The following is a 43,690-nucleotide window of genomic DNA, read 5'->3' on the forward strand; positions in this document are numbered from 1 at the left end:
AATTCAGCGTGGTGGATTAGGGCCTCATCGGGGGCAAGCCCCCTCCCACTTTTTGGTATGTAAATGCATTCAAATGTGGGAGGGGGCTTGCCCCCGATGGCGGCCTGAAGAGCAACCCAGGTGATTCACTTGCCTTCAACGCTCATCCCCCCGAAGCTATACACCTTCAGGAGCCCGCCCCATGAACCTCGAACACCTCACCGAACGCCTGCATCGCATCCGCGATACCAACGACTGGAAACCGTTTCACAGCCCGAAAAACCTGGCCATGGCCGCCAGTGTGGAAATGGCCGAGTTGGTGGAAATCTTCCAATGGCTCACCGAAGATCAATCCCGCCAATTGCCTGCCGACAAACTCGCCCACGCCGGCCAGGAAGTCGGCGATATCGTGTTGTATCTGTTGTTGCTGTGCAGTGAGCTGGGCCTGGACATGAACGAGGTGGTGCGCGCCAAACTGGCCGATAGCGAACGGCGGTTTATCCATGAGTGACCGTCACTTCGACCAACTGGCCACGCGCTTTGCCGAAAAAATCTACGGCGGCGCCAAAGGCGCGATCCGCCTGGCGGTGTTGCAGGCCGACCTAACCGAAGCCTTGCCGCAGCGCCCTTTGCGCGTGCTGGATATCGGTGCCGGGCTCGGGCATATGTCCCTGTGGCTGGCCGAGCGTGGGCATCAGGTGACGCTGGCCGAACCCGCCGCGCCGATGCTCGAAGGTGCTCGCCAACGCTTCGCCGAAGCCGGGCAGCACGCTACCTTCATCCACGCGCCGTGGCAGGAACTGCTCGGCCAGCTCACCGAACCCTATGACCTGGTGCTGTGCCACGCCGTGCTGGAGTGGCTGGCCGAACCCCACGCCATCCTGCCGGTGTTGCATCAGCTGACCGCGCCGGGGGGCTGGTTGTCCCTGGCGTTCTACAACCGCGATGCGCTGATCTACCGCAACCTGCTCAAAGGCCATTTCCGCAAAATGCGCAAGAACGACATGGCCGGCGAAAAGCAAAGCCTTACTCCGCAACAGCCCCTCGACCCGCGAGAGCTGGCGGCGCAACTCGAAGGGTTGTGGCAGGTCGAAAGCCAAAGTGGCGTGCGGGTGTTCCACGACTATATGCCGGTGGAGTTCCAGGCCCGCGCCGCCTTGCAGGATCTTGTCGAGATGGAGCTCGCTCATCGTCGTCACCCAAGCTTTGCCGGACTTGGGCGTTATTTGCACTGGATCTGCCGTCCGGTTTAAGCGGTTCAGTCTGCGGAGGTCGAAATGCGTCGTCTGTGTTTGATCCTGCTGTCCCTCGGGCTCGGAGCATGCTCCAGCCCCAACCCTTACGTGGCCGCTTCGGCCCCGATCCCGCCGGCGCCGCCCCAGGCCGCCACCACGTTCGATGCCAGTGCCTACCCGGCGCCGGTGCGTGACTACGGTGCTTACCGCAATTGGGCGTGGCGCAATGGCCAACTGCCGGCGGGCACCGCGTGGGCCGATTCGGCGCAGATCGCCGAAGCGGTCAGCGGGGCCCTCGACCAGCGCGGCCTGCGCCCGCTGCATGACAACCGCCCGGCGGACCTGCTGGTGAGCGCCGATGTTCGCCAGGAGAAGCGCCTGCGCCAAGTCCAGGATGATTACGGCTATGGTTACGGCGGCTATAACCGCTATGGCCCAGGCTACGGCATGTACAACAGCGTGCCGGTGGTGCGCACCTATGAAGTGCAAGTGGTGGTGGTTCGCATCAACCTGTTCGATGCCCGCAGCGGCCAGCCGGTGTGGAGCGCCAGCGCGGAAACCAGCAGCCAGGGCAGCCTCAGCGAGCGGGCCGATGCGCTGCGCCAGGCGGTACAAAAGGCCATGGCCGCGTATCCGCCGCGTTAACCGCTATTCTCATTTAACGTGTCTGCCGCTTTTTGGAGAACCACCATGTTTCGTCGTATCGCTACGCTTGCGTTTGCTGTGCTGCTGAGCGGTTGCCAGACCAGTCAAGTCAACCACGACTTCGATGCCAGCCGGGACTTCGGTGCCTACCGCAGTTGGGCTTGGAAAGACCCCGCCCTGCAATACCGCCCCGATGATCCGCGCATCAAAAGCGACCTTACCGAGCAGCGCATCCGCCAAGCCGTCGGCGAGCAACTTGACCAGCGCGGTTTGCGCCCGGCGGCTGCCGGCGCCAAGGCAGACGTGAACGTACAGGCTTACCTGATCGTCGAAGACCGCCAGCAGCAAGTCACCACCAACTACGGCGGCGCCTGGGGCGGTCCATGGAACGGCTATTGGAGCGCGCCGATGTACAACGAAACCCGCAACGTCACCTACAAAGTGGCGACCATCCAGATCGACCTGCTGGACGGCAAGGACGGCAAACTGGTGTGGCGCGGTAGCGATGAACAACTGATGAGCAGCACCCCGAACCCACAGGACCGCAATAACGCGATCCGCACTACGGTCACGCGCATCCTCTCCAGCTATCCGCCCCACTGATCGATCACCGGGGGCTGCGCGGCAGCCCCCGCCATCCTTGTCTACACTCCATCGAACCTACGGAGAGTAAGCGCGAAGGAGTGCCTGATGTCTCCCCGAATCGGTTGCAGGCAGCGTGGCGCCATTAGCTTGATGGCGGCGGGCACCCTCGCGGTGGCCCTGGTCTTTCTTTTGCTTGCGGTGGACAGCGGCCGCCTGTATCTGGACAAGCGCAAATTACAATCCATCGCCGACACTTCGGCCCTGGAGGCCGCCGGGCGTGGCGGCCTGTGTAGCCCAACCACCACGGCCAACGACTATGCCAAGCAAAACGCCGCGCGCAATGGCTTCACCGTGGTCGCCGGCGACAGTAGCCGTGGCCTGGCGGTAACTTGCGGCACGCTGATCACCAATGCCGCCAATATTCGCGTCTTCAGCCCCGATGTCACCCAGAGCGAGGCCGTGCGCGTGGTGGCCACCCGCAGCGTGACGACCAGCATCGCCAGCGGCCTATGGAGTCTGTTCAGCGGCGGCTCGACGTCCACTCAAACCCAGCTCAGTGCCACCGCCGTGGCCGCCTATGCACCGCCCGTTGCGCAACTGAGCATCCGCAGCAACCTGGGCACCGTCGATTCGGCAAAGTCCGACGTTTTGAATCTGCTGATGGGCCGCCTGCTGGGCGGCAGCCTGTCGCTGACAGCCGCTGGCTGGAATGGACTGCTGGGCACCAACGTCAATCTGCTCGGCTACCTGGACCAGTTGGCGATCAGCTTGAACGTCAAGGCGGGTGACTATGAGGCGTTGCTCACCACGGCGGTGTCCGCCAATGAGCTGATTGATGCGGCAGTGAAAGTCCTGCAAACAAACGGCGCCGTGGCCACCGCCGTTATCAACGATGTGATCAAGGTTCAGGCGATTGCCCCCAGCACCCGGCAGTTGACGGTCGGGCAGTTGCTCAAGATCGCCACCGGTACACCGGCTGCCGCCTTGAACACCAACCTTCAACTGTTCCAACTGCTGCAAACCACCGCGCAGTTGTCCAGCAGCAAGAACCCCGTGAGCGCAGCGGTGCAGTTGAATATTCCGCTGGTGGGCAATGTATCGGTGCAGACCAAAGTCATCGACCCGCCGCAACTGTCGGCGGTCGGCAACCCGGCGAAGGCCAAGGCGGGGCTCAACAACGTGCCGCCGACGGATCAGATAGCCGTGCGCACGGCGCAGGTGCGCACGCTCATTACGGTTCAGGCGCCAGTTTTGAACGGGGTGGCTTCGGTGGCGACGGTATTGAATGGGCTGCGTACACCGGTTTCGAACCTGGTGGCAGGCCTGCTGAACCTGAATATTCCGGCGGCGGTGGGGGGGCTGTTGTGTCTGGTTTCGTGTGAAATCACCGACGTGGCGATCGCTGATACGTTGTCGATTTATCTCGAAGCCGGCAGCGCCGAAAGTCATGTCACCGATTATTCCTGCGCAACGCCGACCAGCAAATCGCTGACTGTTCAGGCGACAACGTCGGCGGCCACCTTGGGGGTCGGTACTGTCAGCCCGACGGCCTTGTCTTCCGCCTCGCCTGTGGTGGTTCAGCCGCTGAGGCTGGTGGATTTCGGCAAGCGCTCGTGTGCGGTCTTGAACCTGCTCTGCAGTCCCAACCGTACCCCCACGGTGGGCGGTGGTTTGACGGTCAGGGCGCTGTCCACCGTGGGCGCCCAGACCGGGACGCTGGTGTTTGCCCCCGTGGCTGAAATGAACACTACGCCGACGTATCTGCCGGCGTCGGGCTCGACCAATATCGTGGGCAGCCTGAGCGCCACATTGAGTGGTTTGCAGGTCACGTACGTGCCCCCCAGCGGCAGTGTATCCAGTGGCGCGCTGGCCCGGATGGCCAGCACGTTGAACACCATTACCAACGCGGTGATCGGCCTGGTTCAAGGTGTGCTTTCACCGATCCTCGACCCGGTCGTCAACAGCCTGCTCAAGTCCCTGGGCATCAGCCTGGGCAATGCCGAAGTCGGTGCCAACCTCAGTTGCCATATGGGCCGCGCTTACTTGGTGATCTGAGCCACCGGCAGTTCCACGCAGAATCGCGCGCCATGCTCGCCGTTGACCACGCTCAAGCGCCCGCCCATGTTTTCCACAATGCCGTAGCTCACCGACAAGCCCAGGCCGGTGCCCACACCGATGGGTTTGGTGGTGAAAAACGGCTCGAAAATCCGCTCCAGTAACCGCGGGTCGATGCCGCCAGCGTTGTCTTCCACCCAGATCCGCACATGCCGGCTGTCGTGCTCACAGTGCAGCGCGATCCACGGGCGCAGTTGCGGGTTTTTTTCGCGCCGGCTCGACAGCGCATCGCGGGCGTTGACCACCAGGTTGATCAGCACCTGTTCCAGTTGATCCACATAACCGGTGACCTGCACCGCCACGGCCGGCGGGGTGATGCGCAGTTCCACGCCCTTGCCGCGCAACCCCTCGCCGAGCAACGCCAGGGTGCCGTCCACCGCCTGGGCGGGGTCGAAGGGCTGTTGTTCGATTTCCGAGCGGCGGCCGAACACGCGCATATGGTCGACCACCCGGGTTGCGCGTTGCACCTGGGCGTCGATGCGCTGGAGTTTTTCGGTGAGGTACGCCACTTCGACCTTGCCGTCGCCCAAACGCTTGAGCACGTTAACGATGGCCATGCGCATCACATTCAGCGGCTGGTTGATTTCGTGGGCCAGGCCGGTGGCCATTTCACCGAGGGTGGCCATTTTGGCGCTTTGGGTCAGTTGCTGCTGGGAGCGCCGCACCTCGGTGTTGTCGCGGCCCACGGCCTGCACTTCGACCAGGACCCCCTGGGCATCGAACACGCCACGGTCCGACCACACCCACCAGGCATGTTCGCGCCCCGGTAATTCCAGGCTGATTTCCGCCGTACTCACCGGAAACTCCGGGGTCAGCTGATGGATGCGCTGCACAAAGGCCTGGCGCTGTTCGTCCGACAACCAATGGCCCAGGTTCATGCCCGGCAACTGGGCGGGTGGGCATTCGAGGTAGTTGGCCAGCGGCGTGTTGCCGAAGGTGAGGGTCAGGTCTGGGCGGTAGCGGCAGATCATCGCCGGCGAGTCTTCCACCAGGATGCGGTAACGCTCTTCGCTTTGCTGGATGCGGTCGGCGGCCAGGGTCGCTTCGGTGACATCCAGCCACAAGCCCACGGCTTCCACCGGTATGCCAAGGTCGTCGCGCAACAACTTGGCCTCGTCGAGCAGCCAGTGGTAATGCCCCTGTTTGTCGCGCACGCGATAGCGGCTGCGCACACTGCCTTCGCGCAGCAGTTGGCGCGTGCGCTCGAAGTAGAGGTCGCGGTCGTCGGCGTGGATCAGGGCCGGCAGGTGTTCGTGGTCGCAGTCGGCCAGGGTCCAGCCGAGCAGCGGCAATAGGCTGTCGCTGAAGAATGCCGAGTGCAGCGCGCCGCTGACATAACGCTGCACATAGATCACCGCCGGGGCGCTGGCGATCAGGTTGTCCAGGCGCGCATGGGCGGCGGCGGCGTGCAGTTGCTGGTTCTTGATGTCGCTGATGTCCAGCATAAAACCGACCCAGCGCCGGTGTTCGCCTTCGCCCAGCACCTGGCCTTGCACGCGATACCACAGCGGGTTTTGCGTGGCGTCGCTGCGTTGCAGGCGCACCCCTGCCAGCAGCGGTGTGCCTAGGGTTTGCAAGTCGTGCAGGCGGCTGTGCAGCTCCTGGCGGTCGGCGGGATGGATCAGTTCCAGCCACCGCGCCAACGGTTGCCGGGTGGGGCCGTGTTCCAGGCTGAGGCTGTGCAGCAACTGCGGAGCCAGTTGGATTTCATCGGTGCCGGGCAGCAGTTCCCACCAGCCGGTGCCGAGCAGGCCTTGCAGGGCTTCGACCCGTTCCAATTGCTGGTGATGGTGCTGTTCGCGCAGGCGGCTGAGCAGCGGGCCGGCGAGGGCGGCGGCCAGGTCCAGCCAGTCCTGGTCGCGCATAGGCGCCTGGCCTCGGTAGAAACCGCACAGCAACCAGGCGGCGACCCCCTGGCCGTCCCGATACGGCACCAGAAAACCGTCGGCTTGCCCGAATACGCTGTGCAGACGCGGGTTGTCGCTGCGGCCTAGTGTTTCGTCCAGGCGCAGCGGTGCGTTGCCGTGGATGCTGTCCAGGCGCGTGCCCAGACGCTGGCCGGTTTGCCACAGCGCGGGTGCGTCGTGGGCGGCGTACTGGCTGTAGATCCGCCAACCCTGATCTTCTTCATCCAGCAGCGCCAGGGCCACGCAAGGAATTCGCCAGCGCTGCGCCAGGCTGCGCAGGTGCTCATGGAACACTTCGGGCAAGCGGCTGAGGCTGCACACCCGCAGTTGCTGGCTTATCTGGCAGGCCAGCAGATGGTTCTGTTCGCGGTCCTGGGCCAGTTGCTGGCCGGCGAGCAAATCGCCGACGTCCTGCACACGCAACACCCAGCCGTCGCTGTTCGGTTCAACCCAGCCACGGGTGTGCAAAACCTGGCCGGCGGTGCCTTGGAAATCCAGGTCCAGGTTCTGATGCTGCCACTCGGCCGGGTTGCCTTCGATGCTCAGGGCACTGCTGGCACATAACAAGGCGCTCAGGTGGGGCCGAGGCTCGCTTAAAGCGCCCGGTGCCAGTTGCGCCCTTAACGCGACGCTGAGTGTCAGGACATGCCCTAGATGATCCAACTGCACCGACAGGCCTTTGCCTGTGCTGGTATGCGGCTCAACGCTTACCGTGCCAGTACGGCCGAGCAGCCTGTCGAAGAGGTTTTCGCCCGGGGTCAAAATTGCAGGCTCGAACGGGCGGACAGGTTGGTTGGCAGCCTGGGGACGGTACCCACGCCCGGCAGCACCAACGCAGGGAAGACCGCATAGAGTTGGCTGGTGGGGTAGGCGATCTCGACGGTCAATGTGTTGGCGCTATAGGTCGCGTTTACGTACTCACGCTTGAATTGGAAGCTGGAGGGGATCCAGCTCAACTGGCTCACCACGGTGTCTTTGGCGCGTTGGGTCAGCTGCGTCCCGTAGGCGTTGCCGGCGCTCGTCGGGTCCACCGCCATGGCCTGGCGCACGGCCTCGGCGGCGGCCTGGTTGAACGACTGCATCAACAGCAGCGGCAGGCTGAAGCTGATCAACCCGTAGAACACCGCAAAGAAAATTCCGAAGACCAAGGCAAATTCGATGGCGGCTGCGCCTTTTTGCAGGCGAGGGAGGCCGGTTTTCATGACTGCGTCTACCCTGACGGCTACTACTTGATATCAGCATAGAATCAATCAGCGAAAAGGGACTTTTTTTACGTGATTCACGGCGTGGTGATACTGATGTGGCTGGGCCTTTGTGCCGTGCAGGACGTGCGCCAGCGGCAGATCGCCAACCCGCTGACCTTGGGCGTGGCCTTAGTGGCGCTGATCTACCTGAACGCCAGCGGCACCACTTGGCTCGGCGCGCCCGCCGCTGACGGCGGTTGGGCATTGGCCCTGGCGCTGCTGTTGACCCTGCCAGGCTACGCCCTGGGACGGTTCGGCGCGGGGGATGTGAAGTTGCTCGCAGCGCTGGGCTTGGCCAGCGAGGTGGACTGCCTGCTGTGGTCGTTGATCGGCGCGGCCTTTGTGCAAGGTGGCTGGGTGCTGGTTCATCAACGGCTTGCGGTGCGCCCACCGGGAACGGCCGCGAACCCGTCAACAAAGCAGCCGTTCGCACCCTGTGTACTGGTGGGGTTTGCACTCTATTGGCTGTGGGCCCATTAGTCGCAGGAACGGCCCGGTGCGGTGTACAGAGTGACAAACTGCGTCTAGGTTTAGGAGGGACAGGCAATCGCCGTAGTCGTCAAATGGATAGGTCGCCCTTAGGTTTGCCAGGCATGGAGTAGCGCGTGAACAGGCTGACATCGGCAGTGAAAGTGCTCGTGGTCGACGATCAACCCCTGATCGTGGAAGAGCTGTGTGAGTTTCTTGAAAGCAGCGGTTATGGCTGCGTCCCCTGTGAATCCAGTCATCATGCGTTGCAGTGTTTTAGCGACGACGTCGAGATCGGCCTGGTGCTGTGCGACCTGCATATGCCGGACATGAACGGCATCGAACTGGTGCAGGCCATGCAGAAAATCGCCGGCAAGCAGCGCGCGTTCGAAGCGATCATGCTCACCGGTCGCGCCGACAAACAGGACGTGATCAAAGCGCTGCGCGCGGGGATCGCGGATTACTACCAGAAACCCATCGACCTCCACGAATTGCTCGAAGGCATCCAGCGCCAGGAAGCCGCCTTGGACGAGCGCCAGAAAGAGCTGCAACTGGGGCACCTGAACCAGAAGTTGCAGTATCTCTCGGCCTCGATCAATGACCTGTACCACGACCTCGACAAGGTGCGACGCGGCCCTGGAAGCACCGAACACGGCGATCTGCCGGTGGAGGGTGCCGCGCCGTTGGCGCTATCGCCGATCCTCGCGCAGTTGTCCCCGCGCCAGGCCGATGTGGCGCGGTTGGTGGGCAAGGGCCAAACCAACTACCAGATCGCCTGTGAGCTGGGGATCACCGAAAACACGGTCAAGCTGTACGTGTCCCAAGTGTTGCGCCTGACCCATATGCACAATCGCACTCAGTTGGCGTTGGCCCTGTCGCCGAACGGGACGGCTCTGCGCCAGCGCGTTACGGCGCACTGACGGCGCTTTATCGGCCGGTGCCGCCGGACGCGGCGGCGCCACTGCCCTGTTCGAAGAACTCCGGGATCGGATGCTTGTTGCTGTCCAGCCAGCGCTGCAATGCCTGCTCATGCTCGGCGGGGCTGCTGCTTTGCGGCGTGGGCGAGGCGGCGTGGCCGTTGACCTGCAACGTCAGCCACTGCTCAGTCTCGGCTTGCTGCGGCGAGGACGGCCCCGGTTCGATAGCTGACGCCGCCAGGGGCAGCAAGGCCAGGCTTAGCAGATGCTGGGTTTTCATGGTGTCGACTCCTAGCGCAGGTTCATCGGCGGTGCGTCGCTGGCGGCCGCTACGTTATGTGCGGCCGTGCTGGAACCCTTGAGCTTTTGCGCACGGGCCTGGGCCTCGGTGACCTGCTCCGGGCTCAGCCCCAATTGGCTGACCACCTTCGCCGCTTGGCCCCAATCGTCTTGGTAGATCAGCAGAGTCACCAGATTGACGGCTGCGAGTGGGTCGTCCTGCTTGAGTTCGATGGCGGTCATAAACTCAAAGCGCGCGTCTTCCAGCCGCTGTTGTTTGAGGTAAACCACGCCCAGGTCATTGCGGATTTTATCGTCGGTGGGCGCCAGCCGCGCAGCCCGTTGCAGGTGGGCCAGGGCCTGGGCTGCATCGCCGTGTGTCGAGGCCAGTTGCCCCAGGCCGTGTTCGCCTTCGGCAGTCATGCAGGTGCCGAGCAGGCTGCGATACAACGGCTCGGCCTCGCTGCGTCCGAGCAAGCGGTAAGCTCGGGCCTTGCGCTGGCGCACCTGGGGCAAGGCATCTGGCAGGTTTTGCAGGTTGGCCAGGCTGGCGTGCAGCTTGCCTTCGTTGGCCAAGTCATCGGCCAGGTTCAGCGCCAGTTCCTGTTCCGAACCGGGCTTGGCGCATTGGCCGGGCGTGGTTAGCGCGGCCCACGGCGATTGACCGTTGCTGGCGCAACCGCCGAGCATCATCACGACCAATGTGGCAATCAGAGCTTTCATCAGGGCTTTCCTCAAAAGTGGCTCAAGGCGCGGGCGATGCCGATAAAGGCCGGGCCGCCGAGTACGATCAGCAAGGCCGGAAACAGAAACACCATCATCACCACCGACATTTTTGCCGACATCTTCGAGATGTATTCCTGCAAACGGGTCAGGCGTCGGTCGTCGAGTAATTGCTTGAGGGCCAGCAGTGATTTCATTGCACCGCCGCCTTGCAGGATCAGTTGCTGGAGGATGGTGCAGGTGTCGTTGAACTCATCCACCGCCAGCAGCCGTGCGGTCTTGCCCAATTCCTCGCCCAGCTCCAGGCCCGAGTCGACGCGGGCCAGAATCAGGCGCAGTTCCTGGGTCAGTTCCGGCAGCAGGCGCTGCCCTTCGGTGCTGAGCACGCGCAGGGCCTGTTCAACCGCCATGCCGGACTCGAACAAAATGCGCAGCAGCGGAATGAAGGTCGAGACCTCCACGGCGATGCGCTGCTGCCGATGCTTGGCGATGGACGCCAGAATGCGCTTGGGCAACAGGTAGCCCAGGCCGAGTGCCACCAGCGGAGCAATCCACGGCGAGGACGTATGTGGGTACAGCAATTGCTGGCCCACCAGCGTCACCCCCAGCAGCACCAGCGGCGTGCCGACCTGGCAGGCGGCGAACATCGAGCGCTGGCTGGCCTTGCGCCAGCCGACACGGTTGAGCAGGGTCTGGGTCTCGGTGTCCAGGGTCACTGAGCGTTGCGCCAGGGGGCTGGTGCCGAGATGGCGCATCAGGTTGCCGAACCGCGCTTCGCGGGTCATCTGGCCGAGCAGACGCTGATTCACCAGGCGCTGGCGGCGGCGCTGTTCCAGCCAGTGGCCGGCCACCAGCACCAACGCCGCAAGAAACATCAGCACGCTCGCCAGCAGGGCCATTTCAGATACTCCGCAACATGCGCCACATCACGAAGCTGCCCGTCAGCTCCATGGCCAGGGCGCCGAACAGCATGTAGCGCCCGGTTTCGTCGTTCCACAGGGTCATCAGGTAGTTCGGGTTGGCCACCATGAAATACCCCACCATGCACACCGGCAGCCCGGCCAGCACATACGCGGTCATGCGCGTCTCGCCGGTCATGGCCTTGAGCTGGCGCGCGCCTTGTTCCTTTTCGCGGATCATCTTGATCAGGTTTTCCAGCAGCTCGCTGGCATTGCCGCCGTAGCGATGGTTGACCTTCAAGCCCAGGGCGAACAGGCGAAATTCATCGCGTTCGTAGAATTGCGCGAAATCATGCACGGACTCCGGCAAGCTCACCCCCAGTTGTACGTTGCGCTGGATACGGCCCATGGCTTGCTTGAGCGGTTCGTCGGACGCCTCGATACCGCCGAGCACCGCATCGGCCAGGGTGCGTCCCGACTTGAGGCTGCGCACGGTGTAATCGAGCAAGGACGGCAGTTGTTCGATCATTCGCGCCACACGGTGCTGATAGCGCCAGGCGATATAGCCGCGCGCGGCCAGTGGCGGCAGCACGATCATCAACAGCAGCCCAGGCCACTCGGCCGCCAGCAGCCCCAACAACGCGCCGAGTGCCCAACCGACCAGCCACAGCCCCAGGCGCTCGCTAGGTTTACCCAGGCCGGCGCGTTGAAACATGCGCTCCAGGCCGACCCAGGCGGCGCGGGTAGGCACCGTCGTGGGCTGGCCTTTGGCAAGCCGTTCCAGCACACGGTCGGTGCTGGCGCGGCGCACGCCATTTTGGAAAAGGCTGTAGGACAGGCCCACCAGAACGATGCAGATCAGCAGCAGGATCGGGCCGGTCATGGTGCGTCTCCTTACAGCGGCAGCGTGATTTCGCGGCGCAGTTTGTCGCCCGCCGGGTTGAGTGCTTCACGGGCGAAGCCGAAGCCGGTGCGGCGGTCGAGGCGAAACAGCGTATTGGTCACGTAGATGTCATCGCGCACACCCACCACTTCCACGACTTCGCTCACGCAGCGTCGACCATCGGGCAGGCGGGTGAGCTGGATCACCACATCCAGCGCCGCGCAGATCATCTGTCGCAGGGTTTTTTCCGCCACCGCGCGACCGGTGAGGCCCACCAGGGTTTCCAGGCGCAGCAGTGCATCCTGGGCGTTGTTGGCGTGCACGGTGCTCATGGACCCGTCGTGACCGGTGTTCATCGCAGTCAGCACATCGAGCACTTCCACGCCGCGGATTTCACCGAGGATGATGCGGTCCGGGCGCATGCGCAGGGCGTTGCGGATCAAATCGCTGGCCTTGACTTCGCCATGCCCCTCGGCATTCGGCGGCCGGGTTTCCAGGCGCACCACATGGGGATGGCCCAGTTGCAGTTCGGCGACATCTTCGATGGTCACCAGGCGTTGATGAGGGTTGATCAATTGGCTGAGGATATTCAGCAACGTGGTCTTGCCGGTGCCGGTGCCGCCGCTGATCAAGATGTTGCACCGCTTGCCCACCGCTTCCTGGAAAAACTCGAAGATGTTCTGGTCGATGGTCTGCATCGCCACCAAGTCGCTGCTCTTGAGCATGTCCTTGCGGAATTTACGGATCGACAGGCATGGGCCGTCCAGCGCAATCGGCGGAATGATCGCATTGACCCGGCTGCCGTCGGGCAAGCGCGCATCGACCATCGGCGACGATTCGTCCAGGCGCCGGCCCAGCGGCGCGAGGATACGCTGCATCACCCGCTCCACATGGTGCGCATCGATAAAGCGCAAGTCGCTCTGATGCAGCAGGCCGTCGCGTTCGATAAAGACCCGGTGCGGCCCGTTGACCAGGATTTCGGTCACCGACGCGTCGCGCAACAGCACTTCCAGCGGCCCGAAGCCGGTCAGTTCGTCAACGATTTCCTCGGCCAGGCGCTCCATTTCATAACGGGAAATCGCCAGGTGCATGCGCGTGATGTATTCCGAAACCTTGTCGATCACCAGTTGCGCCAGGGTTTGGCGCGTGCCTTCCAGCAGGTTTTTGCCCGACTCTTCGATGGCGTCGATGATGTAGCGGTGCAGCACCAGTTTCAGGCCATCGTGATCGTGATGGCCTGGGGTGCCGGCAGCGGGGCCGCCGAAGAGTTTTTCGCCGTTCACCGGGCAGTCCTGCGCAGGCGTTCAAACCAGCGTGTTGACGGTTTTTGCAGACCTTCGGAGCGTCTGGCCAGGCGCTCGCCAAGGGTGCGCAACGCCAGGGTCAGGGGTTCGCGGGGGGCGAGGCTGAACAGGCTCTGGCCCTGATTTTTGGCGTTCATGCGCAGTTCCGCGCTCAGGGGCAGCACCGCGATGCACTCCAGCCCGAAGCTTTTTTCCAGGGTGTCGGTGTCGGGGGGACAGGCTTTGAGGTAGCGGTCCACCAGCAGCTTGGCGTGTTCGAGTTTCATGCCTTTTTCCCGCCACAGGTTCAGCACCGCCAGGTTGCGCCGACAGTCGAGCACGCTCTGGTCGGTGCACCACAGCAGCTTGTCGCAGTGGCTGACAAAGGTACGCAGGGCTTCGCTGTCGGCTTGCCCGGTGAGGTTTACGACGATGTGCTGGAAGTGCTGACGTAGGGCACTGAGCAGCATGTACACCTCGGCGGCGCTGGTCAGTTCCAGCGGCTCGTCATTGCCGGCGTAGGCGAGGATGCGCAGGTTGTCGTCGGCGCGGGCGAAGGCACTGTCGATCAAGGTGGGGTCCAGGCGCCGCAGATGGCGCAGGGCGTCGCCGAAGTTGAAGGTGCTGTCCAGGCCCAGCAGCGCAAGGCTGTCGCCGCGCGGCAGGCCCAGGTCGAGCAACAAGGTTTGCTGCCCACTCTTTTGCACCACCATGGCCAGGTGGCTGGCCAGCAGGGCGCCATCGGCGTTGCCCTGGGTGCCGTAAAGCACCGTAAGGCCTCCCAGGTGAGCGCTCGGCGCGCTGGGCGGCAGGCGTTTGCTCAGGCGGCGCACCAGCCCCGCCACTTCGCTGGAGCGCGAGCCATAGGCGACAAAATCCCGTGCGCCGGCGCGCATCGCGTTGAGCACCAACTGGTTGTCCATGCCGTCGCCCAGGGCGACGATTGCCAGCATCGGCTTGGCTTCCAAAGCGCCCTCGATCAGCGCGGTCTGGGCCACTACATGCTCGCGGTCCAGGCCGATGAACACCAGGTTGGCGAAGGTCACATCCACCAGCGCGAGCAACTCATCCAGGCTGCCCCCACCGGCGCCGACCACTTGGCCGAGGGGCGCGAGGGCTCCTTGCAGCCATTCAAGGTCGATGTTGTTGCGGGTGATCGCCAGGAAGGTCTGGCTCAGGCTATCGCTCATTGGGACAGTCCACTGCTGCGGTCGAAGTGACCGTTTTCCAGAAAAAACAGGCGGTACCAGTTCGGGTCGTAGTTGCGCAGTTTTTCACCGGGCAGAGACGGCAGTTGCGCATTGGCGGCCAGCGGTTGCACCAGATGCGGGGTGACAATCATCAACAACTCCTTTTCTTCGCGACTGGTGGTGGCGTCGCGAAAAAACGCGCCGAGGATCGGGATATCACCCAACCCCGGAAACTTGTTGATAGTGGAACGGTTATTGGTGCTGATCAGGCCGCTGATCACAAAACTTTCGCCATCGGCCAGGGACACGCTGGTGTCGGTGCGGCGCACGGTCAGCGCCGGCACTTGGATGCCCTGGATCTGTACAGCGTTGCTGTAGTCCAGCTCGCTGACTTCCGGCGCGACCTTGAGGCTGATGCGGTTGCGGTCGATCACCGTGGGCGTGAGCGTCAGGCGAATGCCGAACTCCTTGTATTCGATGGAGATGCTGTCGCTGCCAGCGCTTGGCACCGGCACCGGCACTTCGCCGCCCGCGAGAAAACTGGCGCTCTGGCCGCTCATCGCCACCAGGCTAGGGCGCGCCAGGGTGTAGGCAAAACCGCTGCGCTCCAAGGCGTTGATCATGGCCTTGACCCGCCCGCCGCCGAAACCAATGTTAAAGCTGTCGGCGCTCACCGGAAGTTTGAACACACCCTCCGACGGTGACAGCAGGTTGGGGCTGCCGAAGAAAAAGTTGCTGCCGTTGCCGAGCAAGCGGGTACTGGCTTCCTTGAGCTTGCTGCGGCTGACTTCGACAAAGCGGATGTCGGTTTGCACTTGGCTGGGCAGCAGCGGGTCCTGGGACGGCGACAGCGACAGGCTGGTGAGCGCCGAGGTGGCCTTGCCTTTGACGAACACCATGCTCTGGCGCGGCGCGCTGGCGCAGGCGGTCCAGACCATCAGGCTGGTGGCGCCGCTGGCGACGCCGGTGAGCAGAAAGTGGCGGTCGCCGTTGACCCGCACATCGGCAATCTTGGGATCGCCAATCGCCAGGCGGGTGATGGCGACCGGCGATTGCAGTTCCTGTTGCAACCCTTCGCCCACCTCCAGCACGGCGGGCAGTTGGCCCAATGCGCTGCAATTGCCTTGCGCCGCCAGGACAATGCCCGCCGGCAAGCACGTCAGCAGCACGGCCCAGGCCATTTGCGCGAGCGAGGGGGCGTAGCGATGGCTCATTCACTGCATCCTTGCATGGTCACGGGGTTTGTTGAGTGGCTTGGGCGCCACGTATCACTTCGATATCTCGGCGAACGGCAGGGGCGGTGTCGGTCTGCGCGAGACTTTTAGGCGGGCCGATCAGCGCCAGTTGGGTGAATTGGTAAAGGTCGCGATTGGCTTCGGCGAGTTTGCTCGCCGCGTCGCTTTCGCCGGCCCAGTAGCGGCCGAGCAGTTGTTCATCGGCGCTGCGTACGGCCAGGCGCAAAGTGCCGGCTTGTGCCGCAAGCATCAGGCGGCTCAATAGCGGCTCGGGCACCGCCAGCACCACGGTGCGCGCGGCGGCACGGCGTTGGGCGGCCTGCACACGCTCCTCCACGGTAGCCGGCGCCGGCACGGCGGGCTGGCCGTCGTTGGCCAGGCCCAATTGATCGCCGACGCTGAGCAGGCGCAGCGCGGGAATGATGATCTGGGCCGACTGCTCTGCGTTCCCGGTGTCCCGCCCCAGAAACAGCAACACATCCACGTAATCACCGGGGCTCAGTTGCCCGCCCGCACCGATCACCTCGTCCACCGCGACGGCCAGCGCGCGCTCGTCCGGGCGAATCATGCGTGCCAGCGGGCCGCCTTCGCTGAAGCTTTGGTCGTTGAGCCAGGTGCCAGCGCCCAGGGCACGCAACGGTATGCGGCCGATGGCCTGGTCGACTTCCGTGAGGCTACCGGCGGGCACTGTGCGCAGTTTTTCCAGCGCCAGGTCGGCAGCGGTAAGAGGCGCGAATGCTGACACATCATGCACCAGCACCACCACGGGGCGACGGGTCTGGTCTTCGACGGCGGCAGCGGTGCTTTCCACGGAAACCACCGGGGCGGCAACAGGCTCCGGCGTGCGGCTCAACACCAAGCCCCAATACCCGGCGATCAATGCACCGACGAGCAGCAAGCCAGCCAGCGCCATGCTGATACGACTGTTCATGACGGCTCTCCCTTTCCCGTTGCACTGCCTGCCCGTGTATCCAAACGGGTGAAATCGCAACCTGGCTGTGATGAACATCTAACGATTTGGCTATTTGACGGTAGCTCAGCTAGGACGAAACGCCATTACCGTCTGGAAAATTAATCCGTACTTTCCTTATCGCCTTTTAATAACGGCAACACAGCGGCGATAACCTTACGACTAATACTTTGTGATTAATTAGTTCTTACAGTTGTGAGGGGTAGGTTTGTTGTCAATGCTCTAAAGGCATGCCGCGATCAACCGCGCTAGAGCCGTACCGGCTTGCTGTGTCGTATTAGGGAGAAGCCTTATGTTCCTTGACCAGATGTTGAAGCTTTATGTGCAGGCGCAACTTTTCTTCAAGCGCGAAGAGGGGGCGTCAGGTATTGAATACGCCATTATCGTGGCGTTAGTTGCACTGGTAATTGTTGGTGCCGGCGCGGGGCTTGGCGATAAGATCAAATCGATCTTCGACAGTATTGCCACCAAGATGACCACTTAAATAACTTCACGAACTATTCGTGGCCATCATCCTTTAGGCTTTTTGATTTCAGGAATGTCTATGAGCGCCTCTTCGCCAACCCGCCAGCAAATTCTTTTGGTGGACGACGAAGAGGACGCCCTGGTCGAGCTTGCCGAATCCCTCGAAAACGAAGGATTCGAATGTTACACCGCCACCTCCGTCACCTTCGCCTTGCAGGAACTGACCCTGCACCCGGACATCGCCCTGGTGATCACTGACCTGCGTATGCCCGAGGAAAGCGGTATCTCCTTGATCAAGCGCCTGCGCGAACACACGGACCGCTCGCACTTGCCGGTAATCGTTATGTCCGGTCACGCCGAGATGGATGACGTCAGCGACTTGCTGCGCTTGCAAGTGCTGGACCTGTTTCGCAAACCGATCTATCTGGCGCGGCTGGTCGATACGTTGAACAGCCTGTTTCCCAAACACGTCACACGGTTCAAGCCTTGAGCGGCCAACGGTGCTCAGCCGATGGGCTGCCACCTGCCGACCATATGCTCAATCCCGCCCGCACCGTTCAACACCCACTCGCCACTCGAACCGGCGGCGCTGGCCGATAGGTGCACTTCGCTGGGCAGCCGCACCGGTTTTCTGAACTCCACAAACAGTTCGATATTGGCCGCAGGCAGATGCTCAACCAGAGCCGCCAGGCTGCGCGCCTTGTTCCATAAACCATGGGCGATGGCCTGGGGAAACCCGAACAGTCTGGCGGTGAGGGCGCTGAGGTGGATCGGGTTGTAGTCGCCGGACACCCGTGCGTAGCGGCGGCCGATGTCGCTGGGGGCGTTCCAGCGCGTCAGTTCGCTGACCTGGGCGGGCGTGGGCAGAGGCTCATCCTCTGCCGGGCCTGACAGCTTCACGCCTCGGCACAGCATGCGGCTCTCGCCTTCCCACAGCAGGCCGAGGGCGTCCTCGACGGTGGTGATCAGGTCGAACGTCGCGCCTTTGGCGTGTGGCTTGAGGTTCTGTGCGTGCACGCCAATCCACAGTTCGCCCACACCGCCCAAGGGGCGGTGCACGCGGATGCGGTTACTCAAGTGGATCAGCCCGAGTAGGGGAAACGGGAACGCTTTGTCGGTGAGCAATTGCATCTGCACGCCGAAGGCGAGGATATGCGGGTAGGTGGCCGGCAGCATCGGGCTGTCGGCAAAGCCGCACACCTTGCGATAGGCCGCCACCGCCTTGGGATCGACGCTGACCCGGCAGCGCAACCCCAGGTCCGGCAGGCTGGTGCCGCTGATCTTGCGCTTGAGCGCTGCACGCCAATACAGCGGCGGCAGGAACGGTCGGTTGCTTAAGGTCTGCCACTGCATGCTCACGCTCCCAATAGACTTTGCCCACACACCCGTAGGGCTTGCCCGCTGACCGCGCCGGAACCCGGCTGGCCCAGCCACGCCACGGCCTCGGCGACGTCCTGAGGCAAGCCGCCCTGGCCCAACGAACTCATGCGCCGCCCGGCTTCGCGCAGGGCGAAGGGAATATGCGCGGTCATCTGGGTTTCGATAAACCCGGGCGCGACGGCATTGATGCTGATGCCCCGCTGCTTGAGCAGCGGCGCCCAGGCTTCGGCCAGGCCGATCAAACCGGCCTTGCTCGCCGCGTAATTGGTTTGCCCGCGGTTGCCGGCGATGCCGCTGATGGAGGCCAGCAGCACCACGCGGGCGTTGTCGCGCAGGGTGCCGCTGTCGAGCAGGGCTTTGGTCAGTACTTGCGGCGCATTCAGATTGACCGCCAGCACGGCATCCCAATATTCCGGGGTCATATTGGCCAGGGTCTTGTCGCGGGTGATGCCGGCGTTATGCACCAGAATGTCGAGACCCTCGGGCAGATGTTCGATCAACTGCGTGGCGGCGTCTTCGGCGCAGATATCCAGGATGACGGTGCGCGCCTCCAGGCGTGCGGCCAGGGCTTCCAGATCGGCCTTGGCCTGGGGCACATCGAGCAGGATCACCTCGGCGCCGTCGCGGGCCAGGGTTTCGGCGATGGCCGCACCGATGCCACGGGCGGCGCCGGTGACCAGGGCCTTGCGCCGCGCCAGGGGGCGGGTCCAGTCCTCTACCGGGGTGGCGCAGGCTTGCAGGCGAATCACCTGGCCTGAAATGTAGGCGCTCTTCGGCGATAGGAAGAAGCGCAGCGCGCCTTCCAGTTGCGCCTCGGCGCCATCGCCGACATACAGCAACTGCAACACGCCGCCGTTGCGCAGTTCTTTGGCCAGGGAGCGACTGAAGCCTTCCAAGGCGCGCTGGGCACTGGCGGCAAACGGATCGCTGAGGCTTTCCGGGGCGCGGCCGAGGATCACCAAGTGGGCGCTATGGTCGAGATTTTTCAGCAGCGGCTGAAAGAATTCGCGCAGTTGCTTGAGCGAATCGGTGTGCTGCAGGCCGCTGGCGTCGAACACCACCGCTTTGAGCTTGGGGCCATGGCCGGGGATCCATGCGGGGGCTTCCAGCGGTTCGGCGCCATAGCTGTAAATGGCATCGGTGAGTCTGTTGGCGAACGGCAGCACTTGGGCCGCCAGTGCGCCGCCGCCGAGCAGCAAGGCGCCCTCGACCGGCCGCAGGCGCCCGGCCTGCCAGCGTTCCAGGCGTCCCGGCGACGGCAGGCCAATGGCGGCGACCAGGCGCTGGCCGAGGCTGGAGTTGGCGAAGTCGATATAACGGTCAGACATGGAACGCTCTCCGAAGGCTGGGGTTCAAAGGGTTGACCATCCCAGGGTAGCAGTCGTTCGACTAGGCTTATCCTTCCAGGCCACGGCGGCCGGCCCACCACACACAGGGAGCTTTCCATGACTCAATTGCGGCGTGTAGCGATCATTGGCGCAAATCGCATTCCTTTCGCCCGCTCCAATGGCCCCTACGCTACTGCGAGCAACCAGGCGATGCTGACGGCTGCCCTGGAAGGTTTGATCGAACGCTACAACCTGCACGGCTTGCGCCTGGGCGAAGTGGCCGCCGGTGCGGTACTCAAGCATTCGCGGGATTTCAACCTGACCCGTGAATGCGTGCTGGGCTCGCGCCTGTCGCCGCAAACCCCGGCCTACGACATCCAACAAGCCTGCGGCACCGGGCTGGAGGCGGCGCTGCTGGTGGCCAACAAAATCGCTCTAGGCCAGATCGAATGCGGCATTGCCGGCGGCGTGGACACCACTTCCGACGCGCCGATCGGTGTGAATGAGGGGCTGCGCAAGATCCTGCTGCAGGCCAATCGCAGTAAGTCGATGGCGGATAAATTAAAAGTCCTGTTACAACTTCGTCCCCATCACCTCAAACCTGAACTGCCGCGCAATGGCGAACCGCGTACTGGCCTGTCCATGGGCCAGCACTGCGAGCTGATGGCCCAGACCTGGCAGATCCCCCGGGCCGAACAGGACCAACTTGCCCTTGAGAGCCATCAGAAAATGGCCGCCGCCTACGCCGAAGGCTGGCACGACGATCTGATCACGCCGTTTTTGGGCCTGACCCGCGACAACAACCTGCGCTCCGATCTGACACTGGAGAAACTCGCCGCCCTCAAACCGGCCTTTGAACGCAGCGAGAAGGGCACCCTCACCGCAGGCAATTCCACGCCGCTGACCGACGGCGCCTCCCTGGTGCTACTGGGCAGTGAGGCATGGGCTCAGGAACGGGGCTTGCCGATCCTGGCTTACCTGCGCGATGGCGAAGCGGCCGCGGTGGATTTCGTCAACGGCGCCGAAGGCTTGCTGATGGCGCCGGTGTATGCGGTTCCGCGCCTGCTGGCCAGGAACGGTCTGACGCTGCAGGACTTCGATTACTACGAGATCCACGAAGCCTTCGCCGCCCAAGTGTTGTGCACACTCAGGGCCTGGGAAGATGCCGATTACTGCAAGACCCGCCTGGGCCTCGACGCGCCGTTGGGCGCCATCGACCGCAGCCGGCTCAATGTCAAAGGCAGCTCCCTGGCGGCGGGGCATCCGTTTGCCGCCACCGGCGGGCGCATTGTTGCCAACTTGGCCAAGTTGTTGGAGACGGCGGGCAAGGGCCGTGGGCTGATCTCAATCTGCGCCGCCGGCGGGCAAGGGGTGACCGCAATCATTGAGCGTTAACGGCGCCCCGGAATTGGCCTATTGGTTGCATTCTTAAACGGGCAAAGATCAGTCGCCTCTCCCACCCGCGAGCCGATTGCCGTATAACGAGTGCCATACGCGTATTTGGTAACAAAGGACCCACAATAAAAGCTGATGAAGACTCCTAAACGCATTGAACCCCTGATCGAAGACGGTCTGGTCGACGAAGTGCTGCGCCCACTCATGAGTGGGAAAGAAGCAGCTGTTTATGTGGTGCGCTGCGGCAACGAATTGCGTTGCGCCAAGGTTTACAAGGAGGCGAACAAACGAAGTTTTCGTCAGGCATCCGAATACCAGGAAGGCCGTAAAGTCCGTAACAGCCGCCAGGCCCGCGCCATGGCCAAGGGCTCAAAGTTCGGCAAGAAGGAAACCGAAGACGCCTGGCAGAACGCCGAAGTCGCGGCGTTGTTCCGCTTGGCCGGTGCCGGTGTGCGCGTGCCGCAGCCGTATGACTTCCTCGAAGGCGTGCTGCTGATGGAGCTGGTGGCCGATGAGTATGGCGATGCCGCCCCGCGTCTGAACGACGTAGTGCTGGAGCCGGATCAGGCCCGCGAGTACCACGCTTTCCTGATTTCCCAGATCGTGCTGATGCTGTGTACCGGCCTGGTGCATGGTGACCTGTCCGAGTTCAACGTGCTGCTCACGCCGACCGGCCCGGTAATCATCGACTTGCCCCAGGCGGTGGATGCGGCGGGCAACAACCACGCATTCAGCATGCTGGAGCGGGATGTGGGCAACATGGCTTCCTACTTCGGGCGCTTCGCCCCGGAGTTGAAAAAGACCAAGTACGCCAAGGAAATGTGGGCGTTGTATGAGGCCGGCACCTTGCACCCTGGCAGCGTCTTGACCGGTGAATTCGACGAGCCGGAAGAACTGGCGGACGTGGGGGGTGTGATCCGCGAGATCGAAGCGGCGCGGCTCGATGAAGAGCGTCGCCAGGCGATTCGGGCGGCGGATGATGCGCCGTCGAGCAAAGTCCCCGACGAACCGCCACCGCCGCCTTGGATGCAATAGTCTTCGGCTGCATGCAGATCAACAGGTGGGAGGGGCGGTGCGACGATTCGACTTGCCCCCGGTGGCACACAGCTTCGGTCGAAAACATAACCTGAGAAAGTGAGATTTTTTGTGATGAGCAGGCTTGCCCTGCGCTGGGCTGCGAAGCGGCCCTAAAACCTGACAACCGGTTTGGCCTGATACGCCGCAGTGTGCGGAGAGGGGGCCGCTTCGCGCCCCAGCGCAGGGCAAGCCTGCTCACCAAAGCGTTATGTGTCCGCCTTTAAAACTAGAAGATATCTATGCCCCGATGGCAGCGTTTCAGTCACCGCAACGGCTGGCTGATCCACCGCTGTCGGGCAAGCTCTCTCCCACATTGGTTTTGCGTATGGCCTTAGGAGCAGCAAGAGCCGGACGCCAGCTCCTTGAGGATCGGGCAATCGGGCCGATCATCGCCTTGGCAGTGTTCCACCAGGTCCTGCAAGGTGTCGCGCAGTTGGCCCAGTTCCAGGATCTTCTGATTCAACTCGTCGATATGCTGGCGCGCCAAGGCTTTTACGTCGGCGCTGGCGCGGTGGCGGTCTTGCCACAGGGCCAGCAGTTTGCCGACCTCTTCCAGTGAAAACCCCAGATCCCGCGAGCGTTTGATAAACGCCAACGTATGCAGGTCCTCCGCGCCGTACACGCGGTAGCCGCTGTCGGTGCGGTGAGCCGCTTTCAGCAGACCGATGGATTCGTAATAGCGAATCATCTTGGCGCTGAGGCCGCTCTGACGGGCGGCTTGGCCGATGTTCATGGGTGTCGATCCTCCAAATCCTTGGGTTTCCAGGTTTTCAACAGCAAGGCATTGCTCACTACGCTGACGCTGGACAACGCCATCGCCGCGCCCGCCAACACTGGGTTGAGCAGGCCGAAGGCCGCCAGGGGAATGCCAATCAAGTTATACACAAAGGCCCAGAACAGGTTCTGGCGGATCTTGGCGTAGGTCTTGCGGCTGATCTCCAGCGCGGCCGGCACCAGGCGCGGATCGCCGCGCATTAGGGTAATGCCGGCGGCATGCATGGCCACATCGGTGCCGCCGCCCATGGCGATGCCGATATCGGCGGCCGCCAGGGCCGGGGCGTCATTGATGCCGTCGCCGACCATCGCCACCACGCCGGTTTTTTTCAGCGCGGCGACGGTGGCGGCTTTGTCGGCGGGCAGCACTTCGGCATGCACATCGTCGATGCCCAGCGCCTGCGCCACCACCTGTGCACTGCCGCGATTGTCGCCGGTGAGCAGATGGCTGCTGATGCCTTGAGCCGTGAGCTGCCCCACGGCCTGCAACGCACCGGGCTTGAGGGTGTCGCCAAATGCGAACAGCCCCAGCACCCGCGGTTGTGCGCCTTGCTCGATCAACCAGGACAACGTGCGACCTTCGGCCTCCCAGGTCTGAGCGGTTTGCGTCAGATCGCCAGGGTTCAGGCCGCTGTCTTCCAGCAGGCGGCGATTGCCCAAGGCCAGTGGCCGGCCATCGAGGGTGCCGGCGATACCGCGCCCGGTCAGGGATTGGCTGGCACTGACATCGGCAACATTCAGCCCCTGTTCGGCGCAGGCTTCCAGCACTGCGTTGGCCAATGGGTGCTCGCTGCCGCGTTGCAGCGCGCCGGCTTGTTGCAACAGTTGGGCTTGATTGCCATCCACCGCGATCATATGCGCGATTTTGGGCGTGCCGGAGGTGAGGGTGCCGGTCTTGTCGAACACTACGGCGCTGACTTCATGGGCACGTTCCAAGGCTTCGGCGTCCTTGATCAGAATGCCGTGTCGCGCGGCGACGCCGGTGCCGGCCATGATCGCGGTCGGCGTGGCCAGGCCCAGGGCGCACGGGCAGGCGATAACCAGCACCGCGACCGCATTGATGATGGCGGTTTCCAACGGCGCGCCGTACAGCCACCAGCCCACCAGCGTGATCAGCGCCAACACCAGCACGGTCGGCACAAACACCTGGCTGACTTTGTCCACCAGTTTCTGGATCGGCGCCTTGGCGGCCTGGGCGTCTTCTACCAAACGGATGATCCGCGCCAGGACGCTCTCGGCGCCCAGCGCGGTGGTGCGCACCAACAGGCGGCCTTCACCGTTGATGGCGCCGCCGGTGACCTTATCGCCCGGTTGTTTCGGCACGGGCAAGCTCTCGCCGCTGATCAGGGCTTCGTCGGCATGGCTCTGGCCTTCGATCACTTCACCGTCCACCGGGAAGCGTTCGCCGGGTTTGACGCTGACCACATCGTCGAGGGACAGGGCGTTGATCGCCACCTCTTGTTCATGGCCATCGCGCACGCGGGTGGCACGCTCGGGGCGCAAGGCTTCCAGGGCGCGGATGGCGCTGGCGGTCTGGCGCTTGGCGCGGCTTTCCAGGTATTTGCCCAGCAGGATCAGGGCGATCACCACTGCGGAGGCTTCGAAATACAGGTGGGGCATGCTGCCGGCGGGGGCGTTGAGCCATTCGTACAGGCTCAGGCCGTAACCGGCGCTGGTGCCGATGGCCACCAGCAAATCCATGTTGCCCGCCCCGGCGCGCACGGCTTTCCAGGCGGCCACGTAAAAGCGCGCGCCGAGGATAAATTGCACCGGGGTGGCCAGGGCGAATTGCACCCAGGCCGGTAGCATCCAATGCAGGCCGAACGGCTGCACCAGCATCGGCAGCACCAGGGGCAGCGCCAGCACGATGGCCAACAGCAAGGCCCAGCGCTCGCGGTGCAGGCGCTGGGCTTGATCGGCGGCGGTGCGGGTTTCGGTCTGCGGCAGGCTGGCGCTGTAACCGGCCTTGTCGACGGCGGCGATCAGCACGCTGGGGTCCATCTGGCCGAGGACTTCGACGTGGGCACGTTCATTGGCCAGGTTGACGCTGACCCTCTGCACCCCCGGCACCTTGCCCAGCGCGCGCTCGACACGCCCGGCGCAACTGGCGCAGGTCATACCGCCGATGGGCAGGTCAAAGGTGGTGGTTCCATTCATGGGGCAATCCTCCAAGAGAAGTGGCCCCTAGGATCAACCTTGTCCTGTGGGTAAGGTCAAGTGCCTTCAGTATTCCAATGCGGCAGGCTTGAGGTACATGCCGTCCGGGCCTTGGGCGATCCGCAGTTTGCGTACGTCACCGGCCTTCAATGTGATGTTCTGCGCCGGCGGTGCCAGCAGACCCGGCAAGCAGCCCGGCGCCTGGCCCGGCAGCAACTTGAGGCGCAACGACAGGTTACCCGCCGGCAAGTTGAACGAGGTGGACTGCTCTTGGAACAGCCGGCCGGCCAACTGGTCGTTGAGGTACAGGCCAATCTCGCAATTGGTCGGCACTTCCAGGCGTTCCCGGGAAATGATCAGCACCGCATAGTCTTCTGCGGCCAGGGCCTGGGGCGCGGCGGCAGACAAGCTCATCAGGCCCACAAGGCCAAAAAACGACCAGCGCATGGCGAGTACTCCGTGGTTCACAGCTTGAGAAAGTTGAAGCTTGGCCGACGTGGCCGCCGAATACCAGCCCGGCCGATTTCTCAGGAACTTGACCTTGCCATCGTGGCAAGGTCGAGACTGGGTCCAACCTCATCAAAGGAGTCATGTCATGCAAGTATTCACTGTGGAAGGAATGACCTGCGGCCATTGCGTCAAAGCGGTGACCCAAGCGGTACAGAGCCAGGACCCGACAGCCGAAGTGAAGGTGGACCTGGCGGCGAAGCAGGTCAGCGTGCAGAGCCAACTGAGCCGTGAAGCGATTGCCGGGCTGATCAAGGAGGAAGGCTACAGCGTCGTCTGAAATTTAATAGTTAGCGAGCTATCGTAATGTTCAAGGCACCCAAGCACGGCTAGACTGTCGGGCTGCCGACTCACTTGGGTGCCTGATGAACCTTCGCATAATTCTGATCCTGGGTGCCCTGAGCGCCTTCGCTCCACTGGCGATCGATTTTTACTTGCCGGGTTTTCCGGCGATGGCCACCGCGTTTGCCACCGATGAAAAACATATCCAGCTGACCTTGGCGGTGTATTTCGCCGGCCTGGCTATCGGCCAATTGATCTACGGCCCCCTGGCAGACCGTTTCGGTCGGCGCGGGCCGCTGCTCAGCGGCGTGACCCTGTTTACCTTGGCCTCCTTCGCCTGTGCCTTTGCGCCGTCCCTGGAATGGCTGATCGGCGCGCGCTTTGTGCAAGCCCTGGGTGGCTGCGCGGGCATGGTGATTTCCCGCGCGGTGGTCAGCGACAAATGCGATGCCGTGGGCTCGGCCAAAGTGTTCTCCCAACTGATGCTGGTGACCGGCCTGGCGCCGATCCTCGCGCCGCTGGCCGGTGGCTTGATGGTGGGGTTGTGGGGCTGGCAGTCGATCTTCCTGGCGTTGTCGATCTTCAGCGTGATGGCAGCGGTCGCCGTGGCAGTGGGGTTGCCGGAAACTTTCCCGGCCCATCAACCGCGCCAACCGTTGTCCGGCTCGCTGCGTCGTTATCTGGGGTTGCTGTCGGACCGGGTCTACCTCGGCTATGCCCTCACCGGTGCGCTGTCGATTGCCGGAATGTTTGCCTACATCGCCGGTTCACCTTTCGTATTTATCAAACTCTACGGCGTGCCAGCCGAGCATTACGGCTGGGTGTTCGGCTCCAACGCCGCCGGTTTTATCCTGGTGGCTCAGCTCAATGCCCGACTGTTAGCCAAACGTGGCCCGGCATTTTTGCTGTCGCGCACAGTGTGGGTGTACGTGGCGGCGGCGCTGACGCTGCTGGGAGTGGCCGCGCTGCGCACCCAAGCGTTGTGGCCTCTGCTGATACCGCTCTTTATCTGTATCGCCAGCCTGGGTTGCATCCTGCCTAACACCTCGGCCTGTGCTATGGCAGGCCAGGGTGCGCGGGCCGGTAGTGCTTCGGCATTGCTCGGTTGTATTCAGTTCGGCGTGGCGGCGGGGGCGGCGTCGTTGGTGGGGGCGTTGCACGATGGCACAGCGATGCCGATGGCGATGGTCATCAGCTTGTGCGGGCTATTGGCGGTGACAGTGGCCATGTCGACCTTGCGCCTGCAACGGGCCAGGGCCGTGCAGGCGCAGGGCTGACCGAGGGGGTCAGCCAGCGGCGGCGCGCTGCTGGTTGACCTGGAAATTGTGCGGCGCCTGAATGCGCGCTTGCAGGGTCTCGGCAAAGGCGCGGGCCTCGGCTTCACTGCGGAAGGTAATGGTTTTCTGGTCCAAACGAACCTCCCATTGAGATTTTGCTAACGCTTTTATCAGGATCTTCATTGCTGACTTCCTCACGTAAAAGAATCGTGGCAAAGGCGGCCAATATAAACCCGAATGCGCTCGCAAATATGACAAAGGTCAACTGTCTGACTAGCGGCGTCGTCCTTCACTCACACGAGTAACAGACGACGCCTACAGACCTGTTTCAGAAACCTTCCAGCACGATCTTGCCTTTGGCCTTGCCGCTCTCCAGCAGCGCGTGAGCCCGACGCAGATTGGCCGCGTTGATCGCACCGAAGTGCTCGCCCACGGTGGTTTCCAGGGTGCCGGCGTCGATCAGTTCAGCCACGCGATTGAGCAGGTGGTGTTGTTCGATCATGTCCGGCGTCTCGAACATCGAGCGGGTGTACATAAACTCCCAATGCAGCGACAGGCTCTTGCGCTTGAGCTTGCTGACGTCCAGTGCCTTGGGGTCGTCGATCAGCGCGAGCTTGCCCTGAGGTTGCAGCGCTTCGACCAACTGATCCAGGTGGTGCTCGGTCTGGGTCAGGCTGGCGACATGGGTCACCTGCGCTTCGCCGGCCTGTTGCAAGGCTTGGCTCAGCGGCTGGCTGTGGTCGATCACCCGATGGGCGCCCAGTGCCTTGGCCCATGCTTGGGTTTCCGGGCGCGACGCGGTGCCGATCACCTTCAATGCCGTCAGTTGCCGGGCCAGTTGGGTGAGGATCGAACCCACACCGCCGGCGGCGCCGACGATCAGCAGGCTCTGGCCTTCATCTTCCTTGCCCTCGCGTATCTGCAGGCGCTCGAACAGCAGTTCCCAGGCCGTGATAGCGGTCAGCGGCAGCGCGGCGGCTTCGGCAAAGTTCAGGCTCTTGGGCATATGCCCGACGATGCGTTCGTCCACCGTGTGCAGTTCGCTGTTGCCGCCCGGGCGGGTCAGGGAGCCGGCGTAGAACACCTTGTCGCCAGCCTTGAACAGGGTCACGTCGCTGCCGACCGCCTTGACCACCCCGGCGACGTCCCAGCCCAGCACCTTGGCAGCGCCGTGTTCGGGGGCGACGTTCTGGCGCACTTTGGTGTCCACCGGGTTGACCGAGATGGCTTTGACTTCCACCAGCAGGTCGCGTGGGCCGGCGACGGGGGCCGGTAGTTCGATGTCTTGCAGGGACAGAGGGTCGTTGATGGGCAGTGATGCGTAGTAGGCAATGGCTTTCATGGAGGCTCCGGAAAATAGCGGTGATCAGGCAAGAAAATTCAGGCGTTTGAGTTCGAAATGTTCGAGTACCTGCGCCGCCTCGGCGCGGAAGTGCTGGATATGCGCACTCTGGTCGTGGGCCGCCAGGGCTGCGTCGTCGCGCCAGCGTTCGAGCATGTAGAAGGTCTCGGGGTGTTGCTGGTCCTGATGCAGGTCGTACTGCTCGCAGCCGTCTTCACGGCGTGTGGGTTCAAGCAGACCGCGCAGCAGGGTTTCCAGGGCGGCCTGTTGGCCAGGTTTGGCGATCAGCGTGGCGATGACATTAAAGGCAGCGGACATAAGCGACTCCTGGCACGTTAAACACGGGGTGGGCAGATGATTGGCTATTTCCCGCCATCATAAAAGCGGCTAAAACAGAGGGCTGTTTCAACGGAATTTTGATAATGCTGCGCTTCGATGATTTGCAATTGTTTGTACGTGCGGCGGACTTGGGCAGCCTGTCGGCAGCGGCGCGGGTGATGGACCTGTCGCCGGCGGTGGCCAGTGCGGCGCTCAAGCGCATTGAGCAGCAGTTGGGCGCGCGTTTGCTGGCGCGCTCCACTCGCAGCCTGCGCTTGACCGCCGAGGGTGAGGGGTTCCTGGAGTATGCCCGAGCTGCGTTGGGTTCCTTGGATGAGGGCCGGCGCTTGCTGGCCAGCGGTCAGGACCATGTCAGCGGCGTGCTGCAACTCTCGGCACCGTCGGACTTTGGCCGTAACCAATTACTGCCCTGGCTGGATGAGTTCCAGCGTGAACATCCACAGCTCAACGTGCGCCTGTTGTTGGGCGATCGAATCGCCGACCTGTTTCGCCAACCGGTGGATATCGCCCTGCGCTACGGCGAACCCGAGGACTCCAGCCTGGTGGCGCTGCCCGTGGCGCCGAGCAACGTGCGTGTGCTATGCGCCGCCCCCAGTTATTTGGCGCGTCACGGCGAACCCCGTCACCTGGAACAACTGGCTCAGCACAATTGCCTGTTGTACATGCTCGGTAGCCGCGTGCATGACCATTGGGCGTTTCGCGACGGTAAGCGCGACATCAGTCTGACGGTCAGCGGCGACCGTTTCAGCGACGACGCCGATGTGGTGCGGCGCTGGGCGGTGGCCGGCGTGGGCATTGCCTACAAATCCTGGCTGGATGTGAGCACCGACGTGCTCGCCGGGCGCCTGCGCTTGATCCTCCCAGAGCTGCGCGGCGAGCCCACACCGCTCAATCTGCTGTGTGCCCATCGGGCGCAATTGAGCAAACCCGTCAACTTGCTGCGGGACATGCTGGTCACCCGTTGTGCGAACTTGACCGCGCAAATGCCGGAGCCAGCAGGGGCTGGGCAATAGCCTCCACCACAGCCAGAAATTTCACTCATGTTCTGTCCCTATTCGCGCTGTCAGACGCCGCGGAACCGGCCCATGGCGCACCTATACTTTGGCGCCAACCGCAGCAGAAAAGTGATTTAACAGGGAGTGAACCGATGGAAGCAGCACCTTGTATCAGTCAGATCGCCGGCTTGCTCGCCGAGCCGAAACGCGCCGCCATGCTCTGGGTTTTGATGGACGGCTCCGCTAAGACTTCAGAAGAACTCGCCAGCCTGACCGGGCTCTCGCCAGCGTCGGCCAATGCGCATTTGGCGCGGCTCACCGGCAGTGGCTTGCTACGGGCCGAGGCGCGGCGCGGCAAGCGTCTGTTTCGGGTGGCCGCCGCCGATGTCAGCCTCGCCATCGATGCGTTGGCCAGTACCACCCTGGCCAGTGCCGCTCGTGCTGCGCCCTGTTCGCCGGAACCGACGCTGTTGGCGCCGCCGTCACTGCGTCGGGCGCGACTGTGTCACGGCCATCTCGGCGGCGAGCTGGCGGCGGGGCTGTACGAGCGCATGATGGCGGCGAGGTGGATCGAGCGTTATGAACAACGCACCGATGTCACCGTCAAGGGGGCCCAGCAACTGGCGAACTTGGGCATTTTCACCCAGGCACTGAGCTCGCCGCTGACCTGCGATTGTTTCGACTGGAGCCAGCAGCATCCGCACTTGGGCGGCGCGCTGGGGGCGGGGTTGCTGCAATTGTTTCTGCAATCGAACTGGGTCAGCCTGATCAATGATTCCCAAGCGCTACAGGTCAGTGACATCGGGCAGCAGGAAATCGCCCGCCTGGCCGCTTCTGAATAGTCGTGGCGTCGTTGAGAGTTTTAATCAGGTCGCATCCAGCAAAAATCTGGAAAAAGCATGCCGCACACTCGTCTTCGGGCTTTTCTTACTGGGGGTGTGGCATGGGTATGCAAGGTTTTAGTGCAGCGGAACGCCTCGAACGGTTACCCATCAGCGGTTACCACCGAGTGATTTTTATCATCATTGCCTTGGCGTTTTTTTTCGACTCCATGGATCTGGCGATGATGACGTTTCTGTTGGGCTCGATCAAAACCGAGTTCGGGCTGAGCACCGCCCAGGCGGGTTTGCTCGCCAGTTCGAGTTTTTTCGGCATGGTGGTGGGGGCGTCGTTGTCCGGGATGCTCGCCGATCGCTTCGGGCGTAAGCCGGTGTTTCAGTGGAGCATCGTGCTGTGGGGCTTGGCCAGCTATCTGTGTTCCACGGCGCAGACCGTGGAGACATTGACGCTGTTTCGTATCCTGCTGGGGATCGGCATGGGCATGGAGTTTCCGATTGCGCAATCGATGCTGTCTGAGCTGATCCCGGCCAAGGCGCGCGGGCGCTATATCGCGTTGATGGATGGTTTCTGGCCGCTGGGCTTTGTGGCGGCGGGGGTGCTGTCGTATTTCCTGCTGCCGGTGATCGGCTGGCGTGACATCTTCCTGGTGTTGGCGGTGCCTGCGGTGTTTGTGTTGGCGATCCGTTTTTTCATCCCCGAATCGCCGCGCTGGCTGGAACAGGCCGGCCGCCATGACGCAGCGGACAACGTGCTGATTGGGATCGAGAACAAAGTGCGTACCTCCCTGGGCCGCACCGACTTGCCGGAACCGATTCGCCTGCCACGGGTGCAGAGCGTACCGGGGAATTTCTTTTCGGCATTCCAGCAATTGTGGTCCGCGCAGTATCGCCAGCGCACGCTGATGATCTGGAGCGTCTGGTTCTTTGCCCTGCTCGGTTTCTACGGGCTGACTTCGTGGCTGAGCGCGCTGTTGCAGCAGTCCGGTTTCGCGGTGACCCAATCGGTGTACTACACGGTGATCATTTCCCTGGGCGGGATCCCCGGCTTTTTGATGGCGGCCTGGTTGGTCGAGCGCTGGGGGCGTAAACCGGTGTGTGTGGTGACATTGCTCGGTGGCGGCTTGATGGCGTTTCTGTATGGGCAGAGTGCGGTGTTTGGCGGCAATGTCGGCTTGCTGATCACCACGGGGCTGTTGATGCAGTTCTTTTTGTTTGGCATGTGGGCGGTGCTCTACACCTACACGCCGGAGTTGTACCCCACGTCGGCGCGGGCGACCGGGTCCGGGTTTGCCTCGGCGATTGGCCGGGTCGGTTCGTTGCTGGGGCCGTTGGTGACCGGGCTGGTGTTTCCGGTGACCGGGCAGGGCGGAGTATTTGCCTTGGGCGCGCTGTGTTTTGCGGTGGCGGCGCTGGTGGTGTGGGTATTTGGGATGGAAACCAAGGGCAAAACGTTGGAAGAGTTGGCCGAAGCCTGAAAACCGCTGCGCAAAAGAAGGGAGGGTGCAAGCACCCTCCCTTTTTTCGTTACGGCTTGATCAAGCGCGCATCCAGGCTGTTCTGGGCCAGGCGTTTGGCCTGGTCCTGGGTCATGCCCAGTGATTCATACAGCGCATAGAAATTTTCGGTGACATAACCGCCGAAGTACGCCGGATCATCCGAATTCACCGTCACCTTCACGCCCCGCTCAAGCATGTCGAGGATGTTGTGCTGGGCCATGTCATCGAACACGCAGAGCTTGGTGTTGGACAACGGGCACACGGTGAGCGGAATTTGCTCGTCGATGATGCGCTGCATCAGGCGCTCGTCTTCGATGGCGCGCACGCCGTGGTCGATACGCTGGATTTTCAGCAGGTCGAGTGCTTCCCAGATGTATTCCGGTGGGCCTTCTTCGCCGGCGTGGGCCACGGTGAGGAAGCCTTCATGCCGTGCGCGATCGAACACGCGTTGGAACTTGCTCGGCGGGTGGCCCATTTCCGAGCTGTCCAGGCCAACGGCGACGAACGCATCGCGGAACGGCAGGGCCTGGTCCAGGGTTTTCTCGGCTTCTGCTTCACTCAGGTGGCGCAGGAAGCTGAGGATCAAACCGCTGGTGATACCCAATTGCTGCTCGCCATCTTTGAGCGCGGCGGCGATGCCGTTCAGCACCACTTCGAACGGGATGCCGCGGTCGGTATGGGTTTGCGGGTCGAAGAACGGCTCGGTGTGGATCACGTTCTGGGCTTTACAGCGCAGCAGGTAGGCCCAGGTAAGGTCGTAAAAATCCTGGGAGGTGCGCAGCACATCGGCGCCCTGGTAGTACAGGTCGAGAAATTCTTGCAGGTTATTGAAGGCGTAGGCCTTGCGCAGGGTGTCGACGTCGTTCCACGGCAGCGCGATTTTATTGCGCTCGGCCAGGGCAAACAGCAGCTCAGGCTCCAGCGAACCCTCCAGGTGCAGGTGCAGTTCGGCCTTGGGCAGGGCGTTGAGCCAATCGTACATGTCTAAATTCTCATCAGGTGCAATCGCCGCATTCTACAGGCCATGGCTGAAATAATCGGCAAAACCTGACCAGCAGGAGAGTATTCGTTTTATTCGCGCAAGGGCGACGTGAACTAAGGTGTAACGAAACGTTAGCGGCGTGGCGCAGTCTGTACCCCATCAATGACTGATTTGCCGCATTAAAAGGCCCGGAATGCTCACATCCCTCAAGCAAGAAAAATTTATGCTGCTGGCGCTGATTGCCGCCATCGCCGCCTACCCGTTGGAGCATTGGATGCTGCACAGCGGGCAAATGGTGGCGTTGCTCGCGGGGTTGGCGCTGATCGCGTTTATCGTGATGGCGTCGATGCGTGTAGCTCACCACGCCGAGCAACTGGCGGAAAAAGTCGGCGACCCCTACGGCACCATGATCCTGACCCTCGCGGCCGTGCTGGTGGAGGTGGTGATCCTGGCGATCATGATGAGTAACGAACCTTCACCGACCCTGGTGCGCGACACCATTTACTCGGCGGTGATGCTCGACATCAACGGCATCCTTGGCCTTGCCGCGCTGATGGGCGGGATCAAGCATGGCGAACAGTCCTACAACGACGATTCGGCGCGGACCTACAGCGTGATGATCCTCACCGCCATGGGCGTGTCGATGGTGGTGCCGGAATTTATCCCCAAGGGCGATTGGAAAATTTACTCGGCCTTCACCATCGGCGCGATGGTGGTGCTGTACACCTTGTTCCTGAGGATGCAGGTGGGGCCGCACAGTTACTTCTTCAGTTACAGCTACCCGGAAAAACGCCGTAAGCAGTTGCCGGCAGACGCGGAAGCGCCGCCGGTCAGCCTGGCGTTTTCCATTGGCACTTTGGTGTTCGGTGTGGTGGTGATTGGTGCGTTGGCAGAGGTCATGTCCAAGACTCTCGACCTTGGCCTGGAAGGCACGGGCGCGCCGCCGGTAGTGACGGCGATTGTGGTGGCGGCGATTTCGGCGGCGCCGGAAATACTGACGGCATTGCGCGCCGCGTTGGCCAACCGTATGCAGTCGGTGGTCAACATCGCGTTGGGTGCTTCGTTGTCAACAGTGATCCTGACCGTGCCGGTGATGGAGGCCATGGCGCTCTACACCGGCCAGCCGTTCCAGATGGCAATGACCCCCGTGCAAACCGTGATGGTGTTTATCACGCTGATCGTCAGCGCGATCAACCTCAACGATGGCGAAACAAACGCCATCGAAGGGATGACCCACTTTGTGCTGTTTGCGACGTTTATCATGTTGTCGCTGCTGGGCCTGTAAGCGCAGCAGCGTAAGGTGGGTGAGGACGCCGGGATCAGCTCCCGGCGATCAACGCCCGCGCCGCCTGGCTGTGATCGGCAATCAGGCCTTTCAGATCCAGGCCTTCTACCTGCCCGTCGATGACTCGCCACTGCCCGCCGACCATCACCCGATCCGCTCGGTCCGCGCCGCACAGCAGCAGCGCCGATATCGGGTCATGGCTGCCGGAAAAGCGCAGCTCATCCAGCTTGAACAGCGCCAGGTCGGCTTGTTTGCCAGCGGCCAACTCGCCGATATCCGTACGCCCCAATAACTGCGCCGAGCCTTTAGTGGCCCAGCCGAGCACGCCTTCGGGGGTGATGTGCTGCGCGCCATAACGCAAGCGCTGGATATACAGGGCCTGGCGCGCTTCGAGGATCATGTTCGACGCGTCGTTGGAGGCCGAGCCGTCCACGCCCAGGCCGATTGGCGCGCCGGCGGCGATCAGGTCCAGGGTCGGACAAATGCCCGAGGCCAAGCGCATATTGGAGCTTGGGCAGTGACAGATACCGGTACCGGCCTCGCCCAGGCGCGCGATTTCATTCGGGTTGAAGTGAATGCCGTGGGCCAGCCAGGTGCGCGGGCCGAGCCAGCCGACGCTGTCGAGGTAGTCCACCGTGCGCAGGCCGAAGCGCTGCAGGCAGAAGTCTTCTTCGTCGAGGGTTTCGGCCAGATGGGTGTGCAGGCGCACATCGAGTTGAGTGGCCAATTCGGCACTGGCGCGCATGATTTCCGGCGTGACTGAAAACGGCGAGCAGGGTGCCAGGGCGATCTGGATCTGTGCGCCGTCGCCGCGCTGGTGGTAGGCGCGGATCAGGCGCTGGCTGTCGTCCAGGATCACCTGGCCTTGCTGCACGGTTTGCTGCGGTGGCAGGCCGCCATCGGCTTCGCCCAAGCTCATGGAGCCGCGGGTGAGCATGGCGCGCATGCCCAGTTCGCGCACGCTGTCCACTTGCACATCGATGGCGTGTTCCAGGCCGTCGGGGAACAAATAGTGATGGTCGGCCGCAGTGGTGCAGCCGGACAGCAACAGCTCGGCCAATGCCACTTTACTGGCCAGGGCGAGTTTTTCCGGGGTCAGCCGCGCCCATACCGGGTAAAGGGTTTTCAGCCACGGAAACAACGGCTGATTGACTACCGGCGCCCAGGCACGGGTGAGGGTCTGATAGAAGTGATGGTGTGTGTTGATCAGGCCCGGCAGGACCACATGTTCACGGGCATCGAAGACCTGTTCGCAAGGTTGCGCAGGGACTTGGCCAGCCGCCAGTACTTCGGCGATCACACCGTCTTGCAGCACCAGGCCGCCACGGGCATCAAGGCCATTGGCAGTAAAAATCGCGAGGGGAGTTTTTAACCAGATACGGGTCGCAGGCATTGGCCGGCTCCTCTGAATGATGGGTTCAGGTTTGCCAGCTCAGTGTTGCCCTGTCTGCTGATCCAGGGTCGCCGGTGGGGGCGAGGGGCTAGATTACGTGGAGTTCGGTTTGTAGGAAAGCGGATTGATTTGTGTGGGAAGGATAAGTCCCTCCCACATTTTCTTCGTGTGTACTTACCAGGCGATTGTGTCGCCTTTGTAGTCCACGAAATGATGGCCACCTTTGCCGGCGAAGGCATTCACTTGATCCACCAGGCCACGCACGCTGGTATCGACATCGATATGGGCGTTTTCGCCGCCCATATCGGTTTTGACCCAGCCCGGGTGCATCGACAGCACCGTTAGCCGATGGTCGCCCAATTGGGTGATAAAGCTGTTGGTCATGGAATTGAGCGCAGCCTTACTGGCTTTGTACAGCGCCATCTCCGAACCGTCGGGAATGGTGACGCTGCCCAGTACCGAGCTCATGAACGCCAACACACCGCTGTCTTTGCGGATCTGCCCGACAAAACGCTGGGCCAGGTTGATCGGCGCTACGGCGTTGGTGAAGAACAGCTGGCCGACTTCGGCCAGGGTGGCGTGGCCGGGTTCCTGATTGTCCGGGCCTTTGACGCCGGCATTGATGAACAGCAGATCGAAGGTGCGCTCTTTGAGGCGCTGGTTCAGGGCGATCACGGCTTGTTGATCGTCCATGTCGAGTTTCTCGATCTGTACCGGGCCAGCGGCTTTCAGCGCATCGGCTTTGCTCGGATCGCGCACGGTGGCGGTCACGTCCCAGCCGTCCTGGAGCAGTTGCTTGACCAGGCCAAGACCCAGCCCACGGGAGGCGCCGATGATCAGTGCGGTTTTTGGCGTAGACATGAAAGGCTTCCTTTGAAATCGCGGTTCAGGGAGATTCAGCGCACAACAGTAGCAGTTTCAGCGTTGCAGGAGGATGCGGCCACGGCTCAAGTCGGCGAGCTGGGTTTGCAGGGTTTCGATCTGCGCTTCCCCCAGGGCCAGTTGCAGTTCGACACCATTGGCGGTGAAGGTTTCTTCCACCACCAGCCCACCCAATTCGGCCACGCGCAGTTTGACCAGGTTCAATTCGGAGAAGCCGCACGCACAGCGCAACGGCACGCGGCTGATCAGCTCGATGCGCTCGGCGTTTTGTAAGCATTTATTCGCGCCACCACCATAGGCACGGGCAAGCCCACCGGTGCCCAGTTGGATACCGCCGTACCAGCGGATGACCAGCACGGCGACCTGGTCAAAACCTTGGGCCTCGATGGCGGCCAGGATCGGCCGCCCGGCCGTGCCGCCGGGTTCGCCGTCGTCGTTGCTGCGGTATTGATCGCCCAATTTCCAGGCCCAGCAGTTGTGCGTGGCATCGAGAACGCTGTGCTCCTGAAAAAACGCCTGGGCGTCCTGTGGGCTGGTGATCGGCACAGCGAGGGTGATAAAGCGGCTTTTGCGTATCTCTTCACGAAATTCGCAAAGGCCGGTGAGCGTGAAAGGCATAGGTTGCTTCGTCTAGAGGGCCGGCTTGATGCCGCAGCCTTTGAGAATGATATGGATCAGGTTGGTGCCGGCGTCTTCCATGTCTTGTTTGGTCAGGCGCGTACGCCCGGTGACGCGGCAGATCTGGGTAGCGAAATCGGCGTAGTGCTGGGTGCTGCCCCACAGCAGGAAGATCAGGTGTACGGGGTCCACGGGGTCCATTTTGCCGGCGTCGATCCAGGCCTGGAACACCGCCGCACGCCCGCTGAACCAGGCGCGGTAGTCCTGGCTGAAATATTCGGTGAGGCATTCGCCGCCGCTGATGATTTCCATGGCGAAGATCCGCGAGGCCTGGGGCTGGCGCCGTGAGAACTCCATCTTGGTGCGGATGTAGCGGGTCAGGGCCTCGGCGGGATCGTCCTCGGCGGTCAGCGTGTTGAAGGTGCTGTCCCATAGCTCGAGGATATTGCTGAGCACTGCGATATAGAGGCCCAGCTTATTGGTGAAGTAGTAGTGCAAGTTGGCCTTGGGCAGGCCGGCGCTGGCAGCAATGGTGTTCATGCTGGTGCCCTTGTAGCCATGGCGCGCGAACTCATCCTCAGCAGCCTGGAGAATCGCTTGTTCGTTCTTTTGCCGGATGCGGCTGGCGGGCTTACCGGCGTGGTGGCTGTGGGCAGGAACTTCGAGGCTCATGGAGATTACCGTGCTGATCGATAGAGACGACGTGTGCACAGATAACCCACCCTCAAGCCCCAGACAAGTCCCGATGCAATAAAACCGTCAAAGCGGCTCCAGCGTGTCGCTTTCGGTTGCGTGGTTTACGGCGGTGCCGGGGGTTTTGGCCTCCGGCAATAGCACGCACAACACAATCGCGGTCAGGCCGCCGCTGGTGATGGCGGAATCGAACAGATTCTGTATCAGCGCGGGCATCAGGTGTAGCAGGTTTGGCTGGGCAGCGATCCCCAGGCCGACGCCGAACGAAGTTGCGATGATCAGCATGCTGCGCCGGTCCAGTGGCGCCTGCGCGAGGATGCGCACCCCGGCGGCGGCGACACTGCCGAACATCACCAGGGTCGCGCCGCCCAATACCGGCTTGGGGATTTGCTGCAGCACGGCCCCAATCAGCGGAAACAAACCGAGGCAGAACAGCACCACGCCGATATATAAGCCGACGTAACGGCTGGCGACGCCGGTGAGTTGGATCACCCCGTTGTTCTGCGCGAAGGTAGTGTTGGGGAACGCACTGAAGGTGGCGGCGATCATGCAGCTCACCCCGTCACCCAGCACGCCGCCTTTGAGCCGGCTTATATAGGAAGGGCCACTGATGGGTTGGCGGGCGATCATGCAATTGGCGGTCAGGTCGCCGACAGTTTCGATGCTGCTGATCAGATAGATCAGCGCAATCGGCAGGAAAGCGCTCCAGTCGAAGTTGAAACCAAACCGAAACGGTATCGGCAAGCTAACCAGAGGCAAGTCCGGCAAGGCCTGAGGCACCAGTTTGCCGCTGAACCAGGCCGCCAGACTGCCCAGGGCCAGGCCGATGATAATCGCCGAAAGCCGCACCCACGGTGTGTTCGAGCGATTGAGCAGAATGATCGTTAGCACCACGAACAGCCCCAATGCCAGGTTGGTAGGAGCGCCGAAATCGGCGGCGTTGAAACCGCCGCCCACGTCAGTAATGCCGACCTTGATCAGGCTGATGCCGATCAGCGTTATCACGATGCCGGTGACCAGCGGCGTAATTACCCGGCGCAACTGCCCGATGAAGCGGCTGAGGACTATCTGCACGGCCGCGCCGAAAAAGCACACGCCGAAGATCATCGCCATGATGTCTTCCGGGCTGCCGCCGCGTTGCTTGACCAGAAAACCGGCTGACAGCACCGCGCCGAGAAACGCAAAGCTGGTGCCTTGCAGGCAGATCATTCCGGCGCCGATACCAAACGGCCTACGCGCTTGGATGAAGGTGCCCACACCGGAAACCATCAACGCCATGCTGATCAGGTAGGGCAAATGCGCGGTAAGGCCGAGGGTGGAGCCGATGATCAGCGGCGGAGTGATGATACCGACGAAGGCGGCCAGCACATGCTGCAAGGCGGCCAATAGGGCGGGGGCGGGTTTTGGGCGGTCGTTGAGGCCGTAGATCAGGTCGCTGGGGCTGGAGGATTCTGGTGGCATGGCGGGCAAACTCAAGGCGGACGGTTCTAGGTCCTGATGCCCTTGCAAAAAGCTGTCCAGTTGCTCAGCTTTTGCGCCGAGGCCCGATTTAGCGTGTTGCAGCCAAGCTGTCGAGAAAGCTTTCCAGCACCAAATGAGGGCGACGGCCCTTGCGCGTGACCGATGCCAGGCTCAAATCGTAAAAACGTGTAGCCGGTTTCAGCGCACGCAGTCGGCCTTGTTGTACCCATAGGTTGGCGTAGTGATCAGGTAAATAGCCGATATAGCGACCAGTGAGGATCAGAAACGCCATGCCTTCGCGGTCCGACGCGCTGGCGGTGCAGTTGAGCGCCTGGTAGTGAGCCTGGATGTCTGCGGGCAGGCGGAAGGTCGGGGCGATTGCGTCCTGGCTATCGATGCGGGCGTCGTCCAGCGCTTTGTCGTCGGCATAGAACAGCGGATGACCGACTGCGCAGTAAAGCAGCGAACGTTCGCTGTAGAGCGGCTGGTATTCCAGGCCGGACAGCGCGCTGGCCTGGGGCACAACCCCCACGTGCAGGCGGCCGTCGAGTACGCCTTGCTCCACTTCATTGGGCGCGATCATGCGGATCTGAATCTGCACGTCCGGGCCCCGTTCCTTCAATTGTGCCAAGGCGTGTGTGATGCGCATGTGAGGCAGGGTGACAAGGTTGTCGGTGAGACCGATGATTAATTCGCCGCGTAAGTGCTGGTGCAGGCCGTTGACCTCTGTGCGAAAACTTTCCAGCGCGCTCAACAACTGCAGGGCCGACTGGTACACCTCGCGCCCCTCCTCCGTGAGCGAAAACCCCGCGCGGCCACGCTGGCAGAGCCTCAATCCCAGCCGCTGTTCAAGGTCGCTCATTTGCTGGCTGATGGCCGAGCGCCCGATGCCGAGCACGGTTTCTGCCGCCGAGAACCCGCCGCATTCCACCACGCTGCGAAAGATGCGCAATAAGCGGATATCGAAGTCGCTGACTTGAGCCAGAGGATCGGGACGACGGATGCTCATAGTTTAGTGAAGCCCTGACTGAAGGTTAGAAAAGTTGGATTTCACCGACTTTATCGCCATGGCAATTTAGCTGCAAGAACGCTTTCAATCCCGACGCTGCCTTTTGCCCTGCGAGGTTTTGCTGATGAACATGCCCGAAAACGCCCCTTCGTCCCTGGCCAGCCAACTCAAGTTGGATGCGCATTGGATGCCGTATACCGCTAACCGTAATTTCCAGCGCGATCCACGCCTGATCGTGGCCGCAGAGGGTAGCTGGCTGACGGATGACAAGGGGCGCAAGGTCTACGATTCGTTATCAGGTCTGTGGACCTGCGGCGCCGGGCACACCCGCAAAGAAATTCAGGACGCGGTGGCCAAGCAATTGGGCACTTTGGACTACTCGCCGGGTTTCCAATACGGTCATCCGCTGTCCTTTCAACTAGCGGAAAAGATTACCGATCTGACCCCCGGAAACCTCAATCATGTGTTTTTCACCGATTCTGGCTCCGAGTGCGCTGACACCGCGGTGAAGATGGTGCGGGCTTACTGGCGCTTAAAAGGCCAGGCCACCAAGACCAAGATGATAGGCCGGGCACGGGGTTATCACGGGGTGAACATCGCCGGCACCAGCCTTGGCGGTGTGAACGGTAACCGTAAGATGTTTGGCCAGGCGCTGATGGATGTTGACCATCTCCCGCACACCTTGCTGGCAAGCAATGCGTTTTCCCGCGGCATGCCTGAACAGGGCGGCATCGCCTTGGCGGATGAGTTGCTCAAGTTGATCGAGCTGCATGACGCGTCGAATATCGCCGCGGTGTTCGTCGAGCCGATGGCCGGTTCGGCGGGCGTGCTGGTGCCGCCACAGGGTTACCTCAAGCGTCTGCGGGAGATCTGCGATCAGCACAATATCCTGCTGGTATTCGATGAAGTGATCACCGGTTTCGGCCGCACCGGCTCGATGTTCGGTGCGGACAGCTTTGGTGTGACCCCGGACTTGATGTGCATCGCCAAACAAGTCACCAACGGCGCGATCCCCATGGGCGCAGTGATTGCCAGCAGCGAGATCTATCAAACCTTCATGAACCAGGCGACGCCGGAGTACGCAGTGGAATTCCCCCACGGCTACACCTACTCGGCGCACCCGGTCGCTTGCGCGGCCGGCCTGGCGGCGTTGGACCTGTTGCAGAAGGAAAACCTGGTGCAGAGCGTAGCTGAAGTCGCTCCGCACTTTGAGAATGCGCTGCACGGTTTGAAGGGCAGCAAGAACGTAATCGACATTCGCAACTATGGCCTGGCCGGCGCGATCCAGATCGCCCCGCGTGACGGAGACGCCATTGTGCGTCCATTCGAGGCCGGCATGGCTTTGTGGAAGGCGGGGTTCTACGTGCGCTTTGGTGGCGACACGCTGCAGTTCGGGCCAACCTTCAACAGCAAGCCGCAGGACCTGGATCGCTTGTTCGACGCGGTCGGCGACGTGCTGAACAAGATCGACTGATTTCTCCTTCTATATAGAACAACTTTTCAGGAGCCCTGCATGAGCCTTATCCAGCATTTGATCAATGGCGAGTTGGTCAACGACAGCGGTCGCAGCGCTGATGTGTATAACCCGTCCACCGGCCAGGTGATTCACCAAGTGCCGTTGGCCAGCCGTGAAACTATCCAGCGTGCAATCGACTCAGCGAAGGCGGCCTTTCCGGCCTGGCGCAATACGCCGGCGGCTAAGCGCGCTCAGGTGATGTTTCGTTTCAAGCAATTGCTGGAGCAGAACGAAGCCCGCATCTCGCAGTTGATCAGCGAGGAGCATGGCAAAACGTTGGAAGACGCCGCCGGCGAGCTCAAGCGCGGGATCGAAAACGTCGAGTATGCGTGCTCGGCGCCGGAGATTCTCAAGGGCGAATACAGCCGTAACGTTGGGCCGAACATCGATGCGTGGTCGGACTTCCAGCCCCTGGGTGTAGTGGCCGGTATTACGCCGTTCAATTTCCCGGCGATGGTGCCTTTGTGGATGTACCCGTTGGCGATCGTCTGCGGCAATTGCTTCATTCTCAAACCTTCGGAGCGCGATCCAAGTTCGACGCTGCTGATCGCACAACTGTTGCAAGAAGCCGGTCTGCCCAAAGGCGTCCTCAATGTGGTGCACGGAGACAAAGGGGCGGTGGATGCGTTGATCGAAGCGCCTGAAGTAAAAGCATTGAGCTTTGTAGGATCGACGCCGATTGCTGAGTACATCTATTCCGAAGCGACCAAACGCGGCAAGCGCGTACAGGCGCTGGGTGGAGCGAAGAACCACGCGGTATTGATGCCGGACGCCGATCTGGATAACGCGGTCAATGCCTTGATGGGGGCTGCCTACGGATCATGCGGCGAGCGTTGCATGGCGATCTCGGTGGCTGTGTGCGTGGGCGGCCAGGTCGCCGATGCTTTGATTGCCAAGTTGGTGCCGCAGGTCAAGGCATTGAAGATTGGCGCAGGCACGTCTTGCGGCCTGGATATGGGGCCGTTGGTCACTGGGCAGGCCCGGGACAAGGTCAGCGGCTATATAGAAGACGGCGTGGCTGCCGGCGCTGAGCTGGTGGTCGATGGTCGCGGGTTGAGTGTTGCCGGTCATGAGCAGGGCTTCTTCCTGGGCGGTAGCCTGTTTGATCGCGTAACCCCTGAGATGCGTATCTATAAAGAAGAGATCTTTGGGCCGGTGTTGTGCGTGGTCCGAGTGGACAGCCTGGAAGCTGCGATGCAATTGATCAATGATCACGAGTATGGCAACGGCACTTGTATCTTCACCCGCGATGGTGAGGCGGCACGTCTGTTCTGTGACGAAATCGAAGTGGGCATGGTGGGTGTGAACGTTCCATTGCCGGTGCCGGTGGCCTATCACAGCTTCGGTGGTTGGAAGCGTTCGCTGTTTGGCGATTTGCATGCGTATGGGCCGGATGGTGTGCGCTTTTACACTCGGCGCAAGGCGATTACCCAGCGTTGGCCGCAGCGGGCCAGTCATGAAGCGTCACAGTTTGCTTTTCCCAGCCTTTAGCCCTCGTTAGCTAGGCGGAAAGCCGGCCCTTTAGGGCCGGCTTTCGTGTTTTTGGGCGTTTTTTGACCAGTGCGACAGAAATATGAAAATAGTGGTTGACGGCAGATTCCAGAAGTCTATAATTCGCCCCACTTCCGGCGCAGTCGAAAC

The 43,690-nt window shown here is 62.2% G+C and carries 44 protein-coding genes; 19 read left to right on the forward strand and 25 right to left on the reverse strand.

The features are described from left to right. Window positions 1-181: 181 nt before the first annotated feature. The 5 genes from QRN41_RS24850 (at window position 182) to QRN41_RS24870 (ending at window position 4,499) form a co-directional block, all read left to right on the forward strand. Window positions 182-490: a MazG-like family protein gene (locus tag QRN41_RS24850; protein ID WP_034136718.1), complete on the forward strand. Its 309-nt coding sequence runs from the start codon at window positions 182-184 to the stop codon at window positions 488-490. Next, window positions 483-1,232 (forward strand): methyltransferase, encoded by a 750-nt coding sequence (locus QRN41_RS24855; RefSeq protein WP_123479508.1) that lies wholly within the window; start codon window positions 483-485, stop codon window positions 1,230-1,232. The genes QRN41_RS24850 and QRN41_RS24855 overlap by 8 nt, the downstream gene beginning before the upstream one ends. Window positions 1,233-1,256: 24 nt before the next feature. Continuing rightward, the gene (locus QRN41_RS24860) at window positions 1,257-1,859 is read left to right on the forward strand and encodes a DUF4136 domain-containing protein (RefSeq protein WP_034111600.1); all 603 of its coding nucleotides are present in this window, start codon (window positions 1,257-1,259) and stop codon (window positions 1,857-1,859) included. Between the two features lie 45 nt (window positions 1,860-1,904). After that, a complete protein-coding gene (locus QRN41_RS24865) occupies window positions 1,905-2,462 on the forward strand; it encodes a DUF4136 domain-containing protein (protein WP_285422233.1) in 558 nt (185 codons plus the stop codon). Between the two features lie 87 nt (window positions 2,463-2,549). Next, window positions 2,550-4,499, forward strand: a complete 1,950-nt coding sequence (locus QRN41_RS24870) for a pilus assembly protein TadG-related protein (protein WP_285422234.1) — start codon at window positions 2,550-2,552, stop codon at window positions 4,497-4,499. Here the strand turns inward: QRN41_RS24870 and QRN41_RS24875 are convergent. After that, window positions 4,484-7,228, reverse strand: coding sequence for a PAS domain-containing sensor histidine kinase (locus QRN41_RS24875; RefSeq protein ID WP_285422235.1), 2,745 nt, complete (start codon window positions 7,226-7,228; stop codon window positions 4,484-4,486). The genes QRN41_RS24870 and QRN41_RS24875 overlap by 16 nt on opposite strands. Then, on the reverse strand, window positions 7,225-7,668 hold the full coding sequence (locus QRN41_RS24880) for a TadE/TadG family type IV pilus assembly protein (RefSeq protein WP_034136723.1): 444 nt from the start codon (window positions 7,666-7,668) through the stop codon (window positions 7,225-7,227). Before QRN41_RS24880 ends, QRN41_RS24875 begins: the two co-directional genes overlap by 4 nt. Before the next feature lie 72 nt (window positions 7,669-7,740). On the opposite strand from QRN41_RS24880, the gene QRN41_RS24885 reads away from it, so the two are divergent. Next, on the forward strand, window positions 7,741-8,190 hold the full coding sequence (locus tag QRN41_RS24885; RefSeq protein ID WP_285422236.1) for a prepilin peptidase: 450 nt from the start codon (window positions 7,741-7,743) through the stop codon (window positions 8,188-8,190). Window positions 8,191-8,315: 125 nt separating this feature from the next. Further along, a complete protein-coding gene (locus QRN41_RS24890) occupies window positions 8,316-9,098 on the forward strand; it encodes a response regulator transcription factor (protein WP_123479503.1) in 783 nt (260 codons plus the stop codon). A 7-nt stretch (window positions 9,099-9,105) separates the two neighbouring features. Here the strand turns inward: QRN41_RS24890 and QRN41_RS24895 are convergent, their stop codons facing one another. From QRN41_RS24895 to cpaB, 8 genes are read right to left on the reverse strand one after another with little or no spacing between them, the layout of a single operon-like run. Continuing rightward, window positions 9,106-9,375 (reverse strand): DUF3613 domain-containing protein, encoded by a 270-nt coding sequence (locus QRN41_RS24895; protein ID WP_285422237.1) that lies wholly within the window; start codon window positions 9,373-9,375, stop codon window positions 9,106-9,108. 11 nt (window positions 9,376-9,386) lie between these two features. Then, window positions 9,387-10,097 carry a tetratricopeptide repeat protein gene (locus QRN41_RS24900; protein ID WP_285422238.1) on the reverse strand — a complete coding sequence of 237 codons (711 nt, stop codon included), beginning with the start codon at window positions 10,095-10,097 and terminating at the stop codon, window positions 9,387-9,389. 11 nt (window positions 10,098-10,108) lie between these two features. After that, window positions 10,109-10,996, reverse strand: coding sequence for a type II secretion system F family protein (locus tag QRN41_RS24905; protein WP_285422239.1), 888 nt, complete (start codon window positions 10,994-10,996; stop codon window positions 10,109-10,111). A gap of 1 nt (window position 10,997) precedes the next feature. Further along, window positions 10,998-11,879, reverse strand: coding sequence for a type II secretion system F family protein (locus QRN41_RS24910; RefSeq protein ID WP_094065053.1), 882 nt, complete (start codon window positions 11,877-11,879; stop codon window positions 10,998-11,000). A gap of 11 nt (window positions 11,880-11,890) precedes the next feature. After that, window positions 11,891-13,162, reverse strand: a complete 1,272-nt coding sequence (locus QRN41_RS24915; RefSeq protein WP_123479499.1) for a TadA family conjugal transfer-associated ATPase — start codon at window positions 13,160-13,162, stop codon at window positions 11,891-11,893. Then, on the reverse strand, window positions 13,159-14,352 hold the full coding sequence (locus QRN41_RS24920; RefSeq protein ID WP_285422240.1) for a CpaE/TadZ family protein: 1,194 nt from the start codon (window positions 14,350-14,352) through the stop codon (window positions 13,159-13,161). Before QRN41_RS24920 ends, QRN41_RS24915 begins: the two co-directional genes overlap by 4 nt. Further along, window positions 14,349-15,566: a type II and III secretion system protein family protein gene (locus QRN41_RS24925; protein WP_034136732.1), complete on the reverse strand. Its 1,218-nt coding sequence runs from the start codon at window positions 15,564-15,566 to the stop codon at window positions 14,349-14,351. Before QRN41_RS24925 ends, QRN41_RS24920 begins: the two co-directional genes overlap by 4 nt. Window positions 15,567-15,585: 19 nt before the next feature. Continuing rightward, a complete protein-coding gene (gene cpaB / locus QRN41_RS24930; protein WP_285422241.1) occupies window positions 15,586-16,518 on the reverse strand; it encodes a Flp pilus assembly protein CpaB in 933 nt (310 codons plus the stop codon). Between the two features lie 331 nt (window positions 16,519-16,849). Between cpaB and QRN41_RS24935 the strand changes: the two genes are divergently transcribed. After that, window positions 16,850-17,041 (forward strand): Flp family type IVb pilin, encoded by a 192-nt coding sequence (locus tag QRN41_RS24935; RefSeq protein ID WP_034136734.1) that lies wholly within the window; start codon window positions 16,850-16,852, stop codon window positions 17,039-17,041. A 60-nt stretch (window positions 17,042-17,101) separates the two neighbouring features. After that, window positions 17,102-17,512, forward strand: coding sequence for a response regulator (locus QRN41_RS24940; RefSeq protein ID WP_034136735.1), 411 nt, complete (start codon window positions 17,102-17,104; stop codon window positions 17,510-17,512). A 14-nt stretch (window positions 17,513-17,526) separates the two neighbouring features. On the opposite strand, the gene QRN41_RS24945 is transcribed toward QRN41_RS24940, so the two are convergent. Next, window positions 17,527-18,375, reverse strand: coding sequence for a MaoC family dehydratase (locus tag QRN41_RS24945; protein ID WP_285422242.1), 849 nt, complete (start codon window positions 18,373-18,375; stop codon window positions 17,527-17,529). A gap of 2 nt (window positions 18,376-18,377) precedes the next feature. Further along, window positions 18,378-19,730: a 3-oxoacyl-ACP reductase gene (locus tag QRN41_RS24950; RefSeq protein ID WP_285422243.1), complete on the reverse strand. Its 1,353-nt coding sequence runs from the start codon at window positions 19,728-19,730 to the stop codon at window positions 18,378-18,380. A gap of 117 nt (window positions 19,731-19,847) precedes the next feature. On the opposite strand from QRN41_RS24950, the gene QRN41_RS24955 reads away from it, so the two are divergent. Beyond that, window positions 19,848-21,125 carry an acetyl-CoA C-acetyltransferase gene (locus QRN41_RS24955; RefSeq protein WP_285422244.1) on the forward strand — a complete coding sequence of 426 codons (1,278 nt, stop codon included), beginning with the start codon at window positions 19,848-19,850 and terminating at the stop codon, window positions 21,123-21,125. A 135-nt stretch (window positions 21,126-21,260) separates the two neighbouring features. Continuing rightward, window positions 21,261-22,160, forward strand: a complete 900-nt coding sequence (locus QRN41_RS24960) for a PA4780 family RIO1-like protein kinase (RefSeq protein WP_034095704.1) — start codon at window positions 21,261-21,263, stop codon at window positions 22,158-22,160. 373 nt (window positions 22,161-22,533) lie between these two features. Here QRN41_RS24960 and cueR read toward each other — a convergent pair whose 3' ends face one another. The 3 genes from cueR to QRN41_RS24975 all read right to left on the reverse strand — a co-directional run bounded on the left by cueR (window position 22,534) and on the right by QRN41_RS24975 (window position 25,580). Then, complete coding sequence (gene cueR / locus QRN41_RS24965; RefSeq protein ID WP_034095719.1) at window positions 22,534-22,935, reverse strand: Cu(I)-responsive transcriptional regulator; 402 nt, start codon at window positions 22,933-22,935, stop codon at window positions 22,534-22,536. Beyond that, window positions 22,932-25,133 carry a heavy metal translocating P-type ATPase gene (locus QRN41_RS24970; protein ID WP_285422245.1) on the reverse strand — a complete coding sequence of 734 codons (2,202 nt, stop codon included), beginning with the start codon at window positions 25,131-25,133 and terminating at the stop codon, window positions 22,932-22,934. Before QRN41_RS24970 ends, cueR begins: the two co-directional genes overlap by 4 nt. A gap of 66 nt (window positions 25,134-25,199) precedes the next feature. Then, window positions 25,200-25,580, reverse strand: coding sequence for a hypothetical protein (locus tag QRN41_RS24975; RefSeq protein ID WP_034095721.1), 381 nt, complete (start codon window positions 25,578-25,580; stop codon window positions 25,200-25,202). 148 nt (window positions 25,581-25,728) lie between these two features. Between QRN41_RS24975 and QRN41_RS24980 the strand changes: the two genes are divergently transcribed. Both QRN41_RS24980 and QRN41_RS24985 read left to right on the forward strand, forming a co-directional pair. Then, entirely contained in the window at window positions 25,729-25,920 is a 192-nt protein-coding gene (locus QRN41_RS24980; protein WP_034095722.1) for a heavy-metal-associated domain-containing protein, read from the forward strand. 85 nt (window positions 25,921-26,005) lie between these two features. Then, window positions 26,006-27,199 carry a multidrug effflux MFS transporter gene (locus QRN41_RS24985; RefSeq protein WP_034111610.1) on the forward strand — a complete coding sequence of 398 codons (1,194 nt, stop codon included), beginning with the start codon at window positions 26,006-26,008 and terminating at the stop codon, window positions 27,197-27,199. 9 nt (window positions 27,200-27,208) lie between these two features. Here the strand turns inward: QRN41_RS24985 and QRN41_RS24990 are convergent, their stop codons facing one another. The 3 genes from QRN41_RS24990 to QRN41_RS25000 form a co-directional block, all read right to left on the reverse strand. Next, window positions 27,209-27,334 (reverse strand): hypothetical protein, encoded by a 126-nt coding sequence (locus QRN41_RS24990; protein WP_285422249.1) that lies wholly within the window; start codon window positions 27,332-27,334, stop codon window positions 27,209-27,211. 193 nt (window positions 27,335-27,527) lie between these two features. Continuing rightward, window positions 27,528-28,541: a zinc-binding alcohol dehydrogenase family protein gene (locus QRN41_RS24995; RefSeq protein WP_034095724.1), complete on the reverse strand. Its 1,014-nt coding sequence runs from the start codon at window positions 28,539-28,541 to the stop codon at window positions 27,528-27,530. Between the two features lie 24 nt (window positions 28,542-28,565). After that, window positions 28,566-28,859, reverse strand: a complete 294-nt coding sequence (locus tag QRN41_RS25000; RefSeq protein ID WP_034136741.1) for a putative quinol monooxygenase — start codon at window positions 28,857-28,859, stop codon at window positions 28,566-28,568. Window positions 28,860-28,963: 104 nt separating this feature from the next. Between QRN41_RS25000 and vimR the strand changes: the two genes are divergently transcribed. The 3 genes from vimR (at window position 28,964) to QRN41_RS25015 (ending at window position 32,189) form a co-directional block, all read left to right on the forward strand. Then, window positions 28,964-29,893, forward strand: coding sequence for a transcription regulator VimR (gene vimR / locus QRN41_RS25005; protein ID WP_034095726.1), 930 nt, complete (start codon window positions 28,964-28,966; stop codon window positions 29,891-29,893). A 134-nt stretch (window positions 29,894-30,027) separates the two neighbouring features. Further along, window positions 30,028-30,717: an ArsR/SmtB family transcription factor gene (locus QRN41_RS25010; protein ID WP_034136743.1), complete on the forward strand. Its 690-nt coding sequence runs from the start codon at window positions 30,028-30,030 to the stop codon at window positions 30,715-30,717. Between the two features lie 101 nt (window positions 30,718-30,818). After that, complete coding sequence (locus QRN41_RS25015) at window positions 30,819-32,189, forward strand: MFS transporter (protein WP_040266031.1); 1,371 nt, start codon at window positions 30,819-30,821, stop codon at window positions 32,187-32,189. 49 nt (window positions 32,190-32,238) lie between these two features. On the opposite strand, the gene QRN41_RS25020 is transcribed toward QRN41_RS25015, so the two are convergent. Next, a complete protein-coding gene (locus tag QRN41_RS25020; protein WP_047881371.1) occupies window positions 32,239-33,192 on the reverse strand; it encodes an adenosine deaminase in 954 nt (317 codons plus the stop codon). A gap of 193 nt (window positions 33,193-33,385) precedes the next feature. Here QRN41_RS25020 and QRN41_RS25025 point away from each other — a divergent pair, with 193 nt between their 5' ends. After that, window positions 33,386-34,477 carry a calcium:cation antiporter gene (locus QRN41_RS25025; RefSeq protein ID WP_094065041.1) on the forward strand — a complete coding sequence of 364 codons (1,092 nt, stop codon included), beginning with the start codon at window positions 33,386-33,388 and terminating at the stop codon, window positions 34,475-34,477. A 34-nt stretch (window positions 34,478-34,511) separates the two neighbouring features. Here QRN41_RS25025 and QRN41_RS25030 read toward each other — a convergent pair whose 3' ends face one another. The 6 genes from QRN41_RS25030 to QRN41_RS25055 all read right to left on the reverse strand — a co-directional run bounded on the left by QRN41_RS25030 (window position 34,512) and on the right by QRN41_RS25055 (window position 40,533). Continuing rightward, window positions 34,512-35,870, reverse strand: a complete 1,359-nt coding sequence (locus QRN41_RS25030) for an 8-oxoguanine deaminase (protein ID WP_167418502.1) — start codon at window positions 35,868-35,870, stop codon at window positions 34,512-34,514. 174 nt (window positions 35,871-36,044) lie between these two features. Further along, entirely contained in the window at window positions 36,045-36,731 is a 687-nt protein-coding gene (locus QRN41_RS25035) for an SDR family oxidoreductase (RefSeq protein WP_167418503.1), read from the reverse strand. A 57-nt stretch (window positions 36,732-36,788) separates the two neighbouring features. Further along, a complete protein-coding gene (locus QRN41_RS25040) occupies window positions 36,789-37,370 on the reverse strand; it encodes an IMPACT family protein (RefSeq protein WP_034111623.1) in 582 nt (193 codons plus the stop codon). Between the two features lie 12 nt (window positions 37,371-37,382). Beyond that, window positions 37,383-38,042 (reverse strand): TetR/AcrR family transcriptional regulator, encoded by a 660-nt coding sequence (locus QRN41_RS25045; RefSeq protein ID WP_034095734.1) that lies wholly within the window; start codon window positions 38,040-38,042, stop codon window positions 37,383-37,385. 87 nt (window positions 38,043-38,129) lie between these two features. Continuing rightward, window positions 38,130-39,524 carry a uracil-xanthine permease family protein gene (locus QRN41_RS25050; RefSeq protein ID WP_167418504.1) on the reverse strand — a complete coding sequence of 465 codons (1,395 nt, stop codon included), beginning with the start codon at window positions 39,522-39,524 and terminating at the stop codon, window positions 38,130-38,132. Between the two features lie 88 nt (window positions 39,525-39,612). Next, a complete protein-coding gene (locus tag QRN41_RS25055; RefSeq protein ID WP_094065039.1) occupies window positions 39,613-40,533 on the reverse strand; it encodes a LysR family transcriptional regulator in 921 nt (306 codons plus the stop codon). 124 nt (window positions 40,534-40,657) lie between these two features. On the opposite strand from QRN41_RS25055, the gene aptA reads away from it, so the two are divergent. Both aptA and QRN41_RS25065 read left to right on the forward strand, forming a co-directional pair. After that, window positions 40,658-42,007, forward strand: coding sequence for an omega-aminotransferase AptA (gene aptA, locus QRN41_RS25060; protein ID WP_034136749.1), 1,350 nt, complete (start codon window positions 40,658-40,660; stop codon window positions 42,005-42,007). A gap of 39 nt (window positions 42,008-42,046) precedes the next feature. Continuing rightward, window positions 42,047-43,540 (forward strand): CoA-acylating methylmalonate-semialdehyde dehydrogenase, encoded by a 1,494-nt coding sequence (locus tag QRN41_RS25065; protein WP_285422248.1) that lies wholly within the window; start codon window positions 42,047-42,049, stop codon window positions 43,538-43,540. Window positions 43,541-43,690 lie beyond the last annotated feature (150 nt).

Origin of the sequence: Pseudomonas sp. efr-133-TYG-23 (assembly GCF_030209215.1) — a bacterium.
Lineage (GTDB): Bacteria > Pseudomonadota > Gammaproteobacteria > Pseudomonadales > Pseudomonadaceae > Aquipseudomonas > Aquipseudomonas rhodesiae.

Excerpts from the sequence above, each read along its gene's own strand:
- QRN41_RS25000 (WP_034136741.1), bottom strand. The coding sequence starts at position 28,859 with ATGTCCGCTGCCTTTAATGTCATCGCCACGCTGATCGCCAAACCTGGC.
- QRN41_RS24880 (WP_034136723.1), bottom strand. The coding sequence starts at position 7,668 with ATGAAAACCGGCCTCCCTCGCCTGCAAAAAGGCGCAGCCGCCATCGAA.
- QRN41_RS24870 (WP_285422234.1), top strand. The coding sequence starts at position 2,550 with ATGTCTCCCCGAATCGGTTGCAGGCAGCGTGGCGCCATTAGCTTGATG.
- QRN41_RS24910 (WP_094065053.1), bottom strand. The coding sequence starts at position 11,879 with ATGACCGGCCCGATCCTGCTGCTGATCTGCATCGTTCTGGTGGGCCTG.
- QRN41_RS24960 (WP_034095704.1), top strand. The coding sequence starts at position 21,261 with ATGAAGACTCCTAAACGCATTGAACCCCTGATCGAAGACGGTCTGGTC.
- QRN41_RS25050 (WP_167418504.1), bottom strand. The coding sequence starts at position 39,524 with ATGCCACCAGAATCCTCCAGCCCCAGCGACCTGATCTACGGCCTCAAC.
- QRN41_RS24955 (WP_285422244.1), top strand. The coding sequence starts at position 19,848 with ATGACTCAATTGCGGCGTGTAGCGATCATTGGCGCAAATCGCATTCCT.
- aptA (WP_034136749.1), top strand. The coding sequence starts at position 40,658 with ATGAACATGCCCGAAAACGCCCCTTCGTCCCTGGCCAGCCAACTCAAG.
- QRN41_RS25010 (WP_034136743.1), top strand. The coding sequence starts at position 30,028 with ATGGAAGCAGCACCTTGTATCAGTCAGATCGCCGGCTTGCTCGCCGAG.
- QRN41_RS24925 (WP_034136732.1), bottom strand. The coding sequence starts at position 15,566 with ATGAGCCATCGCTACGCCCCCTCGCTCGCGCAAATGGCCTGGGCCGTG.
- QRN41_RS25065 (WP_285422248.1), top strand. The coding sequence starts at position 42,047 with ATGAGCCTTATCCAGCATTTGATCAATGGCGAGTTGGTCAACGACAGC.
- QRN41_RS24865 (WP_285422233.1), top strand. The coding sequence starts at position 1,905 with ATGTTTCGTCGTATCGCTACGCTTGCGTTTGCTGTGCTGCTGAGCGGT.
- QRN41_RS24940 (WP_034136735.1), top strand. The coding sequence starts at position 17,102 with ATGAGCGCCTCTTCGCCAACCCGCCAGCAAATTCTTTTGGTGGACGAC.
- QRN41_RS25040 (WP_034111623.1), bottom strand. The coding sequence starts at position 37,370 with ATGCCTTTCACGCTCACCGGCCTTTGCGAATTTCGTGAAGAGATACGC.
- QRN41_RS25035 (WP_167418503.1), bottom strand. The coding sequence starts at position 36,731 with ATGTCTACGCCAAAAACCGCACTGATCATCGGCGCCTCCCGTGGGCTG.
- QRN41_RS24950 (WP_285422243.1), bottom strand. The coding sequence starts at position 19,730 with ATGTCTGACCGTTATATCGACTTCGCCAACTCCAGCCTCGGCCAGCGC.
- QRN41_RS24970 (WP_285422245.1), bottom strand. The coding sequence starts at position 25,133 with ATGAATGGAACCACCACCTTTGACCTGCCCATCGGCGGTATGACCTGC.
- QRN41_RS25030 (WP_167418502.1), bottom strand. The coding sequence starts at position 35,870 with ATGCCTGCGACCCGTATCTGGTTAAAAACTCCCCTCGCGATTTTTACT.
- QRN41_RS24860 (WP_034111600.1), top strand. The coding sequence starts at position 1,257 with ATGCGTCGTCTGTGTTTGATCCTGCTGTCCCTCGGGCTCGGAGCATGC.
- QRN41_RS24850 (WP_034136718.1), top strand. The coding sequence starts at position 182 with ATGAACCTCGAACACCTCACCGAACGCCTGCATCGCATCCGCGATACC.
- QRN41_RS24895 (WP_285422237.1), bottom strand. The coding sequence starts at position 9,375 with ATGAAAACCCAGCATCTGCTAAGCCTGGCCTTGCTGCCCCTGGCGGCG.
- QRN41_RS24975 (WP_034095721.1), bottom strand. The coding sequence starts at position 25,580 with ATGCGCTGGTCGTTTTTTGGCCTTGTGGGCCTGATGAGCTTGTCTGCC.
- cueR (WP_034095719.1), bottom strand. The coding sequence starts at position 22,935 with ATGAACATCGGCCAAGCCGCCCGTCAGAGCGGCCTCAGCGCCAAGATG.
- QRN41_RS24945 (WP_285422242.1), bottom strand. The coding sequence starts at position 18,375 with ATGCAGTGGCAGACCTTAAGCAACCGACCGTTCCTGCCGCCGCTGTAT.
- QRN41_RS24995 (WP_034095724.1), bottom strand. The coding sequence starts at position 28,541 with ATGAAAGCCATTGCCTACTACGCATCACTGCCCATCAACGACCCTCTG.
- vimR (WP_034095726.1), top strand. The coding sequence starts at position 28,964 with ATGCTGCGCTTCGATGATTTGCAATTGTTTGTACGTGCGGCGGACTTG.
- QRN41_RS24935 (WP_034136734.1), top strand. The coding sequence starts at position 16,850 with ATGTTCCTTGACCAGATGTTGAAGCTTTATGTGCAGGCGCAACTTTTC.
- cpaB (WP_285422241.1), bottom strand. The coding sequence starts at position 16,518 with ATGAACAGTCGTATCAGCATGGCGCTGGCTGGCTTGCTGCTCGTCGGT.
- QRN41_RS25045 (WP_034095734.1), bottom strand. The coding sequence starts at position 38,042 with ATGAGCCTCGAAGTTCCTGCCCACAGCCACCACGCCGGTAAGCCCGCC.
- QRN41_RS24855 (WP_123479508.1), top strand. The coding sequence starts at position 483 with ATGAGTGACCGTCACTTCGACCAACTGGCCACGCGCTTTGCCGAAAAA.
- QRN41_RS25020 (WP_047881371.1), bottom strand. The coding sequence starts at position 33,192 with ATGTACGATTGGCTCAACGCCCTGCCCAAGGCCGAACTGCACCTGCAC.
- QRN41_RS25025 (WP_094065041.1), top strand. The coding sequence starts at position 33,386 with ATGCTCACATCCCTCAAGCAAGAAAAATTTATGCTGCTGGCGCTGATT.
- QRN41_RS24920 (WP_285422240.1), bottom strand. The coding sequence starts at position 14,352 with ATGAGCGATAGCCTGAGCCAGACCTTCCTGGCGATCACCCGCAACAAC.
- QRN41_RS24985 (WP_034111610.1), top strand. The coding sequence starts at position 26,006 with ATGAACCTTCGCATAATTCTGATCCTGGGTGCCCTGAGCGCCTTCGCT.
- QRN41_RS24980 (WP_034095722.1), top strand. The coding sequence starts at position 25,729 with ATGCAAGTATTCACTGTGGAAGGAATGACCTGCGGCCATTGCGTCAAA.
- QRN41_RS24905 (WP_285422239.1), bottom strand. The coding sequence starts at position 10,996 with ATGGCCCTGCTGGCGAGCGTGCTGATGTTTCTTGCGGCGTTGGTGCTG.
- QRN41_RS24900 (WP_285422238.1), bottom strand. The coding sequence starts at position 10,097 with ATGAAAGCTCTGATTGCCACATTGGTCGTGATGATGCTCGGCGGTTGC.
- QRN41_RS25055 (WP_094065039.1), bottom strand. The coding sequence starts at position 40,533 with ATGAGCATCCGTCGTCCCGATCCTCTGGCTCAAGTCAGCGACTTCGAT.
- QRN41_RS25015 (WP_040266031.1), top strand. The coding sequence starts at position 30,819 with ATGGGTATGCAAGGTTTTAGTGCAGCGGAACGCCTCGAACGGTTACCC.